The following is a 49,901-nucleotide window of genomic DNA, read 5'->3' as shown; positions in this document are numbered from 1 at the left end:
AATCACTGTGTGGTTTTATTTTGAAGCTAGTTTTTGCCCAGACTCTTCTGTCTTTATTATTTGTTTGCAAGCAAGTCGCGGATTTCTGCAAGAAGTTCTTCTTGAGATGGACCTTCTTCTTCAACAACTTCCTCTTCTTTTTTGCCAATTGAGATAGCATGATTTGCAGCTTTTACAACGAAGAAGAGTGTAGTACCAACGATGATAAAGTTGATGATTGCGCTCAAGAAGCTACCGTATTTAACACCATTCCATACAAGGTCAGCAATGTTTTCAACATTAGCAGCTTTCAAAGCTGGATTAAGGATAAGTGGAGTGATGATATCTCCTACAAGTGACGTAATGATTGCATTGAAAGCAGCCCCCATAACGACAGCTACAGCAAGGTCCAAAACATTACCTTTAAACAAAAATTCTTTAAGTTCTTTAATCATGAAAATTCTCCTATTTATTATTTCATTCTCATTATATCAGAAAGCCTTAAAGAAAAGCAATATAATTGCTTGAATTATGCTTAAAATCAGGCGTTTTATAGGATATGGCGTTACTTATTTCCTTGTCAAACACATTATTTTTTGATAGAATAGTTTTTAATTGAATAGTGTCTTTTGAGATTAGTAGCCTTATGGAAATTTGCAGGGAATAGAAGCCGTGACTGGAAGCTTCTTAAATGAAAATTTGGTGAATTCACTCAGTGATATAAGATAGGAATTAAGGTCTGAGAATTCAGATGAAAACGGATGGTACCGCGTGTCAACGCTCCGAGTATTTATTGGAGTGTTGGCGCGTTTTTCTTTTTCAGTCGCTTCAAACTGAGTTGATACAGCGTCACTTTCGTCTTGCCTAACTCCAGTTATGTCTGCGACTCATTTCCTCGTCTGAATCCAATTTGGAGAGACTGAATAGTATCGGAATTTCATTTCTTCGTCAAGTTCCCTTGCCTACCACCAGGTATGCCTTCGGTCACTTTCCTCGAACTGAAAACTCTAAGGAACGAGAATGAAATTAGCGTCTCAGCTCCTCGTCTGAATCCAGTTTGGAGTGACTAAACATAGGGAGAAGACTATTTTGGTCAAGATTTCTTTTCTCGAACTGCAAACTCTGGAAAAGGGAGACTAGGATAAGGCTTCATTGTATGTCTTAATCTCCTTTGGAATTACTGGCAGCAACCAAAAGCTATTCAAATACAAACAAGAATTATTAAAGAAAGGAATGTTCAGTTAGTTATGTTAACTGAACACGCCCTAAGGGCTATGTGAAAAAGATAAACTTCTCCTAGGCGTGAGCGCCTTGTCGAGTTTCCTATTTTCACTGTGCCCTTTACGGGCTTTGTATCTTAAATTATGGATTTACAAGCGCAATTAGAAGAGTTGAAGGTGTCAACTCAGGCTAAACTTAAAGAAATGACTGGCGATCATAAGAAGGAATTGCAAGATCTTCGTGTGGCTGTATTGGGTAAAAAGGGGTCTTTGACTGAATTACTCAAAGGGCTTAAAGATCTTTCAAATGACCTTCGTCCTGTGGTTGGAAAACAGGTCAATGAAGTTCGTGACGTCTTGACTAAGGCATTTGAAGAACAGGCTGAAATTGTTGAAGCTGCAGTTATTCGTGCCAAATTGGAATCTGAAAGTTTGGATGTGACCCTCCCTGGACGTAAGGTAGCTCTAGGAAATCGTCACATTTTGACACAAACGAACCAAGAAATCGAAGATATCTTCTTGGGAATGGGCTTCCAAGTTGTGGATGGTTTTGAAGTTGAAAAAGATTACTACAACTTCGAACGTATGAACCTTCCCAAAGATCACCCAGCTCGTGATATGCAGGATACTTTCTACATTACCGAAGAAATCTTGCTTCGTACCCATACGTCACCAGTTCAAGCACGTACTCTTGACCAACATGATTTTTCAAAAGGTCCTCTTAAAATGATCTCACCGGGACGCGTTTTCCGTCGTGATACAGATGACGCTACACACAGCCACCAATTCCATCAAATTGAAGGCTTGGTTGTCGGTGAAAACATTTCTATGGGTGACTTGAAGGGTACTCTTGAGATGATTAGTCAAAAAATGTTTGGTGCTGAACGTAAGATTCGTCTTCGTCCATCTTATTTCCCATTCACTGAGCCATCAGTTGAAGTTGATGTTTCTTGCTTCAAGTGTGGTGGTAATGGTTGTAACGTATGTAAGAAGACTGGTTGGATTGAAATTCTTGGAGCTGGTATGGTTCACCCAAGCGTTTTGGAAATGTCTGGCGTTGACTCTGAAAAATACTCTGGCTTCGCATTTGGACTTGGTCAAGAACGTATTGCCATGCTTCGCTATGGTATCAATGATATTCGTGGTTTCTATCAGGGAGATGTTCGCTTTACAGAACAATTTCGTTAAGCTAGGTTGAAGAGGGATCTTTATGGCAACTGTAAGTATTGAAAAAGTCAGTAAAGACAAATTGCCTCTTTTACAGAAAATTGCTATGCAAACCTTCCGTGAAACCTTTGAGTTTGATAATACGGAAGAGCAATTGCAAGATTTTTTTGACGAGGCCTACAAACTGTCTGATTTTGAAGCGGACTTAGAAAATCCAGAAACAGAAAGTTACTTTGTTCTAGTTGAGGGACAAGAAGCTGGCTTTCTCAAAGTGAACTGGGGTTCTGCCCAAACAGAACAAGAATTGGACAGTGCCTTTGAAATTCAGCGGATTTATATTCTACAATCTTTTCAAGGACAAGGTCTTGGGAAAAAAGCCTTTGAGTTTGCCCTAGAATTAGCTGATGCTTCTGGTTTAGATTGGGCCTGGTTGGGTGTTTGGGAAAGAAATTTCAAAGCTCAGGCACTCTATGCCAAATATGGTTTTGAAAAATTCTCTGAACATTATTTTCCTGTAGGGGATAAAATGGACACAGATTGGCTTTTGAGAAAGAAATTAAACTAAGGCCAAACAGTCAGAATTCAGACAAGAAGTCTTTCTGATACTCAAATAAAATCAAAATCAGACGAGGAAGTGAGACGAAAGCAGCACTAGGGTAGGGCAAGTCGAAACTGACGATGTATCATTTTGATTTTAAAAGAGTATGAATAATGGGAGTGCAACATCAGATTGTGATAATGCTCTCTACAAGATGAAATAATACAAATAAGGTAAAAGAAATTATGCTAGTAAGTTATAAATGGTTAAAGGAGCTCGTTGATCTTGATGTGACAACAGCCGAGCTTTCTGAAAAAATGTCAACGACAGGTATTGAGGTTGAAGGTGTCGCCACACCAGCTGAAGGCTTGTCAAAATTAGTAGTAGGACATGTCCTCTCATGTGAAGATGTCCCTGATACGCATTTGCATCTCTGTATGGTTGATACTGGTGATGATGAGCCCCGCCAAATCGTCTGCGGTGCCCCAAATGTTACTGCTGGAATCAAGGTCATTGTGGCTGTTCCAGGAGCACGTATTGCTGACAACTACAAGATTAAAAAAGGCAAAATCCGTGGCATGGAGTCACTTGGTATGATTTGTTCCCTTCAAGAACTTGGCTTGCCTGACAGCATTATTCCAAAAGAATTCTCAGACGGTATCCAAATCTTGCCTGAGGATGCAGTGCCAGGCGACAGCATTTTCCCATACTTGGACCTTGACGATGAAATCATCGAATTGTCTATTACACCTAACCGTGCTGACGCCCTATCTATGCGTGGTGTTGCCCACGAAGTTGCGGCCATCTACGGTAAAGAAGTTCATTTCCCAGCTAAGTCCCTTACTGAAGCGGAAAAAGCTAGCGCTGAAGTTCTTGAGGTCACCATTGAGTCAGACAAGGTCTTGACTTATCAGGCGCGTGTCGTTGAGAATGTGACGGTTGCTCCAAGTCCGCAGTGGTTGCAGAATCTCCTCATGAATGCAGGAATCCGCCCAATCAATAACGTTGTGGACGTGACTAACTATATACTTCTCTTGTTCGGTCAACCAATGCATGCCTTTGACTTAGATAAGTTTGAAGACAAGAAAATTGTAGCTCGTGATGCCCGTGATGGCGAAAAATTGGTAACACTTGATGGGGAAGAACGTCAATTAACAGCTGATGACATCGTAATCACTGTTGCGGATAAACCAGTTGCACTTGGTGGTGTTATGGGAGGTCAAGCTACTGAAATTGATAATTCTTCTAAGAATGTAGTTCTCGAAGCTGCAGTCTTTGATGGTAAATCAATCCGTAAAACAAGCGGTCGTCTTAACCTTCGTTCTGAATCTTCATCACGTTTTGAAAAAGGAATAAACTACGATACCGTAACAGAAGCCTTGGACTTTGCTGCAGCTATGTTGCAAGAATTGGCTGAGGGTACTGTCCTTTCTGGCAAAGTAGAGGCAGGCAGCCTTCCAACAGAACCAGTTGAGGTTTCAACATCTCTTGATTATGTTAATGTTCGTTTAGGAACTGAATTAACTTATGCAGATGTAGAAGAAGTCTTTGCAAAACTAGGTTTTGGAATTTCTGGTAATGCTGACAAATTTACAGTTTCTGTGCCACGTCGTCGTTGGGATATTGCTATCCAAGCTGATCTGGTTGAAGAAATTGCTCGTATCTATGGCTATGACAAATTGCCAACGACCCTTCCAGAAGCAGGAGCAACAGCAGGTGAATTAACTGCAACACAAGCATTGCGTCGCAAAGTTCGTACTATTGCAGAAGGAGCAGGCTTGTCTGAAATCATTTCTTATGCTCTTACAACACCTGAAAAAGCCGTCGAATTTACCCTTAATCCAACTAATGTGACTGAGTTGATGTGGCCGATGACAGTAGATCGCTCTGCTCTTCGTCAAAATGTTGTTTCAGGTATGCTCGATACAGTTGCCTACAACGTCAACCGTAAGAATAGTAATCTTGCTATCTATGAAATTGGTAAAGTCTTTGAACAAACTGGCAATCCAAAAGAAGAACTTCCAAATGAACTAGAAATTTTTGCTTTTGCTCTTACAGGTTTAGTGGCTGAAAAAGATTTCCAAACTAGCCCTGTTGCTGTAGATTTCTACTACGCAAAAGGTATTGTTGAAGCTCTTGCAAGCAAACTTGGTCTTAGCTTTGATTTTGTAGCTGAGAAAGAGCTTGCTAGCATGCACCCAGGCCGCACAGCAGCTATCTTACTTGATGGTCAAATACTTGGTTATGTGGGACAAGTTCATCCACAGACTGCTAAAGCTTACGGTATTCCAGAAACTTATGTTGCTGAAATCAATTTGACTGGAGTTCTAGGTTATATTTGTTCAATTTCTGTGTCATCAATTTCAAATATCGATGGTCATCTGGCGGAAACATTTTTAGAAACAAATAATATTAAGGTAGAAAAACCTTTTGTTGAAATCACTAAGTTCCCAGCTGTTTCTCGTGACATCGCTCTGCTATTGCCAAAAGAAACCAGCCATAAGGCAGTTGTTGATGCTATTCAGTCAGCAGGTGTGAAACGTTTGACAGATATCAAGCTATTTGATGTCTACGCAGGCGCAAACATTGAGGCAGGTAAAAAATCTATGGCTTACAGCTTGACCTTCCAAAATCCTGAAGCAAACTTGACGGATGAAGAAGTTGTCAAATTCATGGAAAAAATCACTAAAGCTTTGACTGAGCAAGTTGACGCGGAAGTGCGCTAATATAGAGCCAGCCTCAGTGCTGGCTTTTTGCGATAATTCTTAGAGGAATAAATAATGTATCAAACTAAAATTTTAGGAGACAGACTTTACCATGCCAAATCAAAGGGTTACGGTCAGCCTGTTGAAACTTTCGGTACAACCGATGAGGGAGAGACTCCAATGAGCCTGCTCAATATTGCTCTCGCTTCCTGTGTTACCATGTGCATCCAAGGTTATTTTAAACGTAAGGAAGGTATAGATGAGATGGCAGTATCAGTAGATGCGACTTATGAGGATGAGATTTTTAATTTACTTATTGAAGTAGACCTGGAACTGACAGAATCTGACAAAGAAGATCTTATCGATTATATTAATCGCTTTTGCCGTGTCAAAAAATTATTGAGATCAGATCTCGAGATTAACTATAGCTTTAAACAAAATGCTTAGTACTTTTGAAACTTAACCTTTTCTGTGATATGATAGAGATGAAGAAATCATGAATTGAAAACGTCTCCGACATTTGCAGATTTATTTGAAACTGTTTCGACTGTAGTTAATCAAAGGTTGAATACTTTTAGGTGTGAATCTTCCCCCCCTGCTTTCGGAATTTTGTCAATATTTTTATTTTGCCAGTGTCGCAGAAGGCTCTTTGTAACTTAGTAAAAGGAGAATATTAATGAGCTGCACAACCATATTAGTGGGCAAAAAAGCATCTTATAATGGATCAACTATGATTGCCCGTACTGAGGATTCACAAAATGGTGATTTTTGTCCTAAAAAATTCCTAGTTGTTAATCCAGAAGACCAACCTCGTCACTATAAATCAGTCTTATCGAGTTTTGAAATTGATTTGCCAGACAATCCTATGCGCTATACTTCTGTTCCAAATTCTAATCTCAAAGAAGGAATCTGGGGCGAAGCAGGTATCAACGAAGTTAACGTTGCTATGAGTGAAACAGAGACTATTACGACGAATGCGCGTGTTTTGGGAGCTGATCCTCTCGTTGAATCAGGTATTGGTGAAGAAGATATGTTAACTCTGGTCTTGCCTTATATCCATTCAGCTCGTGAAGGTGTCCTTCGTTTAGGAGCTCTTCTGGAAGAATATGGCACCTACGAATCAAATGGAGTTGCCTTTTCAGATGTCAATGAAATTTGGTGGCTAGAAACTGTTGGCGGACATCATTGGATTGCGAGACGTGTTCCTGATGATGCCTATGTAACAAATCCTAATCAATTTGGAATTGACTACTTTGAATTTAATAATCCAGATGAATACCTCTATTCAGCTGATCTACGCAACTTTATTAATACTAATAATTTAGATTTGAATTATCTCAAGGAGCATTTTAATCCTAGATATGCTTTTGGCAGTCAGCGAGATAAAGATCGTCATTATAATACACCAAGATCTTGGGCAATACAACGCTTCTTGAATCCTAATATTAAGCAAGATCCTCGTAGTTTCTTTATCCCCTGGTGTCAAAAACCTTATCGTAAAATTACGGTTGAAGATATCAAGTATGTTTTGAGTAATCATTATCAAGATACGGAATTTGACCCATATGGTCCAGAAGGAACTCATGTGAGCCAACGTGCTTTTCGCACGATTGGTATCAACCGTACCAGTCAAACAGCTCTTTTAGAATTGCGTCCAAACAAACCGCATGAAACGACAGGAATTCAGTGGTTGGCCTATGGCTCTATGCCTTTTAATACCATGGTCCCATTCTTCACTCAAGTTTCGACAACCCCTAGCTATTTCGCTAATACTACAGATGATGTTAGCACTGACAATTTTTATTGGGTTAACCGTCTGATTGCGGCGATTGCAGACCCACATTTCCACCAGCATGAAGGAGATATCGAAGCTTACGTTGAAAAAACCATGGCCTATGGTCATGCTATGATTAAACGTGTTGACCATCTTATGGAAAATGGCGGAGCAGTGAACTTTGAAGCTGAAAATCAGGCCATGAGTGATGATATCCAAGCAGAAACTCAAAAACTCTTAAACAAGATAGTCTTTGATGCTAGTAATTTAATGACAAATCGTTATTCAGTTTCTGACTAATATGAAGTATTGACAAGAGTACTAGATTGATAAATATTTAGAGTAGTTGTATCATATTAAAAGATGATAAAAATTCTAAATTATAGAGTAACATGGCTCTTTGGATAACAACTTCAAAACCTGTTAAGTATTTAGCTGAAGTGTGTTCAATACAAAATTTTAATTGTATAAGGACTATGTACGAATTTAAAAAGGTCTAATTATCAAGCACATTTGCCTGATGTTTAGACCTTTTTGATATTGACTTATTATTTTTGAGGATTACTGACCTATTCTTGATTAGTAACTGTAATCTGAAGTGGAATTTCATCTATGGTTTCGGTAATATCATAAATAATTTTTAGGGTGAAAGTAATTGTTTCTAATTGGCTAATGTCAGCTTTTTCTAGAGCACTAAGGCTAATTTTTGGCCCACCTTCAGATGAAGTATTGGCTTCTAAGCTATCTGAATAGATGATGAAATCATAATCATCACTTTCGTCGACACCGTTAACAGCTCCATTGCGGGCTTGGAGATCATAGTCCTTATCTGTTTGGTTTTCATAGGCAAACTTGAGAGTATGGTTATAGTCACCCTCTTCAAAGCCCAGAAAGCTGATCTTAACACCACCCTTATCATAGATGACTTTGTCCAAATCATCTGTTGAAAATTCCAGAGTATTAGTTTCCTTTGCTTGATTCTTGCTTTGGCTAGATGACTTGGTTTCAGAAGTAGATTTGTCAGTTTGTGAGTTATTAGCACAGGCAATCAATAAGCAGAGAGCAAAAAACGTTAGTAAAAGAGCTAGAAATTTCTTTTTCATGGGAATCCTCCTTCAAACGAGATTTAAGGACCGTTAGTGGTTCCGACTGAGCTCACTATTTTCAGGTCACGAAGTGAAAGTAGTTAGAGGAGACATTTTTAAAACCAAAACTGATTTTCGAAGAATATCTCACTCCATAAGCCGAGTATAGCATTTTAAATTCTTGGGACCAAGGAAAAAATGTATAACTGTAATAGTTAATAAAAAAATCTGTTTTTCCGAAAATTATACCGAATTACATCCAATATTCAATAATCTTTTTCAGGGTTGAGGAGTAGAGGTATTGTTTGGAGTTTGGAAAAAAGGACAAGACTGATTTTTGTCTTGAAAACTTGAATAGAATGTTGCAATCACAGTTCCACTGATTCTTTCCAGAGAAGGAGTGGTGAATTTTTTTAAAAAAGAATTCTAAAAAGGCTTGCAAAATATTTTTAGTATGATATACTTAACCAGTAACATAACTAGTTAAGTAAAAAGGAGAAGTCATGAAAAAGAAGATTCTTTTAATGGTTAGTTTACTTGGGCTGTTTTTATCAGTTCAAATTGCTTATGCTAAATCAATTTTAGCAGATGATAAAATCGATGTGGTTACAACGTTTTATCCTGTTTACGAGTTCACCAAAGGTGTCTTAGGTGATGAAGCTAATGTTTCTATGCTTATTAAAGCTGGAACAGAGCCTCACGATTTTGAGCCTTCAACGAAAAATATCGCATCTATTTCTGATGCTGATGCCTTTGTTTACATGGATGATAATATGGAAACTTGGGTAAATGATTTGAATAAGAGTATCGATACTAAAAAAATTTCCATGGTAAAAGCCACAGGCGATATGCTTTTGATGGCAGGAGGAGAAGAAGATGAAGATCATGACCACGAAGATCATCATCATGACTATGACCCACATGTTTGGTTGTCACCTTATCGCGCTATTAAAGTAGTTGAGAATATTCGAGATCAATTTCTTGCTCAATTTCCTGATAAAAAGGAAGCTATAACTAAAAATGCAGCAGCTTATATTGAAAAATTACAGGAACTTGATACTGAGTATCAGCAAGCATTATCTTCTGCCAAGCAAAAATCATTTGTAACGCAGCATGCAGCTTTTAGTTATTTGGCGCTTGACTATGGTTTGAATCAAATTTCTATTACTGGTGTTAGTGCAGAAAGTGAGCCATCAGCAAAACGTTTAGCTAGTTTGACTAAATATATTAAGAAATATGATATTAAATATATTTATTTTGAAGAAAATGCCTCTAGCAAGGTAGCAAAAACTTTAGCAGATGAAGCGGGTGTTAAAACTTCCGTTTTAAATCCACTTGAAAGTTTAACTAATAAACAAATTAAAGCTGGCGAGAACTATTTTTCAGTCATGCGAGCAAATTTGAAAGCTCTGCAATTGACCACAAGTAAAGCAGGAAAAACAATCAAGGCTGAAACAGATACCACAAAAACTGTTCAAAATGGTTATTTTGATGATAAGGATGTCACAAATCGAAAATTATCAGATTGGACAGGGAAGTGGCAGTCGGTTTATCCATATCTTCTTGATGGTACTTTGGATGAAGTCTGGGATTATAAATCAAAGAAATCACAAGGAGCTATGTCAGCTGCAGAATATAAGGACTATTATACAAAAGGTTATCAAACCGATGTTGAGAAGATCACAATAAATGGTAAGAAAAATACCATCACATTTATTCAAAACGGTAAAAAACAAACTTTTACATACAAATATGTTGGTTATGAGATTTTGACTTATGAAAAAGGTAACCGAGGTGTTCGATACTTATTCGAAACAAGCGATAAAAATGCTGGAGTATTTAAATATGTTCAGTTCAGTGATCATAGTATTTCCAAGACAGACGCTGAGCACTTCCACATGTTCTGGGGAGGTGACAGCCAAGAAAAATTACTTGAAGAGATGGAAAATTGGCCGACATATTATCCAACAAGTTTAACTGGTCATGAAGTCGCTCAAGAAATTGTAGCTCATTAATCTACCTAAAACCTAACACAATCAATTTTTGATGTTAGGTTTTTTCTTTTAATTAGTATTTCTTCGATTACTCGGAGTTCTATTAAAAATAGGTGCCCTTGTATATGGCAATGAATCACGAGAACAAAAATTATAAGACTTGGTTTATAATTGCCCAAGGCTAATCTTTGAACTTATTCTAGTTCATTTTTGGTGGTTTATATACCCTATCTGTGACTTGCTAAGCTTGCTTTATCTGATTTTGATTCATCATAATAGTTGTTCAGATTTTAGAGGCAAAGAAATAGCACTGTAGTCATTAGGGAGATAACTAATAACTACAGTGCTCTATTGATTATAAAATCTAATATTCAGTGAAAATCAAATTAAGATTTTCTGAAGACACCTTGTCTGTCTCCGGGTAGATCTTCATTGGCTTACCAGGTATGATTTTGGACTACAAGGCCCTGATTATTCAGCGGCCTGTTCCCATTTCTTAGCTAATTTACGTGAAAAGCTTGAAATGGCAAAATTAATAATAAAGTAAATGATCGCGATGATACCGTATAGGGCAAAAACTTGACCTGCTTCGAAGTAACGTCCCATAAGAATTTGGCTGGCACCGAAAAGTTCTTGTAGGGCAATAACCGAATAGAGGAAACTAGTATCTTTGATTACCGTTACAATCTGAGAAATGATTGATGGCAAAACTTTGCGAAAGGCTTGTGGCAAGACGATATAGATCATAATCTGAAATTGTGTGAAACCTTGAGAAAGGCCAGCTTCGGTTTGCCCATGATCAAGTGAGTTTAAACCACCTCGAATAATTTCAGCCATCGCTGCCGTAGTAAAAATAGTAAATGCTGTGATTCCTGCTGGAGTTGATTTCATCTGAAATACGAGAAAAACAGTAAAAATCCAGAGCAAGTTAGGTACATTACGAACAAATTCAATGTAAATTGTTGAAATCCATTTAAATATAGGATTTTTGCCATTACGCATAATAGCAAGGATTGTCCCAAAAACAATTGATAATACAATTGAAATTAAAGATATTTTTAAAGTTAAGATTAAACCATTGCTAATAACACTGAAGGTAGATGGTTTAAAAAGTTCAAGTATTGATTCCATACGACCTCCTTATAAGCTATAAGCATTTTTATTCTTTTCTTCCATGCGACGAGCCCATGTAGCAAGTGGGAAGCAAAGAACAAAATAGAGTAGAGCTGCCCCTGCAAATGCAGGGATATAGTTTGAGTTAAGAGCTGACCATGATTTAGTAACAAACATGATATCAGCACCAGATATAATAGCTACTGTCGATGTATTTTTTATCAAGTTCACGACTTGGTTGGTCATCGGTGGCAGTATTGTGCGGATTGCCTGAGGTAAAATAATCTGGCCCATGGTTTGGCTATAGGTAAAACCTTGAGAAAGCGCAGCCTCAGTCTGTCCTCTTGGAACAGACTCAATACCTGAGCGAATAACCTCAGCGATATAGGCACCATGATAGAGTCCCACACAAATAACTGCTGTCCAATAAATTGATGGCATAATAATATAGTTTGAAATCAAAGGCAAACCATAGTAGACAATCATAAAGTGGACCAGAAGAGGCGTGTTTTGGAAAAATTCAACATAACAGCGTGAAATCGCACGTGACAGTTTATTAGTATTTGTTGAAAGTGCTCCAAAAACTATTCCAAGCATTAGGGATAATAGCAGAGCACCAATAGAGATTTGGAGTGTGAAGAGAAAGCCCCAAAGAAACTTATCAAAGTCTGCAAAATAGGCTAACCAATTACTCCATTCAAAAGCTGATGACATATGGTAAGTCTCCTTTCTAGTTGTCTTCTTCGATACTTGCTGGGGTCAAATCGTACTTATCATAGATAGCTTGAAGAGTTCCATCCTCAGTCCATCCATCAATAAGACCAGACAAATATTCATCTAATTCAGTATTTGATTTTTTAGTTACAACACCATATTGAGAAGCTGCAAATGTGAAATCCAACAACTGAGTTTTTGAGCTAACATATCCTGATAGAATAGATTGGTCAACAGAAAACGCATCCGTGCGATGAGCACGAAGAGAGACTGACAGTTCTGGATAGGAACCAAGCTCTGCAAATTTAACCGAAATACCATTCTCTTTAGCTAATTCACTAATTTGTAATTGTGTAATTGAGCCTTGAGAGACACCGATAGTTTTGCCATCTAAATCTTTAAATGACTTGATTCCACTATCTTTGTTAATCAGGAAACCAACGGCATCGGTATAGTAAGGTGTTGTGAAATTGTAAAGTTTACGACGCTCCTCTGTAATTGTAAAAGTTGCAATGACAATATCAACTTGTTCATTATCAAGAAGAGCACCGCGAGTTGCAGCTGTAACAGGTGTAAATGCAACTTTAACACCAAGTTTTTTAGCAATTTTTTTAGCTAATTCAACTTCAATACCGCTGAATTTATTTGTATCTGGGTCAAGATAACCGAAGTTAGGAACGTCTTGTTTCACTCCGACACGTAAGACACCAGATTCTTTAATTTTATTTACCTGAGCAGAAGTAGTATCAGCGTTAGCATTTGCTGTAAAGAAAATAGCTGAGCAAATGACCATAAGTAGGGTAAGTATAGATAGGGTGATTTTTTTCATAGAGACCTCCCTAATTTACTGAAACACGTTCACTTGTGTGGTCGATAACTTTACTCAAAAATTGTTGAGCACGAGGCTCAGTTGGATTATCAAAGAAACCTTGAACATCGGTTGTATCAACTAAAATCTGACCTTCAGCCATGAAGATGATGCGATCAGCTACCTCACGAGCAAATCCCATTTCGTGTGTTACCACAACCATGTTCATTCCTTCTTTGGCGAGGTTTTGCATAACAGCAAGAACATCACCAATTGTTTCTGGATCAAGTGCTGATGTTGGTTCGTCAAACAAAAGAAGTTCTGGTTCCATAGCTAATCCGCGAGCGATAGCAACACGCTGTTTTTGACCACCAGAAAGCATTCCCGGGTAAGAATCTTTACGATCCCACATATTAACATAAGTCAAATATTTTTCAGCGATAGCTTCGGCTTCGGCTTTTGATTTTCCAAGAACCTTAATTGGAGCAAAAGTAACATTTTCTAACACTGTTTTATGTGGGTAAAGATTGAAGTGTTGGAAAACCATACCAACTTCTTTACGCAACTGAACTAAGTCCTTAGCTGATGCTTTAACAACCTCATGTCCATTGACTTTCAAACTTCCTGTTTCAATGGATTCAAGTGCATTCATTGTACGAATAAGTGTAGATTTACCAGATCCTGATGGACCGAGCAAAACGACCACCTGCCCTTTTTCAATTTCCAAATTGATATTTCTAAGAGCATGGTATTTCCCATAATATTTTTCTACGTTCTTAAATTCAATAAGAGCCATAAGTTTCTCCTTATCTAGTATTTTGTTAGATTACCTAACATCAATAGAAATAGTTTATCATAGAATCAAAACGCTGTCAAATATTATCAGAAAATTAGAATAAATCAGGATTGCTAATGTTATAAAAAGATTACTATATGATGTCAGAAGGGTCTATATTTCCCATAAGAGTGAATTTTTGGTATAATTCAAAGTAGAATTATTTTTTTCGAGTACGTTAGTATAGCTTACTTTTAGCACTGATGTCAGTAAAAAACCTAGAAAGGTATTTAATAGGATGAAGAAAATTCTTATTGTTGACGATGAAAAGCCGATTTCGGATATTATTAAATTTAACTTAACAAAAGAAGGCTATGAAACGGTCACAGCATTTGATGGTCGTGAAGCCCTAGAAAAATTCAAAGAAGAGGAACCGGATTTAATTATCCTTGATTTGATGTTGCCTGAATTGGATGGTCTTGAGGTAGCAAAAGAGGTTCGTAAAACAAGTCACCTTCCAATTATTATGCTTTCAGCTAAAGATAGTGAATTTGATAAAGTCATTGGACTTGAAATTGGTGCTGATGACTATGTGACCAAACCTTTCTCAAATCGTGAATTGTTAGCGCGTGTGAAAGCTCATTTACGTCGTACAGAGACTATTGAAACTGCTGTTGCTGAGAGTAACAATGCAGGTAATACTTCTGAAATCACAGTCGGTGATTTGCAAATTTTACCAGATGCCTTTGTTGCTAAAAAACGTGGTGAAGAGATTGAACTGACTCACCGTGAATTCGAATTGCTTTTCCATTTGGCGACACATATGGGACAAGTTATGACTCGTGAGCACCTTTTGGAAACTGTTTGGGGTTATGATTATTTTGGTGATGTCCGCACAGTCGATGTTACTGTACGTCGTCTTCGTGAGAAAATTGAAGATGTACCAAGTCGTCCAGAATATATTTTGACACGACGCGGTGTTGGGTATTTTATGAAGTCTTATGATCAATAATAATATTGTTGGGAACTTAACTTTTTTTGAACTATCTATCCTCATTTTATTGAGTTTTGTAGCTATTTATTTTATTCATTTAGCTTATCGTGATTATCGAAACTTTAAAACAATTCGTAGTCTTAGTGATAAGGTCAGAGAGTTGATAACTGGTAATTATACTGAGGATATCAATGTTGAAGGTGATCCAGATTTGGTAGAGTTAGCCGCTCACATCAATGACCTTTCAAAAGTCTTTCGCTTAACTCACGAGAATCTAGCACAAGAAAAAAATAGGTTGGCTAGTATCCTCACCTACATGACTGATGGGGTTCTTGCAACTGATAGAGCTGGCAATATTACCATGATTAATGACATGGCTCAAAAACAGCTTAATCTCAAAAGAGAAGATGCTCTCAAGCTGAATATTATTGATATCCTCAACACAGATCGTGTATATACTTATCATGAATTGGTTTCACAGACGCCAGAGGTTGTTATCAGTCGTCGTAATGAATTTGATGAGTTTATCACCTTACGAGTTAGGTTTGCACTTAATCGACGTGAAAGTGGCTTTATTTCAGGTTTGGTTGCGGTCTTACATGATACAACGGAGCAAGAAAAGGAAGAACGGGAGCGTCGACTCTTTGTTTCTAATGTCAGCCATGAGCTAAGAACACCTTTAACATCTGTTAAGTCCTATCTTGAAGCTTTGGATGAAGGGGCATTGAAAGAGGATATTGCTCCAAGTTTTATCAAGGTCTCATTGGATGAAACTAATCGTATGATGCGTATGATTTCTGATTTGCTTAATTTGTCTAGAATTGATAACCAAACCATTCAACTGGACATCGAGATGACAAACTTTACAGCCTTTATGACTTCTATCCTCAATAGATTTGATCAAATTAAGAATCAAAATACTATTAGTGGGAAACACTATGAGATTATTAGGGACTATCCTTTAACTTCAATTTGGATTGAGATTGATACTGATAAGATGACTCAAGTTTTAGATAATATTCTTAATAATGCCATAAAATATTCACCTGATGGTGGTCAGATAACAGTAAGTATGAAGACTACTGATAGTCAGCTGATTATCTCCATTTCAGATGAAGGATTGGGTATTCCTAAGAAAGATTTGCCTTTAATATTTGATAGATTTTATCGTGTTGATAAGGCCAGAAGTCGAGCTCAAGGTGGTACTGGACTTGGATTGTCTATTGCAAAAGAGATTGTTAAACAGCATAAAGGATTCATTTGGGCAAAAAGTACTTATGGCAAAGGATCAACCTTTACCATTGTTTTGCCATATGAAAAAGATTCAGCGATTTATGACGATGAATGGGAGGATGAAGAAGAAAACTAGATGTCAGATAAAGGTTTTAAATATAGTATTTTAGCATCAGGTTCAACTGGGAATAGTTTTTATTTGGAGACGGCTCAAAAACGAATCCTGGTGGATGCAGGGTTGACAGGAAAGAAAATCACAAGTCTTTTGGCTGAAATTGATCGTAAACCGGAAGATTTAGATGCAATACTTGTTACTCATGAGCATTCTGATCATATCAAAGGTGTAGGTGTCTTGGCACGAAAATACAATCTTGATGTTTATGCTAATGAAAATACTTGGAAAATCATGGACGAGCGTAACATGATTGGTAAATTAGATGTCGCTCAAAAACATGTCTTTGAACGTGGAAAAACACTGACATTTGGTGATGTTGATATTGAGAGCTTTGGTGTCAGTCACGACGCAATCGATCCTCAGTTTTACCGCTTTATGAAGGATGATAAATCGTTTGTTATGTTAACTGACACAGGTTATGTTAGTGATCGTATGGCAGGTTTGATTGAGAATGCAGATGGCTATCTAATTGAATCTAATCATGATATTGAAATTTTACGTTCGGGAGCTTATCCATGGAGTCTTAAACAACGAATTCTCTCAGATAAGGGTCACTTGTCTAACGAGGATGGTGCTCAAACAATGATTAGAACAATTGGTAATCGAACTAAGAAAATCTATCTTGGACATTTGAGTAAAGAAAATAACATTAAAGAACTTGCTCATATGACTATGGAAAACAATCTTGCAAAGGCAGATTTTGGTGTAGGAACCGAGATGAAGGTTTTTGATACATCACCAGATGAAGCACTGCCATTGACAGGAATATAAAAAATGAAAAATTTATTATTTACTTCACTTGGTTTTGTTAGTTTTGCTCTAGGTGCAATAGGAGTTCTTTTACCAATATTGCCAACAACACCATTTCTTTTACTTTCAGGTTACTGTTTTGCACGGAGTTCAAAGAAATTTGAAATTTGGCTAAGGAAAACAAAGCTGTATAAGTTCTATGTGGCAGATTATGCTGAAAGCAAAACAATTTCTTATGACCGAAAGAAGAAAATAATTTGGCAGATATATCTTTTGATGGGAATTTCTATTTTTGTAGCGCCAATACTTTGGGCCAAATTTGCATTATTTTTATTAACTCTATTTATTACTTATTATCTTTTTAGAGTTATTCCAGATAAAAAAGATTAATAAAATACCTTGGAGATTTCTTATTTTCTCCAAGGTATTTTACATATTTATAATTCTTAGAAAGTAATTTAATTCAAGTTGACTATTAATTATGATGTTGATATACATATAGCAATCTAATATAATCAGCTTTCTTTATGATTAGTTTTGGTTTGGTTGAGCCAAGCATATGCTATCCCAATAAACAAGCCAGCACCAAGCCAATTACCTAAGAATACCACTATCCATTGGCGAAGGATAGTGATTAGATTAAAGTCTGGAACATTTTCTCGAACATGATTGAAGGCAAGTAACATGAAAGATGCAAAATTAGCAATAAGGTGTTCATTGATAAGGAAGACAAACATAAAAATTGCTGAGAGAGCAACGAAAAATTTTGCAGATTCTTCTTTTAAAAGCATGTACCCTAAGATAGCAATGTTAACAAACATATTTGCTGTGATACCTTCAATAAAATTACTCCAATCAGATTTTGATAATTTGATGTTGACTGCATTCACAACGAAGCTCTTATCTCCTAAATTCATGAAAGAGAAGGATTGATTGAAGAGCCAAGCAAGCAAACAGGCTCCAACAAAATTAAAGAAAGTACAATAAAGCAGAATAATTATAGCTTTTTTCCAAGGGATTTGTTTGTAGTAGGCACCAGTTGTTAGGTACATCATATTGGAAGTTGCTAATTCTCCATTAAAAACCAACACATAGATAAGTCCAATGGCAAAAATAAAAGTAAAAACAAAGCGTGAAAGTGCAGGAAATCCAGTATTTATAACATCAGCACCGATAATCCCAACTGCTGTAGACATAGTGAGATAGGCACCAGCAAATATTGATCTAAGTGCATAGCGCCCAAGGCTCTCATTGAAAAGCGCTTCTTTTTTTTCACAAGCTGCGCCAACCTTCTCTTGAAATGGTGACATAGTTTACTCCTTTGAACATTTAATTTTTATGTGAAATGCAGACAGAAAGTCTAATCAGTATGATAAAAACAAAGAGGTTGGGCAAAAGTCACAACCTCGTTTTATTTTTTGAAATAGGACCAAGACACTAGCCTAGTGAAAATTCTTTTGTTTTTTAGAGTTCAGATTGTCCTGCTAGGTTTTTGTGGGTGGGATGATGAATTCTTTTTAATCCTGTTGAATTCTGTATCGCCTCATATTTATTTAATGTGATGATGCTCCAGAGTCAGCATCTGTTGTTACAGCTCCCCCTACAGAACTATCAGAAGCACCAGAACTTGCATCAACATGTGTTGCTGGACTAGCAGGTGTATTACCGCCGACAAGTCGTTGTCCAGTTGTCTGAAGATACCAGTCCAACCATGGTTTGAAGTTGAATACAATTTCATTTATACCAGCGTATGAACCATCATTATAGTACATTGCTTGATAGTTATGAGTATTCAGAACAGCTGGGTTTGGATTTGGAATCAAGGTACGCACATATTCTTGATTACCATTACGAAGTGTACCGATTACCCACTCAACGTTTTTCATGCGTTGTGGAGGGAGCGAAGCATGAACAGTTGACATACGACTACCAGATTGAGAAGGTACGCGTTTAGCATACATGGTATCTGGATCTTGGTGAGCATTATTGTAATAGAGAAATTGGTTATTATCATCCGCATATGTCAATTCAAATGGCATTGACTTAAGGAACATATTGATTTGATCAACTGTTAATATACCATGGTCAAGTTTAACATAAGTACTTCCAGATACAGCTCCAGTGATTTTAGCTACTTTTTCCACCCAATCTGGATCATCAGGGTCAACGTCTGTTACAGTTGTTGCTATTGGATGATTGCAATCCAAATCTTCTGGTTCAATCAGTTTTGGTTTTTTCAATGTAGATACAACCTCCACATATTTCACAAAGTTATCAAGGCAGAGCTCTAAGAATTTAACAGTCCCTTCATTGATGATATTTCCTTTCTCGTCAAAAGCTTCTTTTGCCTTTCCAAGAAGGAATTCATTTCCTGGAAGTGTATAAGCATTGACACCGGGGGCCTCTAAGATTTTTCGTAAGTGAACTTGTGCACGTGAGGTTCCTTGATCATAGTAAGATGCTCCAAGAATCATGACGGGTTTGTTTTCAAATGGGTGGACTTCATAAGACATCCATTCAAGGACACTCTTAAGTGCTGCTGTGATTGTGTGATTGTGCTCAGGTGTCGCTACGATGACACCATCAGCGCGTGTAATTTTATTATAAATAAGACGAAGTTGAAAACTTTCTTTCCAATCTTCATCTTGATTAAACATTGGTACCTCATCAATTTCTAACAATTCAAGTTCGAATTTTACTTTAAATTGTTTTCGGATGAATTCCAAAAGCATACGGTTATATGATTGATCGGCATTTGAACCGACGATTCCAACGAATTTCATTACTAATACCCTTTCCTAGATTTTATAGACTTTCCCAATTAAAGTTTTCTGCCTCTTTGTGCAATAATTCCTTGGCATTTGACAATTTATTAGTGATTTTGACGAAAAGGCGGAAGTCATCAAAGATTGCATCTAATTTTTGGATGATTTCAAGATCTACCAAATTTCCATCTTTATCAAATGCTTGAAGAGAATGAGAAAGTAAAAATTCGTCAGGTAAAACATTAGCCTTCAATTCTGGAGCATTAAGAATTTGTCGTAACTGTAGTTGCGCACGAGATGACCCCAAGGTTCCAAATGAAGCTCCTGTAATCATAACAGGTTTATTGAGTAATGGATATATTCCATAAGAAAGCCAAGCTAATGCATTCATTAAAACTGCAGGAATAGAGTGGTCGTATTCTGGTGTACCGATGATAAGTCCATCAGCATTTGTAATTTTCTCTGCAATTTCTAAAACAATTTCAGGAACTTTCTTATTAGTTGGTTTATTAAAAACAGGGAGATCTTTTATTTCAACGAGCTCAATTTCAGCTTTGTCTGCAAAGTGATTTTGCATATACTGAAGAAGCTGGCGATTAGTTGACTTAGTGGAGTTAGTTCCAACTAGTCCAATGAGTTTCATTTTGGTACCTCTTTTCTAAAGGAGTGATATATTGTCGATTTGACAGAAAAAATTCTGGCAAATGATTTGCAATAATATGATAACGCTTTCTGAAGAAAAATGCAAACTTCCTTAGTGGTTTTGGTTAGAATTATTTCTTATTTTTTAAGTTTTTTCAATAAAAAATGAGTTTTTTGTCTAGGTTCATTATACTCCTTGCTTTTTCTGCAACCATTTTCTAGAATTATGGTAAAATATAATGAGTTGTGTCTGGATAAGTGACACAAGTAATTTTGAAAGGATTTTTTATGTTAACTTTAGAAAGTAAACTACAGAGTGAATTTGGCATTGTTTTTAATGACATTTCTTTGCTAGAAACTGCCTTCACACATACTTCATATGCCAATGAACATCGCCTCCTAAACATTTCACATAATGAACGTTTGGAATTTTTAGGAGACGCGGTTCTTCAATTATTAATTTCGAAATATCTGTTTAAGAAATACCCTAAGAAACCTGAGGGAGATCTGTCAAAAATGCGATCTGCAATTGTTCGTGAGGAATCATTGGCAGGCTTTTCTAGACAGTGTGGTTTTGATGATTACATTCGTCTCGGCAAGGGAGAAGAGAAGTCTGGTGGACGTGATCGTGATACAATTCTTGGAGATCTTTTTGAAGCCTTTCTCGGAGCTCTGCTATTAGACAAAGGTGTTGAAAGTGTTGAAAAATTTCTCAATCAAGTTATGATACCTAAGGTTGAAGAAGGTAATTTTGAGAGAGTAAAGGACTATAAAACGACATTACAGGAGTTACTGCAGACTAAAGGTGATGTATCAATTGATTATAAGGTAACAAGTGAGACAGGACCAGCCCATGCAAAAACTTTTGAAATGACAGTTTTTGTGAATGGTGAAGAAATCAGCAATGGGATTGGAAAGTCAAAAAAATTAGCCGAGCAAGCTGCTGCGCAAAAGGCACTTGAGGTGTTTCAAAAAATGAAAGGGAAAGGACAATAAGTAGGAGCTAGACTGGTAACAGTAGTTCTTTATGCTTACCTATGTTTTTAAAAAAAATTGAAATGCAAGGCTTTAAGTCCTTTGCAGATAAAACAAAAATTGAATTTGATAAAGGTGTCACGGCGGTTGTAGGACCTAATGGTTCTGGGAAATCTAATATTACTGAAAGTCTGAGATGGGCTTTGGGTGAGTCTTCTGCGAAGAGTCTTCGTGGTGGCAAGATGCCAGATGTCATTTTTTCGGGTACTGAAAGTCGAAAAGCATTGAACTTTGCACAGGTCATTGTGACTTTGGATAATAGTGACGGATTTATCAAAGATGCCAAAGAAGAAATTCGAGTTGAACGCCACATTTATCGTAATGGTGACAGTGATTATCTCATTGATGGTAAAAAAGTTCGTCTTCGTGATATTCATGATTTATTTTTAGATACTGGTCTAGGTCGTGATTCATTCTCCATTATTTCCCAAGGTCGTGTTGAGGAAATTTTTAATAGCAAACCTGAAGAGCGCCGTGCTATTTTTGAAGAAGCAGCTGGTGTTCTGAAATATAAAACACGGAAAAAAGAAACTCAGACAAAACTCAATCAGACTCAAGACAATTTGGATCGTTTAGATGATATTATCTACGAATTAGAAATGCAAGTTAAGCCTCTGGAAAAACAAGCTCAGACTGCTAAAGAGTTCTTAGTTTTGGAAGATAAGCGCAAACAATTGCAGTTAGATATTCTTGTTGAAGATATTCGAAATGATAAATCAAAATTATCTAAAGAAAATGATGATTTAGCAAGTGTTAAAGAACAATTGTCGACTTATTATGAGCAACGTCAACGTTTAGAGGAAAAAAATCAAAAATTAAAGGACAAGCGACATAGTTTATCTGAGGAAATTGCTAAAAAGCAAGGGACTTTGGTTGATTTAACACGTTTGATTTCTGAAACTGAAGGAAAAATTGATGTGATTCGTTTGCAATCTAGTCAATCTGAGGAGAAAAAACAGGAAGCAAAACGTCGTCTGCAAGATTTAATAAATCAAAAAGAAGAACTCGAACTTGAATTAGAGACTAAGCGACAGAACCTTGTCCAGATGGAGCAAAGGCTTTCTCAAACTCAAGAGAAAATCCTAAAAATTGAAGAGGAACTTGCTCTCTTTTCTACCGATCCAGATCAAATTATTGAGAATCTTCGAGAAGAATTTGTTTCTCTCATGCAAAAAGAAGCGGAGCTTTCCAATAACTTGACGATGTTGATTTCTGAAATGGAAAATCAAAAGCAACTGTCTGAGAATCAAACCGCAGAGCTTGTTAACTTGGAAGAGCAGCTTAACTCACTTAAATATTCGGGGCAAGAAGCTCTTGAAAAATATGAGTCAGCAAAGGCTGATTTAATTAAACTCCGTCAAGACTATCAAAACCTTTATCATGAAGTAAGGCAAAGTGAAGAAAGCTATCAAACTCAGCAGACTAAGATGTTTGATGTCATGGATGATATCAAATCAAAAGAGGCTCGAAAGAATAGTTTGGAAGCGATTCTTAAAAGTCATAGCAATTTTTATGTCGGTGTAAAATCTGTCTTACAGGCCAGTCAACAAATCGGTGGCCTTATCGGTGCTGTAAGTGAACATTTAACTTTTGATCGCAACTATCAAACTGCCCTAGAAATTGCTTTGGGCGGAAGCGCTCAGCATGTCATTGTAGAAGATGAAGCTGCTGCTAAACGCTCAATTGCTTACCTAAAGCAAAATCGTCAGGGGCGTGCTACATTCTTACCATTAACAACGATAAAAGCTCGTCAACTATCAAGTCAAAACCAGTCTAAATTAGAAACAAGTCCTGGTTTTCTTGGTCTTGCTAGTGATTTAGTGAGTTTTGAGCCCCGACTAGAGTCAATTTTTAAAAATCTTCTTGGTGTGACAGCTATTTTTGATACGATTGACAATGCCAATAAAGCTGCGCGTGCTCTTAATTATCAAGTTCGATTGGTAACTTTGGATGGTACAGAACTTCGCCCTGGCGGCTCTTTCTCTGGTGGTGCTAATCGTCAAAATAATACTACCTTTATCAAGCCTGAGCTAGATTCTATTAATGTAGAACTTGAAAAAGCGAGACAAGACTTACGTCAGCAAGAAGTTGAGGTATCTTCTCTTCAAGAAAGGTTGAAAGAGCAGCAAAGTCAACTGGAAAGCCTGAAAAATCAGGGTGAGTCTGCAGGCTTGGCTGAGCAAAAGGCAGAGCTTGAGTATCAGCAAATTGCTGACCGTTTAACAGATTTGACAAAAGTTTATCAAGGACTGAAAGCAAGCAGTAGCAGTGCTGATAGCTCAGACTTTGATAGTCGAAGGAATGCTTTGGAAAACCAACTTGAACAGATTGGTGTTCAAAAGGAAAAGGTGACAGCTGAAATTGATAAAATTAAGGCCGATAAGGATTCAATTAACCTTAAAGTCACAGAATTAAACAATCAACTCTCTCAGGCTAAATTGCAGGAACGTGATCTCCTCAGTGAGAAGAAGTTTGAACATAGCAATCAAACTCGTTTAGAAATTAACTTATCACAAACTAAAACTGAAATAGGCCAGCTAGAAGAACTTCTTATTGCTCAAGCTGAGAACCTTCCAATACAAGAACTTCCAACACTTGAAAAACAATTGGATGAAGCAATCAGCCGTAAATCTGCAGATGAAGAGCGTCTAATCCAATTACGTTTTGAATTAGAAGATTGTGAAGCTGCTTTGGATGATGTTACAGAACAAGTACAGAAGGCTAGTCAGCAGAATGAAAGCCTTATTCGTCAACAGGCTCAGCATGAAGCTGAAATAGATAAGTTATCAGATCGTTTACGTGACCATTCTAGATTGTTATCAGAGGACTATAGCGTAACATTTGAAGAAGCAGAGGAAATAGCTAATATCTTGGAAGATATTCTTGAATCAAGACAAGAATTACAGAATTTACGTCGTCAAATAAGAGCACTAGGACCAGTAAATCTGGAGGCTATTGAACAATATGATGAAGTTAACGACCGTTTGATTTTCCTTAATGGTCAGAAGGAAGATCTTGTCCATGCCAAAAATCTTCTTCTTGAGACAATCAATGATATGGACGAAGAAGTTAAATCTCGCTTTAGAGTTACTTTTGAAGCTATTAGAGAAAGTTTTAAACTAACTTTTACTCAGATGTTTGGTGGAGGGTCAGCTGATCTTTATTTAACAGAAGGTGACTTGCTTAATGCAGGTGTTGAGATTTCAGTGCAACCTCCTGGTAAGAAGATTCAATCTCTTAACCTTATGTCTGGTGGAGAGAAGGCACTCTCAGCACTTGCTCTGCTATTTGCCATTATCCGCGTCAAAACGATTCCTTTTGTGATACTTGACGAAGTTGAGGCTGCGCTTGATGAGGCCAATGTCAAACGTTTTGGGGATTACCTCAATCGTTTTGATAAGTCTAGTCAATTTATTGTTGTTACTCACCGCAAGGGGACAATGGCTGCCGCAGATAGCATTTATGGTGTTACCATGCAGGAATCTGGTGTTTCTAAGATTGTATCTGTTAAACTCAAAGATGCTGAAAGTTTAGTCAATTAATCCACATGATATAGAATAATCCCAGTTCAAATGAGCTGGGATTGTTTGTTATTCACCAGTTTTGGTTTCAGAATGCCCTTCACTAATTGAGTCAGAGGCTTCTCCCTGGCTTTTTTCCTCGATTTCCTGCTTGATTTCTTCCTCAATCACGTCAGTATCTTCTGTAATTTTGTCTTCTGCTTGAACCTGGGTGTAGAGGTCAGAAACTTTGTAGAAAACAGAATTGACAAATTGACTTGTTGATTCAAAGTCAAAGCGGTTAGTTTGGCTGGCAAATAAGCGGTCGCGACCAAAGTCTGAGGGGTCTGACTTTGTAATTCCAAAATGCCAAGTAGGGATTTCTAGACCTGCGGGATAAAAATACAAGACGAAACCACCGCTACCTTGTCCTTCAAGAACATCGACATAGGAAACTGCTTCGCCATTGGCATCATAGTTAATTGGTGACATTGTTAGTTTTCCATCAATGCTAACTAATCCCTGAGGGCTAAATTCAAAGGTATACCCATTGGCGTCAGACCAAGTTCCTGATAGACTTGAAAAGTCTCCCATCGATAGATTGTAGAAATTGAATTGACTTGATTGGTTACTAATTTGGCGTTTGTTTAGAATTGACTGCCCTTCATTAACATGATCATCGGTTACTTTCTGTTCAACAGGTTTAGCTAGAAGATCTGCACGGAGTGAGGGGGTTGCTTGTGTAGGAGTAGTCGATGTTGAAGGTAGAGTTTTTGACTCCAAATCTTTGGGATTACGATCAATCTTTGAGCTTGAGTTTTTAGTAGTTACTCGGTTAGGAATAGGATTAGTGTCCCTGTCTTTTAGAGCAAAATAGCTGCCAGTAGACAAAAGTAAGACGAGACTAGATGTAAGTGCGATAGCTGATGTTTTTTTCATAGTAAACTCCTTTTTGTATTCAATATAGTAATTCGAAAAAAATTTTGTGTTTTTAGAAAAATCTTTAGAAAAAGCTTTAAATATGCTTTCAGATTTCCTTTGGAATTTCCCAAAAGTTTCTTAAAATTTGATACAATATAAATACGTAAACATTTAGGGGTATGACGATGATAAAATTAGTAGCAACGGATATGGACGGAACTTTTTTGGATGGCAATGGACAGTACAATGCTAGCCGTCTTGAAGCTGTCTTAGATAGATTTGATGATCTAGGTATTAGATTTGCAGTTGCTAGCGGGAGATCACTTTTAGCTTTGACAAAAATGTTTGAAGATTTTGCGGATAGAATCATTTTTATTGCTGAAAATGGGAATGTGGTAAAGGTTGGTGATGACATCATCTTTGAGGCTAATTTATCTTCTGATCAATATTTGGATATTTCAAAAACCTTACTTGGTATTCCTTATATGGCTGATTATGATTTTCTTTTATCAGGTGAAAAAGGTGCCTACGTCCATAACAAGTCTAGTAAGGACTATGTGGATTTTATCAGTCATTATTATGAGAATGTTCAGCGTGTTCCTGATTTTGATAATCTGAGTGATAAGATTTTCAAATTAACAGCAAACTTTGCTGAAGAGACAGTGAGAGAAGGAGAAGCCTGGGTTAATCAAAAAATCCCCTATGTTCAAGCAGTGACAACTGGCTTCAAATCAATAGATATTATTTTAAGAGATGTCGACAAGAGTACAGGAATAGCAGAAATCTGTAAGCATTTTGGCATCAGTCAATCTGAAATTATAGCCTTTGGAGACAACTTAAATGATTTTGAAATGCTTGAATATGCAGGCACAGCTATTGCCACCGAAAATGCAAGAGATGAAATAAAAGCAATCTCTCAACAAATTATCGGACCTTGTCACGAGGAGTCGGTGATGGCTTATATGGAAGGAATGGTTAAATAAGATGGCAATTAAGTTACTTGCACTAGATATGGATGGAACGCTTTTTACAAAAGATAAAAAAGTAACGAGTGAGAACCGAAAAGCCTTGAAAGCTGCTGAAGAAAGAGGAGTCCATGTTGTCATTACTACGGGCCGTCCTTTGATTGCCATTAAAAATGTTTTAGAAGACTTGGACCTTTATAACGAAGAACATTATAGTATCACCTTCAATGGGGGGCTTGTTCAGCGCAATAATGGTGACATTTTAGATAAAAATGTTATGACTAGGGAAGAGTTGCGAACAATTTATGATATCATTGAACCCCTTGCACTTCCTATGGATGTCCTTAGTGAAGGGATTGTATACAGCCTCCCAAGTAGAGGCAATCACTCCCTCTATCATCAGGCTAACCCGATGCTAGATTTCGTTCAGGTTCCAACATTTGAAGAAATTCCTGAAGATATCGTTTATAATAAGGTTGTAGTTGTAATTGACGAAGATTTTCTCGATCAACAAATTACCAAACTTCCTAGTGAATTATATGACCAATTTGAAGTCTTTAAATCACGTGAGATTATTCTTGAAATGATGCCCAAAGGTGTTCATAAAGCTTTTGGATTGGATTTGCTAATCAAGCACCTTGGCATTAAACAAGAAGAAGTAATGGCTATGGGAGATGAGGAAAATGACCTTAGTATGCTAGAATGGGCTGGCTGGGGTGTTGCTATGGCTAATGGCGTAGCTATTGCCAAAGAAAAAGCTAACGCAGTCACAACTCGTACCAATGATGAGTCTGGCGTTGCCGAAGCAGTGCAGAAATATATTTTAAGTCAAGATTAGAAAGGGTCGTTTTAACGACTGGGTTTATAAGATGGGATTATTTGACCGTTTATTCGGAAAACAAAAAGAAGAATTGGAAGATTCATTCTCACCAGAGATTGGTGAGCAAACAGAAGAAGTAGTTGATTCACTTAATGAGTTAGAAACTGCTGAGAATTATGGCTCACTGGATGAAGATTTTGATATGGTTGTTGAAGAAAAAGAATTTAACAATATCAATCGAATTGTCGAATCAGAGGTAAGCGATGACGATATCATCTTTGAAAAAATTCAAGGTGCGGCAACTGATTTTGGGGCAAGTAGTCTGGCTGAATCAGCTGAGCCTGCAATTTCTGATGAAAAAGATTTGGATAGCAATAACCTAGTTATTGATGCTAGTGATTCTGTTCAAGATAGCTTGAACAGTGACGAGGTTGTTTCCCCAGAAACAAGTTCAAGTGAAGTAAAAAATGAGACTAATGCTGCTGCGTCAGCATTTATGGCTGATTATTATGCTAAACGAGCTGCCATTGAAAAATCAATTGAGGACGGGACTTTTGTTAAGCCTGAAGTTAAGCAGGTCGAACCAGTTCAGGAAGAAACAATAGCAGAAGCGCCAGCGTTTGAAACAAAAGAAGAAAAATACAACCGCAGTCTTAAAAAGACTCGTACAGGCTTTGGAGCTCGACTCAACGCTTTCTTAGCCAATTTCCGTACGGTTGACGAAGAATTCTTTGAAGAGTTGGAAGAGATGCTTATCTTGTCAGACGTTGGTGTCAATGTCGCTACTCAGTTGACAGAGGACCTTCGTTATGAGGCTAAGCTTGAAAAAGCAAAAAAAGCAGATGATCTAAAACGCGTTATCATTGAAAAGTTGGTCGATATCTACGAAAAAGATGGCGTCTACAATGAGCGCATCAACATGCAGGATGACTTGACAGTTATGCTCTTTGTCGGGGTTAACGGTGTCGGGAAAACAACTTCAATCGGAAAACTTGCTTACAAGTACAAACAAGCTGGTAAGAAAGTCATGTTGGTTGCTGCGGATACCTTCCGTGCAGGTGCGGTCGCTCAGTTAGCTGAATGGGGTCGCCGTGTCGATGTTCCTGTCGTAACTGGACCAGAAAAAGCTGACCCAGCGTCTGTTGTTTTTGATGGTATGGAAAAAGCTGTCGCTGAAAAAGTGGATATCCTCATGATTGATACTGCAGGTCGCTTGCAAAATAAAGAGAATCTTATGGCAGAGCTTGAAAAAATGGGTCGCATTATCAAACGCGTCCTTCCTGACGCACCACATGAAACCCTGCTTGCCTTGGATGCCTCAACTGGACAGAACGCCCTCAGTCAAGCCAAGGAATTTTCAAAAATCACACCCCTTACCGGTTTAATCCTGACTAAGATTGATGGAACTGCCAAGGGTGGTGTCGTCTTAGCCATCCGTCAGGAACTAGATATTCCTGTCAAATTCATCGGTTTTGGTGAGAAGATTGATGACATTGGTGAATTCAATTCAGAAGACTTTATGCGAGGTCTCTTAGAAGGTATTATTTAGGGTTTATTTTTTCATAATCAACTAAAAAAACTATCGAAGATTTTCTCTTTGATAGTTTTTGCTATATTGTCAGAAATTTTTTAAAAGACGCGGTAAACGTATGGGTTATTAGGTTCAGCTGTTTCAGTCAATTCAGTTATTTGAAGAACTGGAAGAGTCTGTTGTAGCAATTGGTCATATTCTAAACTGATCGTACCTGTTGCTTTAATCCAAGTATTGTCTTCATAGCTGATATCATTTCCAGTAGTGAGGAGACCATAGACGCCAGAGTCGGCAATACAGTGAATGATACCGAAACGGAATAGGAATTGGTAGCCTTCGTGTCCTGGTTCGTTATAAACAAAGCCAGTGTATGTGATTTCCCTATTCATAAATTCGTCAGGATAGAGGTAAATCAATTCCATCACTTCCATGTAATTCTCGGTTGTGATGGTCAGGGCATCTGTTCCCTTATATTTTTTCAGTTCAGACTGCATTTCTTTTTCGTAGGCAGCTGAAGTGAAATAGACGCTGGTATCAGGTTTCAAATACTGGACGGAGGTACCATCGTCGCTGACTCCTGTTTTTGAAGACTCAGCAGCCAGTGGAAATGAGTATCCTTTGGCTGATACGGTCCTAGAGTCCAGACTGACAGTCGGCACTAGCAAACCCACTAAAACCGGAAAGACTAAAATCATTGGGCTGGTCAGCTTTGCTATTTTTCCAGACAAGTGGCTATCCAACTTCATATTTTTCATCCAAATTGTGAGCTGGACGATAGCTAAGGTGAAGGACAGGACCATGGAAATATAGGTCAGGTAGGAATAATGCGTGTTGATGTACTGGTCCAGCTTGCCAGACAGCTGAAGGTACATGGACAATTCAAAGTAGCCTGCTAAGATTAAAAATCGAATCATTACATCACCCCCACAATCAAGCAAAAGATAATAATGATGCTAGCTGAGACACCGACAAACTGAAGGATAAAACTCCTTTTAAAGGAATTAGCCATCATCATTAGGTTTTTAATGTCAACCATGGGACCAATTAGCAAGAAGGCCAGCACAGGTGCCACGCCGAAAGTGGATAGGAGGGAGGCTCCGATAAAGGCGTCCGCTTCACTACAAAGTGATAAGATAAAGGCCAGCAGCATCATGACTAAAATAGCAGTCAAGGAATTACCGCTGATGCTCGTTAGAATACGAGTTGGCAGGTAAACCTGCATGGCTGACGCGATTAAGGTACCAAAGACTAGGTAACGACCAGTATCAAAAAACTCATCAATAGCATGGGCTAGGGCAAAGAAAATTTTCTTATACCATTTAACATTGGAATAGTCGTGAAAATGCACGGGCTTAGCATTGTCCTTGAGGATGTTCTCATCTACGACAAAGGCCAGCATGAGTCCTAGCACGACGGCGACGATGCTTGCCCCCAGCAAGCGCAATAAGAGAAAGCGCAGGGAGTTTCCAAAGGCTGAATAAGTGGCAAAGAGCACGATGGGATTGATAATGGGAGCTGTCGCTAGGAAGGGGACAGCTGTGTAACTGGGCACCTTCTTTTCTAAAAAACGATTGATGATTGGAACAATACCGCATTCGCAGGAAGGAAAAACAAAGCCGATGAAGGTCCCAAAGAGAATGCGCAAGAATTTATTCTTGGGCAGGAATCTCTGGACAAAATCAGGGGTTACATAGACCTCAATGAAGCCTGATAGAATGGTTCCTAGTAGGACAAATGGCAGAGCTTCAATAATGATTGATAAGAATATGGCAAACCACTGAAGAACGCTGGCTGGTAATTGATTAAATACTTCCATGCCTCTTATTTAGTCGCCTTTTCAGAATGATCTTTGTTTTCGTCGTTCTCTTCCTCATCTTTGTTAGGGTCACTTCCTAAATCTGGGAAATTAGCAAAGCTTGCAAACATAGTTTCTAAATCATCTTGTCTCTTATGTGTAATAGCCATAAATGGACCTTCTTTCATATTTTAAATTAGGGTAAGTGTTTTCTAGAAAATCACTAGTAACTACCTTACTATTATACTATCAAAAGCTTAAAAATGGTCAATGAAAGATAGCAACAAGTAAAAAAGTAGATTTCATAGAGATAATCATAGGATAGTATCATAATGAAAGATGATAGTAGAGGATAATGAGTGCATAGAATACTATACTATAATCATAAAAAGAAATGAGGAAAATAGAATGACAATTTCAATTGAACATGTAGGCCTTTGGGTAAATGATTTAGAAGTGATGAAGGCTTTCTATGAGAAATACTTTGCAGCAACTTCTACAGAACTCTATCATAATTCAAGAACAGGCTTCTCATCTTACTTCTTGAGCTTCTCAGATGGCGCACGTTTGGAGCTCTGCCATCGTCCAGATATCGTGGAAGGCGACAAGAATACCTTTGGCTTTACCCACTTGGCAATCGCAGTAGGCGGTAAGGAAGATGTTGACAGAATGGCTGCGCGATTTGTTGAAGATGGCTTTGAGCTAACATCTGGTCCTCGTACAACTGGAGACGGCTACTATGAGGCTGTCATCTTCGATCCAGAAGGTAACCAAATTGAGCTGACAACTCATTAAACTTTAAACTGACTTGAATTATTGTGATAAGAAATGTCAAAGTTTGTATTGGGAGTGGGACAGAACTCGACAAATGTAATTGAACTCTCCTACGACACTGTGCAAAAAAATACGCAACTGTTTCAGCTTCAGCTGATTACAGGTGTGGATACCTTTAGGTATAAACGACGCCTAGACGCAAGCGCCGTCGTTGCGTTTCCTATTTTGCCTTGTGTCGCTTAACGGCTTTGTATCTTAACAAAAGAATTCCCCTCACATCCACATTTCTAGGTTCAGGCTGAAAGAGACTCTCCCCAGGCTCATTCACTCGGCAAGTCTTAATTTCAAGTTGCCGACTTCCAAGACTTTCTCCCCAGACTCTTGGAGCCCCGCAAGCCTAGTAGCTCTAACAGTCTGGGGGAGATAAAGCTGATTTAGTCAGCGTCAATATTAGAGCTTTGAAAAAGCGAAGGATTATCCACTAGGCTACAGTGTCTTGGTCTTATTCCGAACTTTATTACAGAGCTTTGGATTATTTGTCCAACTTCATTTTTTCTAGATTCTGCATGTCTTTTCTTTTTGCAGTGATGCTTATAAAAGTTAGAAAATTGCCAAAAAATCTTGACACTTAATTGATATAGTTTTAAAATATAAGCAAGTAACCATAATAAAAATGGTAGCGGTAACTTTGTTTGAGCTACAGCTAGAAATTGTTTGTGGATGTCTTAGTTCTATAGCATTTTCTAAAAATCAACTTTATTGAGTAGCTCGTCCACTTATAAGGATTATAGTGGGCACCATTCGTTGTTAGAAAACAATTGGGGACCATTTAGCATGTCTAGGTGGTTCTCTTTTATTGGGAAAAGGAGAATGATATGAAAAAGATTTTGGTAGCTGCGATAGCTTTATGCTCAGTTTTTACTTTAGCGGCATGCGCTTCAAAAGATGATAGTGAGCAAACCCGAATTGGAATTATTCAGTATGCTGAGCATGATGCCCTAACGGCATCACGAAAGGGATTTTTAGAAAGTTTAGCAGAAGCTGGTTATAAGGATGGAAAAAATCTTAAGGTCACATTTACAAATGCTCAAGGTGATCAAAGTAATCTTCAAACGATGGTGGAACAGTTATCAGGTAAAACTGATTTAAACTTTGCTATTGCTACTCCGGCTGCGCAAGCACTACAAGCTGGCATTCCTGATACACCTGCAGTATTTACAGCTGTAACAGACCCTGTTTCAGCAGGCTTAGTTGAATCTATGGAAAAACCTGGTAAAAATATGACGGGATCAATTGATGCTGCCGATGTTTCTGACCAAATTGAATTATTATTAAAAGTTGTGCCCGATGCTAAAACTGTTGGGATTTTTTACAATGCCAATGAGGTGAATTCGGAAGTACAGGCTAAAGCAGCTAAAAAAGCTCTTGAATCAGTTGGTGTTAAGGCTGTCGAAAAAACAGTTACCACTACAAATGATGTTCAGCAAACAATGATGAGTTTAGCAGGTCAGGTGGATGCCATCTATCTTCCAACAGACAACACAGTAGCTTCGACAGTGCCTACAATTGGTGAAATCTTAATTGACAAGAAGGTTCCAGCAATCGGTAGTGATGAAGCTGTTATTGGAGGAGTTCTCTTTACATCAGGTGTTGACTATAGAGCAATCGGTAAACAAGCTGGGGAGCTGGCTGTTAAGATTTTAAATGGTGAGGATGTTAGTCAACTTGCTGTAGAAAAGCCTAAAACAACTTCAATTGTTGTTAATGAAGAAATGGCTGAAGTTTTAGGATACGACCCTGAAACAATCAAATCATTAGCTGAATAAAGATAAGGACTTTAGGGGTGGAGGAAAACACTTCGTAAAGAGGCTGAGAAAGTTTCTCCCTTAGCTAGTGTGACTGGATATTTTTAAAATAATTTTCAAGAGACTGCGATTTGATCAGTCTCTTTTTCAGCCTTAATAATTATTTTTGTAAGAAAATTTCAAGTAACGAGCAATATTCTTGATAATAACACTAACTAGTGATAAACTAGCTTCAGAAATTACTTAAGGAGAAAAAACATGGCAATTGAACTTGGTATTACAACATTTGGTGAAACAACAGTACTCGAAAAAACAAGAGAGGTTATTCCACATGATGAACGTATTCGTCAACTTGTAGAAGAAATTGAACTGGCTGATCAGGTCGGTCTTGATATTTATGGCATCGGTGAGCATCACCGTGAGGATTTTGCAGTTTCAGCACCTGAAATTGTCCTTGCTGCTGGTGCGGTTAATACCAAGCATATTCGCCTATCAAGTGCGGTTACCATCATGTCTTCAATCGATCCTGTCCGTGTTTACCAGCAATACGCAACCATCGATGCCCTTTCAAATGGCCGAGCAGAAATCATGGCTGGTCGTGGATCCTTTATTGAAAGTTTCCAACTCTTCGGCTACGATTTAGCAGATTATGATGAACTTTTCAACGAAAAATTGGATATGCTATTGGCTATCAAGGAGCAGACAAATTTAACTTGGAATGGCAAACATACCCAGTCTGTTGATAATCGTCCAGTTTATCCGCGCGCTGTTCAAAAAGATTTCCCTGTTTGGGTAGCAACAGGTGGAAATATTGAGTCAACTATTCGCATTGCTGAGCAAGGTCTACCGATTGCATATGCAACAATTGGAGGTAATCCTAAAGCATTTGCACAATTAGTCAAAGCCTACAAGGAAATTGGAAGTCGTCATGGTCACTCTCCTGAGCAGCTTAAAGTTGCCGCTCATTCATGGGGATGGATTGAAGAAGACACTAAATCAGCTATTGACAATTATTTCTATCCAACCAAACAAACTGTAGATAATATCGCAAGAGGTCGTGCACACTGGTCAGAAATGACCTTGGATCAATATTTAGAGTCTGTTGGACCTAATGGTGCCATGTTTGTTGGTAATCCAGATCTTGTAGCAGCTAAGATTATTAAAATCATTGAAGATTTGCAACTTGACCGCTTCATGCTCCACCTACCAATCGGCTCTATGCCACACGAAGATGTTCTTAAAGCCATTAAACTTTTTGGAGAAAACGTAGCCCCTAAAGTACGAGCACACTTTGAACAAAAAGAGGCTAACTAATCAGATAATGTTTTAGTTTAATCTAAAATATCAGACTTAAGTCGGATGTTTAAGATTGAAAGGCTTGTTATACTATTTTCATCCTAAAACTTTTCTTTTCATAAAAATCAAAAACGTTAATCCTGATGTGATTGGCGTTTTTTGATTAAAATGGACCTTGCTAGCTTGATTACTAACTTTATATTTTGTAAGGCTTTACATAAAAAGTGATTCTTATGGTATAATAATAACGTTATGGAAAATTCAAATATTATTAAAATTGCTCAGGATTTGAGCATCAAAGAAAGTCAGATTGACAAAGTCTTAGAGCTTACAGCTGAGGGCAATACCATCCCTTTCATTGCTCGTTACCGTAAGGAGCTAACTGGTAATTTAGACGAAGTTCAAATTAAGGCCATCATCGATTTAGATAAGAGTTTGACGGCACTTGCTGACCGTAAAGCGACAGTCCTAGCTAAAATTGAAGAGCAGGGCAAACTGACGCCACAATTACGCGCAGCCATTGAGGAAGCTAGTAAGCTAGCTGACGTGGAAGAACTCTACCTTCCCTACAAGGAAAAACGCCGCACCAAAGCAACTATTGCGCGTGAAGCAGGTCTTTTTCCTTTGGCTCGACTCATTTTGCAAAATAGCAAAGCTCTTAAACAAGAAGCTGAAAACTATGTGACTGAGGGATTTGAGACAGTTGACAAGGCCTTGGCTGGTGCTGTAGACATTCTAGTTGAAGCCATGTCAGAAGATAACAAGCTGCGTTCGTGGACTTACAATGAAATCTGGACTTACAGTTCCCTGACATCTAGCCTCAAAGATCAAGAAAAAGATGATAATCAAACCTATCAAATCTATTATGATTTCTCTGAGCCTGTTTCTAAAATCCAAGGTTACCGTGTTTTAGCCCTCAATCGTGGTGAGAAACAAGGAATTCTTAAAGTTTCCTTTGAGCACAATATTGATAAAATGATTCGTTTCTTTGAGGTCCGTTTCAAAGAAAGAAATAGCTATATCGACGAAGTGATTAGTCAGACAGTTAAGAAAAAAATTGTTCCAGCTATGGAGCGCCGTATTCGAACTGAACTGACTGAAGCGGCAGAAGATGGAGCAATTAGTCTCTTTTCTGAGAACTTGCGTAATCTTCTCTTGGTCTCACCTCTAAAAGGCAAGATGGTTCTTGGTTTTGACCCAGCCTTTCGTACGGGTGCCAAGTTAGCAGTAGTAGATCAGACTGGAAAACTCATGACCACTCATGTCATCTATCCAGTCCCACCAGCTGGTCAGGCTAAAATCGAAGCTTCTAAGAAGGAATTGGCAGAGCTCATTAAGACATACCAAATCGAAATCATTGCCATCGGTAATGGTACTGCCAGCCGTGAATCGGAAGCTTTTGTGGCGGAGGTCCTCAAAGATTTTCCTGAAGTTTCCTACGTTATCGTCAATGAAAGCGGAGCTTCAGTCTATTCTGCCTCAGAATTGGCTCGTCACGAATTCCCAGACTTAACGGTTGAAAAGCGCTCTGCTATTTCCATTGCTAGACGTCTGCAAGACCCATTGGCAGAGCTGGTTAAGATTGATCCAAAGTCTATCGGTGTTGGCCAGTACCAGCACGATGTCAGTCAGAAGAAGTTGGCTGAAAATCTTGACTTTGTAGTTGATACCGTTGTTAACCAGGTCGGTGTTAATGTTAATACAGCCAGTCCAGCGCTGTTATCACATGTGTCAGGGCTTAACAAGACAATTTCAGAAAACATTGTCAAGTACCGTGAGGAAAATGGTCAAATTAAGTCACGTGCTGAAATCAAAAAAGTCCCTAGACTTGGCGCTAAGGCCTTTGAACAGGCTGCTGGTTTCCTTCGCATTCCAGATGCTAAAAATATTTTAGATAATACGGGTGTCCACCCTGAATCATATAAGGCTGTCGAAAAACTCTTGGCTCTACTTGAGATTAAGGATTTGGATGAATCTGCTAAAGCCAAGCTCCAGGCTGTTTCTATTGGTCAAATGGCAGAGCAGTTAGAACTAGGTCAAGAAACGCTGAAGGATATTATTGAGGACTTGCTAAAACCTGGCCGCGATTTGCGTGATGACTTTGAAGCACCTGTTCTCCGTCAAGATGTTTTGGATATTTCAGACCTTGAAATCGGGCAAAAATTAGAAGGAACAGTGCGTAATGTTGTCGACTTCGGTGCTTTTGTTGATATTGGTCTACATGATGACGGTCTTATCCACATTTCCCAAATGAGCAAGACCTTTGTCAAACACCCAAGCCAAGTCGTATCCGTTGGTGATGTGGTGACGGTCTGGGTTTCAAAAATTGATAAGGAACGTGGCAAGATTAATTTGTCATTGGTAGATTTGCGTGAACTTAGTTGATTATGTTAAGAGCGTCTCGCAAGAGGATTTTGGCAAGCCCTTCAGACACCAAGCAGTCTGGAATAATCGCCTCAAATCAACAGGCGGTCGCTTCTTTCCTCATGACGGACACCTTGATTTTAATCCGAAGATTTATGAGGAATTTGGTTTAGCAACCTTTCGAAAAATCGTCCGTCACGAGCTCTGCCATTACCATCTCTACTATGAGAAAAAAGGATACAAGCACAAGGATGCCGATTTCAAAAATCTTCTCAAGCGAGTTGATGGGCTCCGCTATACACCAAAAAGTCAGCAACAAAAGGTAAACTATTTTCAATATGTTTGCCAAAAATGCGGTCTGGTTTATGAGCGAAAAAGAAGGGTTGATACTGGTAAGTTTGCTTGTGGTAAATGTCGAGGAAAACTTGAACAGAAAAGATAATCTTAAAATCAGTCGCAAGGCTGATTTTATTTTTTAAAAAAATAAGATATACTAAGAGTATAGAAATAGACAGGAAGGATATATAAATGAAATCAACATTTTATAAAATGAGGAAGGGTAAACTAGTTGCCGGTGTTTGCGCTGGTCTAGCTGACAAGTTTGGCTGGGATTTGCCTCTAACTCGTGTATTGGCAGCTTTGATAATGTATATGACAGGTTTCGGTATTCTTCTCTATATCCTCTTAGCGATATTCCTACCTTACAAAGAAGATGTTATTGAGGAAAAATTCGGTACTGGTCCGCGTAGAAGAAAAGATGCCGATGTTGTTAACGATAAGTCTAATGATAATGATGGTTGGTATTGGTAAAACTTAATTAGTTGTTTCTAGTAACTATAATTAAAGGCTTAGCTATTATTCCGAAATGATTTTTTCTAAAGATGAAGTGTTGTCCCATCTATAGAAAATCAATTATTTCAACATAAATACAATTTCTCTTTGGGTAGTTAACAGGATGCCCTAGAGTAGGTCGGAAACCGTATAGTTAGCATTTATATTGCTAGAGCTAATATTAAAAACCATTTGAAAAAGCAGGGCAGGGAATTATTCACTGTCCTTTTATGATTTATGACATTTCTTTTCTGAAAATGGTTAGCGCTTTCCTTTACAAGTAAATGTGGTATAATACTAGAAAAGGAGAAATTATGTCAGTTACAGTAAAAATGTTAGTTGATAGACTAAAACTGGATGTGATTTATGGCAATCAAGATTTACTTGGAAAACCGATTACATCAGCAGATATTTCACGCCCGGGCCTTGAGATGACTGGATATTTTGATTATTATTCCCCTGAACGTCTCCAGTTGTTAGGGATGAAGGAATGGTCATATTTGATGAAGATGACGGCTCATAACCGTTATCAGGTATTAACAGAAATGTTTAAACCTGAAACTCCAGCAGTCGTTGTTGCGCGTGATTTGGACATTCCTGAAGAAATGTTCCGTGCAGCAGAGGAGAAGGGTATTGCCATTCTAAAGAGTCATGTTCCGACTAGTCGTTTATCAGGTGAGATGTCTTGGTACTTGGATGCCTGTCTAGCAGAGCGTACCAGTGTACATGGTGTCTTGATGGATATTTATGGAATGGGTGTTCTTATTCAGGGAGACTCTGGAATTGGTAAAAGTGAAACAGGTCTTGAATTAGTTAAACGTGGACATCGTCTCGTAGCGGATGACCGTGTTGATGTTTATGCTAAAGATGAGGAAACTTTATGGGGTGAGCCTGCCGAAATTCTTCGTCACCTTTTAGAAATTCGTGGTGTTGGGATTATCGATATTATGAGTCTATATGGTGCCAGTGCTGTTAAAGACTCATCACAAGTTCAATTGGCTATTTATCTTGAAAACTTTGAATCTGATAAAGTATTTGACCGTTTGGGAAATAGCAATGAAGAAATTGAATTATCAGGTGTTAAAATTCCTCGAGTTCGAATTCCAGTTAAAACAGGTCGTAACGTTTCGGTCGTTATTGAAGCAGCAGCTATGAATCATCGTGCTAAGCAAATGGGTTATGATGCTACTAAAACCTTTGAAGACCGCTTGACACAATTGATCAGTCAGAATGAGGGTTCAAATGATTAATCCAATTGCCTTTCAAATCGGGCCATTCGCGATTCATTGGTATGCTATCTGTATCATGACAGGTGTTATTCTTGCAGTCTATTTAGCGATGAAGGAAGCTCCTCGAAAGAATATTATTCCTGATGATATTTTGGACTTTATCTTAATTGCCTTTCCAATTTCTATTATCGGTGCTCGCCTTTATTATGTTGCCTTTGAATGGTCTTACTATTCACAGCACCTCAGCGAGATTGTTGCAGTATGGAATGGTGGAATCGCCATTTATGGTGGCTTGATAGCAGGAGCTATAGTTTTATTTATTTTCTCATATTATCGAGTCATCAATCCAATTGATTTCTTGGACATTGCTGCGCCTGGAGTTATGATTGCGCAAGCTATTGGTCGTTGGGGAAATTTTATCAATCAAGAGGCATATGGCAGAGCAGTGAAATCCTTGGATTACTTACCTAGCTTTATTCAAAAGCAAATGTTCATTGAAGGCAGTTATCGTGTTCCAACTTTCTTGTATGAGTCTGTTTGGAATTTAATTGGATTCGCGATTGTGTTAGTTTTAAGACGTCGTCCTAAGTTACTAAAACAGGGTGAAATTGCATCGTTTTACCTGATATGGTATGGTATTGGACGTTTTGTGATTGAGGGAATGAGGACAGATAGCTTAATGGTTGGCGGCTTGCGCGTCTCACAATGGCTTTCTGTAATACTTGTTATAGTTGGTATCAGCTTTGCTATTTGGCAAAGAAAGGGCAAGAATGTTCCTTATTATCAAAAGTAGAAGAAGGAGGGGATATGCTAGAAATTGCATTATTGATTATTGCGATCGCTTTTGCGATTTTGGTAGGGGTAAGTATCCCTATCGCCATCAAACTTCATCGAACCGTCGATGCTGTTAATGAAACGATTGATGAAACAAAACAAACCTTGAAAGTTTTGACTAGTGATATGAACGTTACTTTACATCAAACTAATGAAATTTTAGCTAAGGCTAATGTTCTGGTTGAAGATGTTAATGGAAAAGTTGCTACAATTGATCCACTTTTCGTTGCAGTAGCAGAGCTTTCAGAGAGTGTTTCTGATTTGAATTACCAGGCTAGAAGTTTCAGCAAGCGAGCTGGTTCAATGTCTGCTTCAGCTGGAAAAGCTGGCGCAGCTATGGCAGTTGGTAAAGTAGCTTCGAAAATGTTTGGCAAGAAAAAAAATAGTCGTTAAGACTTATCTGTCTCACATTTAGGTACTGTTCATCAGTGTTAATGATCTAATAAAGGAGAAAAATGATGAATAAATTCTTTAAAACTATAATTGTTGGTGCAGCTTCAGGATTCGCTGCAGCTTACTTCCTTTCAACAGAAAAAGGCAAAGAAATTAAGAAACGTGCTGAAAAAGCATTCGAAGCATACAAAGAGAATCCTGAGGAGTATCACCAAAAAGCAAAAGAAAAAACAGTTGAATATACTAACTTAGCTACTGGTACTTTTAATGATTATAAAGAAAAATTTGAATCAGGTGAATTGACTAAGGAAGATATTTTCGAGACTGTCAAAGAAAAAACAAATCAAGCAGTAGATTTTGCAAGCGACGTTGTTTCAGAAGTAAAATCAAAATTTTCTGAAGTAGCAGAAGAAGTTAAGGACACAGCAGAAAGTGTTGCGGAGGACGTTGCAGCTGAAGTTGATGATATCATTATTGACTATCAAAATCCTGAGGAAGAGGATAATGAGGACAAGACTTCTGAAGAAAACGAAGAAGAAGCTTAGTTTCTATAATAAGGCGATGTTTCATTGCATCGCCTTTTAATTAGCTGTGTGTCGAATTTAACTTCAGTAATTATCACCTTTGGTCTTCTATTTTAAAGTTTTATTAAGGTTGCTTTGTTATTATTATCTTTCAATATGTTTTATTATTTCTTGTAGGAGGTGAGTTTGCAGATGAAAAGAGTTTTGAACCTTATTTTGTTTATCCCTAAAATGATATTTAGCTTCGTGTTGAATCTTTTTTGGGGACTCTTTAAAACAATCTTATTTTTTGCGCTAGTTATTTTTGGTTTACTTTATTATGCCAATCACAGTGACTCACAGCTTGCTAATCAGATTTCAACTCTAGCAAATTCTGTTAGTAGCTACTTTGCAAATACTAGTACAGATGATTTTAAGACTGCATTATCTGAACTTACTACTGATGATTTTACCTATTATTCTGGCTCCCGATGGAAAACCAATAGCGCGACAGTCTATATTGAGACATCTAATCCTACTCTAATTACTGCTTATGAAGAAGCAATAGCAAATTGGAATGCGACAGGTGCTTTTACTTTAACTAGGGTTTATGACAATAGCCAAGCTGATATTATTGCAACGGAGTATTCTGATTCTAGCTCTCAGGCAGCTGGTTTGGCGGAGATGGAAACAAACAGTGCCAATAATCACCTGATTTCTGGGACAGTCAAATTGAATACTTACTATTTATTAGAAAACGACTATGGTTATACCTTAGAACGTATTATTCACACGGCTGAACATGAACTTGGTCATGCTATTGGTTTGGCGCATGATGATAATAATACTTCTGTTATGGAGTCTGCTGGTTCTTACCATGGTATTCAAAACAGTGACATTTTAGCGCTTGAAACATTGTATAGTTAGTAGTTCATTTTTATTTTCGAGTAATGCAGCCTATATGGTGACTAAAATAAAAATATTTATAATTATCTACCCCACAAAGGTAGATTTTTTGCAGTCTTCTTCTAGTTTAAAAGTCTGGGATTTGGTAAAATAGTACTATGATTATTTTAAGTGGAAATAAAATCGAGCGCTCATTTTCTGGTGATGTGCTCTTTGATAACATTAACATTCAGGTTGATGAACGTGACCGTATTGCACTTGTGGGACGCAATGGTGCTGGCAAATCGACCCTTTTAAAAATCTTGGTTGGAGAAGAAGCGCCAACTTCTGGTGAGATTAACACTAAACGTGACCTCACTCTCTCTTATTTGGCACAAGATTCTCGTTTTGAGTCTGAAAATACCATTTTCGATGAGATGTTGCATGTCTTTGATGACCTTCGTCAGGTGGAAAAACGTCTTCGTCAGATGGAAGGGCAAATGGCAGAGCTGTCAGGCAGTGATTTTGATAAACTCATGCAGGATTATGACAGATTGTCTGAAGAATTTAGAAGTAAAGGTGGATTCACCTACGAGTCTGACATCAGGGCCATTCTCAACGGATTCAAATTTGACCAGTCCATGTGGGACATGAAAATAGCAGAGCTGTCAGGTGGTCAAAACACTCGCCTTGCCTTGGCTAAAATGTTGCTTGAAAGACCTGAACTCTTGGTCTTGGACGAGCCAACCAACCACTTGGACATTGAAACAATTGCCTGGTTGGAAAATTACTTGGTCAACTACCAAGGCGCTCTTATCATCGTCAGCCACGACCGCTATTTCCTTGATAAAGTAGCAACGGTGACCCTTGATTTGACCCAGCACAGCCTCGATCGCTATGTGGGCAATTATTCAAAATTCATGGATCTCAAGGCTGAGAAACTTGCGACAGAAGAGAAGAACTTTGAAAAGCAACAGAAAGAAATTGCTAAGTTAGAAGATTTTGTTCAACGCAATATTGTCAGAGCTTCAACAACCAAACGTGCCCAGGCTCGCCGTAAACAGCTAGAAAAAATCCAGCGTCTGGACAAACCGACTAACCAGCTCAAGTCTGCTAATATGACCTTCCATGCTGAAAAGGTTTCTGGTAACGTTGTTTTGACAGTGGCAGACGCGGCTATCGGCTATGATGGTCAGGTTCTAGCTCAGCCCATTAACCTAGACGTTAAAAAATTCGATGCTATCGCTATCGTGGGGCCAAATGGAATCGGTAAGTCAACCTTTATTAAGTCTATTGTTGGACAAATTCCTTTCATTGAGGGGACCTCGACTTACGGGGCCAATGTAGAAGTTGGTTACTATGACCAGACTCAGACCAATCTGACTCGCACCAATACAGTCCTAGATGAGCTCTGGAATGACTTTCCAACAACGCCAGAAGTTGAGATTCGCAACCGCCTAGGAGCCTTTCTCTTCTCGGGCGATGATGTCAAGAAATCTGTAGCCATGCTTTCAGGTGGTGAACGTGCCCGTCTCCTCTTGGCCAAGCTGTCTATGCAAAACGACAATTTCCTCGTTTTGGATGAGCCAACCAACCACTTGGATATTGACAGTAAGGAAGTGCTAGAGAACGCCCTTATTGACTTTGATGGCACCCTGCTCTTCGTCAGCCACGACCGCTATTTCATTAACCGTGTAGCTACCAAGGTCCTGGAAATCTCCGATCAAGGCTCAACCCTCTATTTGGGTGATTACGATTATTACTTGGAGAAAAAGGCAGAGCTTGAGGAGATAGCCCGTCTACATGCTGAAGAAAATCAGGTTAAGCAGGAAGTGCCCCAAGCTGTCGCAAACGACTACCAGGCACAAAAAGCCAACCAAAAAGAACTGCGCAAATTAACCAGACGCATTGCCGAAATCGAAGCAAAACTTGAAGAAATTGAAAGCCGCCTTGAAGAAATCAATGAAGCTATGCTTGCAACCAATGATGCCTCAGAACTCATCAGTCTCCAAAAAGAACTTGATGATCTGACACATGAGCAAGACCAACTCATGAACGAATGGGAAGACCTCAGTATGCAAGTGGAAGGATAGACGGATGAGTCAATATGGTCCAATTTTTAAAGAGTGTCGATTGAATCGCGGTTTCTCACTAAAGCAAGTAGCAAGTAAGGATTTATCCATTTCCCAACTCTCACGTTTTGAAAGAGGAGAATCGGATTTATCCCTTACTAAATTTATTAAGGCTTTAGAAGCTATTCAAATTTCAGTTGAAGAGTTTATGGATAAAGCAAATGGTTTTAAACGCATTGAACAAAAGAAACTGATGTCTCAAATGGCAAGATTTCATTACAAGAAAGATATTGCTGGATTGGAGTCTCTGATTCATAGTGAAGAGGACAAGTTATCAAGAGATTTTAATAACCTTCAGGCCAAACTCAATATCATTCTTTTTCGTGGTATGATTTGTCAATGTGATGAAAGTAGGACGATGTCACAAGAAGATTTAGATTATGTGGCTGACTATCTCTTTCAAAAAGAAGTATGGGAAATTAGTGATTTGATACTGATTGGCAACTTTTACACTTTTTATCCAACTACTCTGATGAGTAGGATGGCTAGAGAGATTTTAAAGCGCGTGGACTATTATGCTGAAATTGCAACTCATCGAAATCTGGTAGAGGTCATCATGTTAAATCTTATGGAGATTTCAACTGAGCGAGGTGATTTAGAGGAAGCAGAGTTCTTTAAAAAGGAAGCTGAAAAATTACTAACTAATGAGCGTAATGCTTTTCATCGCATCATTTTTCTCTATGAAAAAGGTTTTCTTAAATTTAAAAAGGGTGACTCTTCTGGATTAGACGATATGAAGAATGCTATATTCTGTTTTGAAGTAATGGGCTCCTTGCATCATGCTAAGCATTATCAAGAGCATATGAATAAGTTTTGTAGATAAAAAATTCCCTTATTTGGGAATTTTTTTGATTCTCTAAAAATGTGATTTATAATGTATTTAATCGAAAAAACTAGTGAAATTCAGCTAAAGTAGTAGGTTTCATATTGGGTAGTTTTTAGATTGTTCTGGCCAGAACCTAACCTAAATTAGTCACTGTTGGAGGAAAATATGGATAGAAACGGAATAAAACTTTTAGCAAGTAGATCAATTAATAAGTTAGGGGATGTCCTCTATGATTATGGAAACAGCAGTTGGATAGCTTCTTTAGGGTTTCTTGGACAAAAAATGCTTGGGATTTATCAAATTGCAGAGCTCTTAGTTTCCATTATCCTAAATCCCTTTGGAGGTGCTCTCGCTGATAGATTTAAGCGCCGTCAAATTTTATTATGGACAGATGGACTTTGTAGTCTGATGTGTCTTTCATTAGTTTTCATTTCTAGTGATCACTTCATGCTTTATGGACTTATTGCAGCAAATGTATTTCTGGCAATTTCATCATCATTTTCTAGTCCTGCCTACAGAGCCTATGTACCTGAAGTTGTTGGGAAAAAGAATCTTGTGACTTATAATTCGCATCTGGAAACAATAGTTCAAGTCATCAAGGTTAGTTCACCTATAATAGGATTTCTTGTTTACCACAATCTAGGGATTCGCTTGACACTTTTAATTGATAGTTTAACATTTTTAGCCTCCTTCTTATTCTTACTATTTATCAAAAAAGAAGACAAGCTTGCGAATCAATACAATAAGAATAACTTAAATTTCACAAATGTTTTGATAGATATAAAGGCAGGCTTAGTCTACATAATTGCGGATAAAGAAATTTTCTTTCTTTTGATAATGGCTGCGCTGGTCAACTTATTTTTGGCAATGCTGACCTATTTGTTACCTTTTAGTCCTAAAATCTTTAATGAATCTACAGCCTATGCCACTATTCTAAGTTTGTCAGCACTAGGTGCAATTATAGGTGCATTTTTCTCAAAAATGTTCCCAAATACTATGACATCTCTTCTTTGGATACTTGGTCTAAGTGGAATTGGAATAGTAGTGATGGCTACTTCACCATTAACAGGATTACCGCTAGCTTTCAGTTATTCTGGTGCAGTCATTTATAACCTTTTTGAAACTATTTTCAATATCCATTTCTTTAGTCAAGTGCAAGAGCGAGTGTCTAATGAATATATGGGGAGAGTATTTTCAACTATTTATACCCTTGCGATATTGTTTATGCCCCTAGGTCCGTTGGCCATGACACTATTGAAAAACAGCATATCTTCCATAAGTTTTATTGTCATTGGACTCGGCGTGTTTTTACTAGCAATAGCAGGTCTGATATATAGTCAATTTAGATTAAAGTGATTTATTGTCTTTTTTAGAGCTTTGATGCATTGTCGCTTTCGGCTTTCTGTTCTTTTGTTGAGAGAAAGAAGTTTATTCAAATACAAATGTCCTTTGTGATTACCTTTTTGATTAATATAGAAAATCTAACAAAAGTATTATAGAATCACTTTGAAGACTATCTTGGTATGTCAATACTAAGGTAGTCTTTTTGTTTTCTTTTGCAAATTATGGATAGTATTAACATACTTTTTAAGTAAGTAGTGGCTAGGATTATTAATTGAAGTAGATATTTTTCTAAAAAAACAATAGCAGGCTATTGACTTTTGAAATTAAAGTTTTATAATGACTAGTGAAAGATTTTCGAGGAGGTGAATCTGTGGATATAAAAAAAGCTCCCTATGGTTGGCTGGTTAAACGCATTGCCAGTCAACTAGAGCAGAATATGAATTTTTTCTTGAAACCCTACAATATTACAACTATGCAGTCCTGGGTCCTTCTACATTTAAATAGAACTGGAGACAGTTTGACCTTTAAAGAGCTGGAAAAACAGTTCGAGGTTTCTCAACCTACCATGGTTGGTATCTTGTCGCGTTTAGAGCAAAAGGACTTTGTTTTGATTGGACCAGATGAGAAGGATAGGAGAATTAAGAGGGTTCAGATCTCAGAAAAGGGTTCCGAATTGATTGCTGATTTAAAACTGCACTTAGAGCAATCTGAACATTTCTTTACAGATGGTTTTTCTGATAGTGAAAGGGAAAGTTTTCACCTCCTTTTGGAAAAAGCTTATTTTAATATTATAGAAAGTGATGGTAACAAATGATTAAAGTTTTGTTGGCTCAGGTTAAGGACTATAAGAAACCTTCTTTCCTGTCGCCCTTATTTGCAGCTCTTGAGGTATTCTTTGATGTTTCTGTGCCCTTTGTCATTTCCCTCTTGATTGACCAAGGGATTTCAGCAGGAAACATGTCTAAGGTTATCTTTTATGGGATACTTATGCTTGTCTTAGCTACCTGTGGACTTGGTTGTGGTTATTTGGCAGGTAAATTTGCTGCGCAAGCATCGGCTGGTTTCGCAGCTAATCTTCGTGAAGGGATGTACGATAACATTCAAACCTTCTCATTCTCAAACATTGACAAATTCAGCACAGCAGGACTTGTCACACGTATGACAACTGACGTTACTAATGTTCAGAATGCCTATCAAATGATTATTCGTGTTGTTGTACGTGCACCGCTTACAATCATTGTTTCAATGATTATGTGTTTTGTCGTGGACAGTCAATTGAGTTTGATTTTCTTAGCAGCTATAGTTTTGCTAGCTCTGGCTCTTTTCCTTGTTATTCGTCGTGCCATGCCTAATTTCCAAAAGAGCTTCCGTAAGTACGATGATCTTAACTCTAGTGTTCAGGAGAATATTACAGGTATCCGAGTTGTTAAGTCTTTTGTTCGTGAAGACTTTGAAACAGGTAAATTTAACAAGGCAGTAGATACTATCTATAATCTTTTTGTTAAAGCAGAAAGCATTGTAATCCTCAACAATCCTATCATGATGGCTGTTATCTTTGGCTGTATCATTCTCCTATCTTGGTTTGGTGCCCAGTTTATCGTAATTGGTCAATTGACGACAGGTGAATTAACCTCTCTCTTCTCATACGTATTTGGTATGATGATGTCACTTATGATGTTGTCAATGATTATGGTAATGATTTCCATGAGTATTGCTAGTGCTCAACGTATTAGTGAGGTACTGCAAGAAGAGGCAGATATTGTCAATCCAGACAATCCTATTATGGAAGTGCCAAATGGCGATACCGTCTTTGATCATGTTCATTTTTCTTATAAGCATGGAAGCAGCGACGAAGTTCTCAATGATATTGATTTGTCTATCAAATCTGGGGAGGTCATAGGTGTTATTGGTGGTACAGGTTCTGGTAAAACATCCTTCGCTAACTTGGTTTCTCGACTTTATGATGTTGACAAAGGCCGTGTTCTAGTCGGTGGAAATGATGTTCGTCAATATGACTTGGAAGTTTTACGTGATCAAGTGTCTGTAGTCCTTCAAAAGAATGTCCTCTTCTCAGGGACAATCTTGGATAATCTTCGTTGGGGTAATGAGAATGCGACAGAAGAAGAATGTATTGAAGCTTGTCGTCAGGCTTGCGCTGATGAATTCATAGAGCGCTTCCCAGACAAGTACAACACTTGGATTGAACAATGTGGTAGCAACGTTTCTGGTGGTCAGAAACAACGTCTTTGTATCGCACGCGCCTTGCTCAAAAAACCAAAAGTCCTTATCTTGGATGATTCAACCAGCGCTGTTGATACAGCAACTGATGCCAATATCCGTCAGGCTTTGGCAGAAACCATTCCAGGGACAACTAAGATTATCATTGCGCAACGTATCTCAAGTGTTCAGCATGCCGACAAGATCTTAGTCTTAGATGATGGTAAGATTTCTGGTTTTGCTACCCACGATGACTTGTTGCAAAGCAACGCTATTTACAAAGAAATTTACGACGTTCAGCAACAGGCTAGCGGAGACTTTGATGAGGAAGGAGGAGCAAACAAATGAAAAATATTAATAAACAAGACACCTTGAAACGCGTCTTAGCTTATATTTTTAGATTTTACAAATGGCGTTTCTTCCTAGTCGTTGCCCTCATTCTAACATCAGCTCTTTGCTTCCTGCGCTTCAATCTTTTCATGCAGACCTTGATTGATAACTATATCACACCGCTCATGGCAGCTGATAATCCAGATTTTTCAGGTCTAGCACAAGCAATTATTAATTTAAGTCTTCTTGGTCTAGTCGGTGTGCTTGCTGCCTACGCTTATAATTACCTTATGGTTTTTATTGGTCAAGGTACCATGCGCCGTATTCGTTCAGACCTTTTCACACATATGGAGCGCCTGCCAATCAAGTATTTTGATACCCATGCTCACGGCGATATCATGTCTATCTACACCAACGACGTAGATACCTTGCGTCAGCTTATTGGCCAAAGTATCCCACAGGTTATCAACTCAAGTTTCTCTATTCTGACAACTTTCACCGCCATGGTCATTCTTAATGTGCCTTTGACACTTGTGTCGGTCTTTATGGTCATCGTCCTTCTCTATGTGGCAAGAAAAATTGCAGGGCAGTCCTCTAAATACTTCCGTGACCAGCAGAATGATATTGGTAAGGTTAACGGCTTTATTGAAGAAATGATGGAGGGGCAGAAGGTCATCAAGGTTTTCAATCATGAAGAGATTGCTAAAGCCGATTTCCGCCTACTCAATCAGGAACTTCGCCATTCTGCAACCAATGCCAATACTTATGCCAACATCCTTATGCCAATCTCAGCCAACATTGGACATATTTCCTATGTTCTCTGTGCTATGATTGGAGCCATTCTTGCCCTTAATGGCTACGCTGGTTTGACAATCGGTGCTTTGGTATCTTTCTTGACACTTAATCGTGGCTTTACCAACCCAATTACCCAGATTAGCCAACAGATTAACTCTGTTATCATGGCTATGGCCGGAGCCAGCCGTGTCTTTGATCTTATGGATGCTGAACCCGAATTGGATGAAGGTTATGTCGAATTGGTTAATGCTAGAAAAGATGACCAAGGGAATATTGTAGAAAGCGATAAGATGACAGGTCATTGGGCTTGGAAACATCCTCATGAAGATGGGACAATCACCTACC

Annotated in this window: 44 protein-coding genes and 1 pseudogene (1 of these 45 cut by a window edge); 32 read left to right on the top strand and 13 right to left on the bottom strand. The window is 38.1% G+C overall.

Annotated elements, in window-relative coordinates:
* Nucleotides 1-56: 56 nt before the first annotated feature.
* Entirely contained in the window at nt 57-434 is a 378-nt protein-coding gene (gene mscL / locus F601_RS0107825) for a large conductance mechanosensitive channel protein MscL (RefSeq protein WP_018165120.1), read from the bottom strand.
* Between the two features lie 909 nt (nt 435-1,343).
* Between mscL and pheS the strand changes: the two genes are divergently transcribed.
* The 5 genes from pheS to F601_RS0107800 all read left to right on the top strand — a co-directional run bounded on the left by pheS (nt 1,344) and on the right by F601_RS0107800 (nt 7,683).
* On the top strand, nt 1,344-2,387 hold the full coding sequence (pheS, locus tag F601_RS0107820; RefSeq protein WP_026183154.1) for a phenylalanine--tRNA ligase subunit alpha: 1,044 nt from the start codon (nt 1,344-1,346) through the stop codon (nt 2,385-2,387).
* 22 nt (nt 2,388-2,409) lie between these two features.
* A complete protein-coding gene (locus F601_RS0107815) occupies nt 2,410-2,931 on the top strand; it encodes a GNAT family N-acetyltransferase (protein ID WP_018165118.1) in 522 nt (173 codons plus the stop codon).
* Nucleotides 2,932-3,149: 218 nt separating this feature from the next.
* On the top strand, nt 3,150-5,630 hold the full coding sequence (gene pheT, locus F601_RS0107810) for a phenylalanine--tRNA ligase subunit beta (RefSeq protein WP_018165117.1): 2,481 nt from the start codon (nt 3,150-3,152) through the stop codon (nt 5,628-5,630).
* Nucleotides 5,631-5,684: 54 nt separating this feature from the next.
* The gene (locus F601_RS0107805; RefSeq protein ID WP_018165116.1) at nt 5,685-6,056 is read left to right on the top strand and encodes an OsmC family protein; all 372 of its coding nucleotides are present in this window, start codon (nt 5,685-5,687) and stop codon (nt 6,054-6,056) included.
* 229 nt (nt 6,057-6,285) lie between these two features.
* Complete coding sequence (locus F601_RS0107800; protein WP_018165115.1) at nt 6,286-7,683, top strand: C69 family dipeptidase; 1,398 nt, start codon at nt 6,286-6,288, stop codon at nt 7,681-7,683.
* 269 nt (nt 7,684-7,952) lie between these two features.
* On the opposite strand, the gene F601_RS0107795 is transcribed toward F601_RS0107800, so the two are convergent.
* Nucleotides 7,953-8,486 carry a hypothetical protein gene (locus F601_RS0107795; RefSeq protein WP_018165114.1) on the bottom strand — a complete coding sequence of 178 codons (534 nt, stop codon included), beginning with the start codon at nt 8,484-8,486 and terminating at the stop codon, nt 7,953-7,955.
* Nucleotides 8,487-8,971: 485 nt separating this feature from the next.
* Here F601_RS0107795 and F601_RS0107790 point away from each other — a divergent pair, with 485 nt between their 5' ends.
* Nucleotides 8,972-10,483, top strand: coding sequence for a zinc ABC transporter substrate-binding protein AdcA (locus F601_RS0107790; protein WP_018165113.1), 1,512 nt, complete (start codon nt 8,972-8,974; stop codon nt 10,481-10,483).
* Nucleotides 10,484-10,933: 450 nt separating this feature from the next.
* On the opposite strand, the gene F601_RS0107785 is transcribed toward F601_RS0107790, so the two are convergent.
* Genes F601_RS0107785 through F601_RS0107770 form a run of 4 tightly spaced genes read right to left on the bottom strand, consistent with a single transcriptional unit; the run spans nt 10,934 to nt 13,893 of the window.
* Nucleotides 10,934-11,593, bottom strand: coding sequence for an amino acid ABC transporter permease (locus tag F601_RS0107785; RefSeq protein WP_018165112.1), 660 nt, complete (start codon nt 11,591-11,593; stop codon nt 10,934-10,936).
* Nucleotides 11,594-11,602: 9 nt separating this feature from the next.
* Complete coding sequence (locus F601_RS0107780) at nt 11,603-12,289, bottom strand: amino acid ABC transporter permease (RefSeq protein ID WP_018165111.1); 687 nt, start codon at nt 12,287-12,289, stop codon at nt 11,603-11,605.
* A gap of 16 nt (nt 12,290-12,305) precedes the next feature.
* Nucleotides 12,306-13,118: a transporter substrate-binding domain-containing protein gene (locus F601_RS0107775; protein WP_018165110.1), complete on the bottom strand. Its 813-nt coding sequence runs from the start codon at nt 13,116-13,118 to the stop codon at nt 12,306-12,308.
* A 10-nt stretch (nt 13,119-13,128) separates the two neighbouring features.
* On the bottom strand, nt 13,129-13,893 hold the full coding sequence (locus tag F601_RS0107770) for an amino acid ABC transporter ATP-binding protein (RefSeq protein WP_018165109.1): 765 nt from the start codon (nt 13,891-13,893) through the stop codon (nt 13,129-13,131).
* A 277-nt stretch (nt 13,894-14,170) separates the two neighbouring features.
* Here F601_RS0107770 and yycF point away from each other — a divergent pair, with 277 nt between their 5' ends.
* From yycF to F601_RS0107750, 4 genes are read left to right on the top strand one after another with little or no spacing between them, the layout of a single operon-like run.
* Nucleotides 14,171-14,884, top strand: coding sequence for a response regulator YycF (gene yycF, locus F601_RS0107765; protein WP_018165108.1), 714 nt, complete (start codon nt 14,171-14,173; stop codon nt 14,882-14,884).
* Nucleotides 14,874-16,235 carry a cell wall metabolism sensor histidine kinase VicK gene (vicK, locus tag F601_RS0107760; RefSeq protein ID WP_018165107.1) on the top strand — a complete coding sequence of 454 codons (1,362 nt, stop codon included), beginning with the start codon at nt 14,874-14,876 and terminating at the stop codon, nt 16,233-16,235. Before yycF ends, vicK begins: the two co-directional genes overlap by 11 nt.
* Complete coding sequence (locus tag F601_RS0107755) at nt 16,236-17,045, top strand: MBL fold metallo-hydrolase (RefSeq protein ID WP_018165106.1); 810 nt, start codon at nt 16,236-16,238, stop codon at nt 17,043-17,045.
* A gap of 3 nt (nt 17,046-17,048) precedes the next feature.
* Nucleotides 17,049-17,414 carry a YbaN family protein gene (locus tag F601_RS0107750; protein WP_018165105.1) on the top strand — a complete coding sequence of 122 codons (366 nt, stop codon included), beginning with the start codon at nt 17,049-17,051 and terminating at the stop codon, nt 17,412-17,414.
* A 125-nt stretch (nt 17,415-17,539) separates the two neighbouring features.
* Here the strand turns inward: F601_RS0107750 and F601_RS0107745 are convergent, their stop codons facing one another.
* The 3 genes from F601_RS0107745 to F601_RS0107735 form a co-directional block, all read right to left on the bottom strand.
* Nucleotides 17,540-18,334, bottom strand: a complete 795-nt coding sequence (locus tag F601_RS0107745; RefSeq protein ID WP_018165104.1) for a formate/nitrite transporter family protein — start codon at nt 18,332-18,334, stop codon at nt 17,540-17,542.
* Between the two features lie 243 nt (nt 18,335-18,577).
* Entirely contained in the window at nt 18,578-19,807 is a 1,230-nt protein-coding gene (locus tag F601_RS0107740; protein WP_018165103.1) for an NAD(P)H-dependent oxidoreductase, read from the bottom strand.
* 22 nt (nt 19,808-19,829) lie between these two features.
* Nucleotides 19,830-20,432: an NADPH-dependent FMN reductase gene (locus tag F601_RS0107735; RefSeq protein ID WP_018165102.1), complete on the bottom strand. Its 603-nt coding sequence runs from the start codon at nt 20,430-20,432 to the stop codon at nt 19,830-19,832.
* A gap of 287 nt (nt 20,433-20,719) precedes the next feature.
* Between F601_RS0107735 and rnc the strand changes: the two genes are divergently transcribed.
* Together rnc and smc are read left to right on the top strand one after the other, a co-directional pair.
* Nucleotides 20,720-21,427, top strand: coding sequence for a ribonuclease III (rnc, locus tag F601_RS0107730; protein ID WP_018165101.1), 708 nt, complete (start codon nt 20,720-20,722; stop codon nt 21,425-21,427).
* Between the two features lie 41 nt (nt 21,428-21,468).
* On the top strand, nt 21,469-25,008 hold the full coding sequence (gene smc / locus F601_RS0107725) for a chromosome segregation protein SMC (RefSeq protein WP_018165100.1): 3,540 nt from the start codon (nt 21,469-21,471) through the stop codon (nt 25,006-25,008).
* A 48-nt stretch (nt 25,009-25,056) separates the two neighbouring features.
* Here smc and F601_RS12465 read toward each other — a convergent pair whose 3' ends face one another.
* Nucleotides 25,057-25,905: a DUF6287 domain-containing protein gene (locus F601_RS12465; RefSeq protein ID WP_018165099.1), complete on the bottom strand. Its 849-nt coding sequence runs from the start codon at nt 25,903-25,905 to the stop codon at nt 25,057-25,059.
* 167 nt (nt 25,906-26,072) lie between these two features.
* Here F601_RS12465 and F601_RS0107715 point away from each other — a divergent pair, with 167 nt between their 5' ends.
* From F601_RS0107715 to ftsY, 3 genes and pseudogenes are all read left to right on the top strand, one after another.
* Nucleotides 26,073-26,870 carry a Cof-type HAD-IIB family hydrolase gene (locus F601_RS0107715; protein WP_018165098.1) on the top strand — a complete coding sequence of 266 codons (798 nt, stop codon included), beginning with the start codon at nt 26,073-26,075 and terminating at the stop codon, nt 26,868-26,870.
* 1 nt (nt 26,871) lies between these two features.
* Nucleotides 26,872-27,690, top strand: a complete 819-nt coding sequence (locus F601_RS0107710) for a Cof-type HAD-IIB family hydrolase (RefSeq protein WP_018165097.1) — start codon at nt 26,872-26,874, stop codon at nt 27,688-27,690.
* A gap of 604 nt (nt 27,691-28,294) precedes the next feature.
* A pseudogene (gene ftsY / locus F601_RS13700) lies at nt 28,295-29,221 on the top strand (signal recognition particle-docking protein FtsY); the annotation flags it as partial.
* An 80-nt stretch (nt 29,222-29,301) separates the two neighbouring features.
* Here ftsY and F601_RS0107700 read toward each other — a convergent pair.
* Genes F601_RS0107700 through F601_RS0107690 form a run of 3 tightly spaced genes read right to left on the bottom strand, consistent with a single transcriptional unit; the run spans nt 29,302 to nt 31,168 of the window.
* On the bottom strand, nt 29,302-30,117 hold the full coding sequence (locus F601_RS0107700) for a TIGR03943 family putative permease subunit (protein ID WP_018165095.1): 816 nt from the start codon (nt 30,115-30,117) through the stop codon (nt 29,302-29,304).
* On the bottom strand, nt 30,117-31,019 hold the full coding sequence (locus F601_RS0107695) for a permease (RefSeq protein WP_018165094.1): 903 nt from the start codon (nt 31,017-31,019) through the stop codon (nt 30,117-30,119). The genes F601_RS0107700 and F601_RS0107695 overlap by 1 nt, the downstream gene beginning before the upstream one ends.
* Before the next feature lie 5 nt (nt 31,020-31,024).
* Nucleotides 31,025-31,168: an SPJ_0845 family protein gene (locus tag F601_RS0107690; RefSeq protein ID WP_018165093.1), complete on the bottom strand. Its 144-nt coding sequence runs from the start codon at nt 31,166-31,168 to the stop codon at nt 31,025-31,027.
* 238 nt (nt 31,169-31,406) lie between these two features.
* On the opposite strand from F601_RS0107690, the gene F601_RS0107685 reads away from it, so the two are divergent.
* The 17 genes from F601_RS0107685 to F601_RS0107605 form a co-directional block, all read left to right on the top strand.
* Nucleotides 31,407-31,793: a VOC family protein gene (locus tag F601_RS0107685; protein WP_018165092.1), complete on the top strand. Its 387-nt coding sequence runs from the start codon at nt 31,407-31,409 to the stop codon at nt 31,791-31,793.
* Nucleotides 31,794-32,647: 854 nt separating this feature from the next.
* On the top strand, nt 32,648-33,598 hold the full coding sequence (locus F601_RS0107680) for an ABC transporter substrate-binding protein (RefSeq protein ID WP_018165091.1): 951 nt from the start codon (nt 32,648-32,650) through the stop codon (nt 33,596-33,598).
* A 237-nt stretch (nt 33,599-33,835) separates the two neighbouring features.
* The gene (locus F601_RS0107675) at nt 33,836-34,891 is read left to right on the top strand and encodes an LLM class flavin-dependent oxidoreductase (RefSeq protein ID WP_018165090.1); all 1,056 of its coding nucleotides are present in this window, start codon (nt 33,836-33,838) and stop codon (nt 34,889-34,891) included.
* A gap of 234 nt (nt 34,892-35,125) precedes the next feature.
* On the top strand, nt 35,126-37,258 hold the full coding sequence (locus tag F601_RS0107670) for a Tex family protein (RefSeq protein ID WP_018165089.1): 2,133 nt from the start codon (nt 35,126-35,128) through the stop codon (nt 37,256-37,258).
* Complete coding sequence (locus tag F601_RS0107665) at nt 37,245-37,679, top strand: SprT family protein (RefSeq protein WP_018165088.1); 435 nt, start codon at nt 37,245-37,247, stop codon at nt 37,677-37,679. Before F601_RS0107670 ends, F601_RS0107665 begins: the two co-directional genes overlap by 14 nt.
* 86 nt (nt 37,680-37,765) lie before the next feature.
* Nucleotides 37,766-38,047, top strand: coding sequence for a PspC domain-containing protein (locus tag F601_RS0107660; protein WP_018165087.1), 282 nt, complete (start codon nt 37,766-37,768; stop codon nt 38,045-38,047).
* A 335-nt stretch (nt 38,048-38,382) separates the two neighbouring features.
* Entirely contained in the window at nt 38,383-39,318 is a 936-nt protein-coding gene (hprK, locus tag F601_RS0107655; protein WP_018165086.1) for an HPr(Ser) kinase/phosphatase, read from the top strand.
* A complete protein-coding gene (gene lgt, locus F601_RS0107650; RefSeq protein ID WP_018165085.1) occupies nt 39,311-40,090 on the top strand; it encodes a prolipoprotein diacylglyceryl transferase in 780 nt (259 codons plus the stop codon). The genes hprK and lgt overlap by 8 nt, the downstream gene beginning before the upstream one ends.
* A gap of 14 nt (nt 40,091-40,104) precedes the next feature.
* Nucleotides 40,105-40,524, top strand: coding sequence for a DUF948 domain-containing protein (locus tag F601_RS0107645; RefSeq protein ID WP_018165084.1), 420 nt, complete (start codon nt 40,105-40,107; stop codon nt 40,522-40,524).
* A 65-nt stretch (nt 40,525-40,589) separates the two neighbouring features.
* Nucleotides 40,590-41,069, top strand: a complete 480-nt coding sequence (locus tag F601_RS0107640) for a YtxH domain-containing protein (RefSeq protein ID WP_018165083.1) — start codon at nt 40,590-40,592, stop codon at nt 41,067-41,069.
* Between the two features lie 171 nt (nt 41,070-41,240).
* A complete protein-coding gene (locus tag F601_RS0107635; protein ID WP_018165082.1) occupies nt 41,241-41,954 on the top strand; it encodes a M57 family metalloprotease in 714 nt (237 codons plus the stop codon).
* A gap of 137 nt (nt 41,955-42,091) precedes the next feature.
* On the top strand, nt 42,092-44,005 hold the full coding sequence (locus F601_RS0107630; protein WP_018165081.1) for an ABC-F family ATP-binding cassette domain-containing protein: 1,914 nt from the start codon (nt 42,092-42,094) through the stop codon (nt 44,003-44,005).
* A 4-nt stretch (nt 44,006-44,009) separates the two neighbouring features.
* A complete protein-coding gene (locus F601_RS0107625) occupies nt 44,010-44,867 on the top strand; it encodes a helix-turn-helix domain-containing protein (RefSeq protein WP_018165080.1) in 858 nt (285 codons plus the stop codon).
* A 168-nt stretch (nt 44,868-45,035) separates the two neighbouring features.
* Entirely contained in the window at nt 45,036-46,226 is a 1,191-nt protein-coding gene (locus F601_RS0107620) for an MFS transporter (RefSeq protein WP_018165079.1), read from the top strand.
* Nucleotides 46,227-46,584: 358 nt separating this feature from the next.
* On the top strand, nt 46,585-47,028 hold the full coding sequence (locus tag F601_RS0107615; protein ID WP_018165078.1) for a MarR family winged helix-turn-helix transcriptional regulator: 444 nt from the start codon (nt 46,585-46,587) through the stop codon (nt 47,026-47,028).
* Nucleotides 47,025-48,779 carry an ABC transporter ATP-binding protein gene (locus tag F601_RS0107610; RefSeq protein WP_018165077.1) on the top strand — a complete coding sequence of 585 codons (1,755 nt, stop codon included), beginning with the start codon at nt 47,025-47,027 and terminating at the stop codon, nt 48,777-48,779. The genes F601_RS0107615 and F601_RS0107610 overlap by 4 nt, the downstream gene beginning before the upstream one ends.
* Nucleotides 48,776-49,901, top strand: partial view of an ABC transporter ATP-binding protein gene (locus F601_RS0107605; RefSeq protein ID WP_018165076.1) — the 5' portion only. It continues 740 nt past the right edge of the window; only the first 1,126 of its 1,866 coding nucleotides appear in the window; the start codon lies at nt 48,776-48,778; its stop codon lies beyond the right edge, outside the window. The genes F601_RS0107610 and F601_RS0107605 overlap by 4 nt, the downstream gene beginning before the upstream one ends.

This window comes from Streptococcus henryi DSM 19005 (assembly GCF_000376985.1).
GTDB lineage: Bacteria > Bacillota > Bacilli > Lactobacillales > Streptococcaceae > Streptococcus > Streptococcus henryi.
The sequence above is the reverse complement of the archived record's forward strand: the minus strand, read 5'-3'. Positions and strand labels throughout refer to the sequence as shown.

Bases quoted from the DNA above. Each gene is read 5' to 3' on its own strand.
- F601_RS0107625 (WP_018165080.1), top strand. From the start codon at position 44,010: ATGAGTCAATATGGTCCAATTTTTAAAGAGTGTCGATTGAATCGCGGT.
- F601_RS0107740 (WP_018165103.1), bottom strand. From the start codon at position 19,807: ATGAAATTCGTTGGAATCGTCGGTTCAAATGCCGATCAATCATATAAC.
- vicK (WP_018165107.1), top strand. From the start codon at position 14,874: ATGATCAATAATAATATTGTTGGGAACTTAACTTTTTTTGAACTATCT.
- F601_RS0107800 (WP_018165115.1), top strand. From the start codon at position 6,286: ATGAGCTGCACAACCATATTAGTGGGCAAAAAAGCATCTTATAATGGA.
- F601_RS0107690 (WP_018165093.1), bottom strand. From the start codon at position 31,168: ATGGCTATTACACATAAGAGACAAGATGATTTAGAAACTATGTTTGCA.
- F601_RS0107770 (WP_018165109.1), bottom strand. From the start codon at position 13,893: ATGGCTCTTATTGAATTTAAGAACGTAGAAAAATATTATGGGAAATAC.
- pheS (WP_026183154.1), top strand. From the start codon at position 1,344: ATGGATTTACAAGCGCAATTAGAAGAGTTGAAGGTGTCAACTCAGGCT.
- F601_RS0107805 (WP_018165116.1), top strand. From the start codon at position 5,685: ATGTATCAAACTAAAATTTTAGGAGACAGACTTTACCATGCCAAATCA.
- F601_RS0107755 (WP_018165106.1), top strand. From the start codon at position 16,236: ATGTCAGATAAAGGTTTTAAATATAGTATTTTAGCATCAGGTTCAACT.
- pheT (WP_018165117.1), top strand. From the start codon at position 3,150: ATGCTAGTAAGTTATAAATGGTTAAAGGAGCTCGTTGATCTTGATGTG.
- F601_RS0107785 (WP_018165112.1), bottom strand. From the start codon at position 11,593: ATGGAATCAATACTTGAACTTTTTAAACCATCTACCTTCAGTGTTATT.
- F601_RS0107660 (WP_018165087.1), top strand. From the start codon at position 37,766: ATGAAATCAACATTTTATAAAATGAGGAAGGGTAAACTAGTTGCCGGT.
- mscL (WP_018165120.1), bottom strand. From the start codon at position 434: ATGATTAAAGAACTTAAAGAATTTTTGTTTAAAGGTAATGTTTTGGAC.
- F601_RS0107645 (WP_018165084.1), top strand. From the start codon at position 40,105: ATGCTAGAAATTGCATTATTGATTATTGCGATCGCTTTTGCGATTTTG.
- F601_RS0107795 (WP_018165114.1), bottom strand. From the start codon at position 8,486: ATGAAAAAGAAATTTCTAGCTCTTTTACTAACGTTTTTTGCTCTCTGC.
- F601_RS0107680 (WP_018165091.1), top strand. From the start codon at position 32,648: ATGAAAAAGATTTTGGTAGCTGCGATAGCTTTATGCTCAGTTTTTACT.
- F601_RS0107780 (WP_018165111.1), bottom strand. From the start codon at position 12,289: ATGTCATCAGCTTTTGAATGGAGTAATTGGTTAGCCTATTTTGCAGAC.
- F601_RS0107695 (WP_018165094.1), bottom strand. From the start codon at position 31,019: ATGGAAGTATTTAATCAATTACCAGCCAGCGTTCTTCAGTGGTTTGCC.
- F601_RS0107750 (WP_018165105.1), top strand. From the start codon at position 17,049: ATGAAAAATTTATTATTTACTTCACTTGGTTTTGTTAGTTTTGCTCTA.
- F601_RS0107745 (WP_018165104.1), bottom strand. From the start codon at position 18,334: ATGTCACCATTTCAAGAGAAGGTTGGCGCAGCTTGTGAAAAAAAAGAA.
- lgt (WP_018165085.1), top strand. From the start codon at position 39,311: ATGATTAATCCAATTGCCTTTCAAATCGGGCCATTCGCGATTCATTGG.
- F601_RS0107735 (WP_018165102.1), bottom strand. From the start codon at position 20,432: ATGAAACTCATTGGACTAGTTGGAACTAACTCCACTAAGTCAACTAAT.
- F601_RS0107775 (WP_018165110.1), bottom strand. From the start codon at position 13,118: ATGAAAAAAATCACCCTATCTATACTTACCCTACTTATGGTCATTTGC.
- F601_RS0107610 (WP_018165077.1), top strand. From the start codon at position 47,025: ATGATTAAAGTTTTGTTGGCTCAGGTTAAGGACTATAAGAAACCTTCT.
- F601_RS0107700 (WP_018165095.1), bottom strand. From the start codon at position 30,117: ATGATTCGATTTTTAATCTTAGCAGGCTACTTTGAATTGTCCATGTAC.
- yycF (WP_018165108.1), top strand. From the start codon at position 14,171: ATGAAGAAAATTCTTATTGTTGACGATGAAAAGCCGATTTCGGATATT.
- F601_RS12465 (WP_018165099.1), bottom strand. From the start codon at position 25,905: ATGAAAAAAACATCAGCTATCGCACTTACATCTAGTCTCGTCTTACTT.
- hprK (WP_018165086.1), top strand. From the start codon at position 38,383: ATGTCAGTTACAGTAAAAATGTTAGTTGATAGACTAAAACTGGATGTG.
- F601_RS0107640 (WP_018165083.1), top strand. From the start codon at position 40,590: ATGAATAAATTCTTTAAAACTATAATTGTTGGTGCAGCTTCAGGATTC.
- smc (WP_018165100.1), top strand. From the start codon at position 21,469: ATGTTTTTAAAAAAAATTGAAATGCAAGGCTTTAAGTCCTTTGCAGAT.
- F601_RS0107710 (WP_018165097.1), top strand. From the start codon at position 26,872: ATGGCAATTAAGTTACTTGCACTAGATATGGATGGAACGCTTTTTACA.
- F601_RS0107620 (WP_018165079.1), top strand. From the start codon at position 45,036: ATGGATAGAAACGGAATAAAACTTTTAGCAAGTAGATCAATTAATAAG.
- F601_RS0107630 (WP_018165081.1), top strand. From the start codon at position 42,092: ATGATTATTTTAAGTGGAAATAAAATCGAGCGCTCATTTTCTGGTGAT.
- rnc (WP_018165101.1), top strand. From the start codon at position 20,720: ATGTTAACTTTAGAAAGTAAACTACAGAGTGAATTTGGCATTGTTTTT.
- F601_RS0107675 (WP_018165090.1), top strand. From the start codon at position 33,836: ATGGCAATTGAACTTGGTATTACAACATTTGGTGAAACAACAGTACTC.
- F601_RS0107815 (WP_018165118.1), top strand. From the start codon at position 2,410: ATGGCAACTGTAAGTATTGAAAAAGTCAGTAAAGACAAATTGCCTCTT.
- F601_RS0107790 (WP_018165113.1), top strand. From the start codon at position 8,972: ATGAAAAAGAAGATTCTTTTAATGGTTAGTTTACTTGGGCTGTTTTTA.
- F601_RS0107670 (WP_018165089.1), top strand. From the start codon at position 35,126: ATGGAAAATTCAAATATTATTAAAATTGCTCAGGATTTGAGCATCAAA.
- F601_RS0107635 (WP_018165082.1), top strand. From the start codon at position 41,241: ATGAAAAGAGTTTTGAACCTTATTTTGTTTATCCCTAAAATGATATTT.
- F601_RS0107685 (WP_018165092.1), top strand. From the start codon at position 31,407: ATGACAATTTCAATTGAACATGTAGGCCTTTGGGTAAATGATTTAGAA.
- F601_RS0107715 (WP_018165098.1), top strand. From the start codon at position 26,073: ATGATAAAATTAGTAGCAACGGATATGGACGGAACTTTTTTGGATGGC.